This window comes from Belnapia sp. F-4-1 (assembly GCF_000802185.1).
GTDB lineage: Bacteria > Pseudomonadota > Alphaproteobacteria > Acetobacterales > Acetobacteraceae > Belnapia.
This window is the reverse complement of record NZ_KN676113.1, coordinates 3,987,430-4,043,207: the sequence shown is the minus strand read 5'-3', so window position 1 is coordinate 4,043,207 and position 55,778 is coordinate 3,987,430. Positions and strand designations below refer to the sequence as shown.

General features: G+C 71.3%; 53 protein-coding genes (1 of these 53 running past the window's edge). 29 read left to right on the top strand and 24 right to left on the bottom strand.

The annotated features are described in order from the left end of the window. On the bottom strand, positions 1-2,136 hold the 5' portion of the coding sequence (locus tag LH62_RS32085) for a PAS domain-containing protein (RefSeq protein WP_043363645.1). Its footprint begins 474 nt before the window's first position; only the first 2,136 of its 2,610 coding nucleotides appear in the window; its start codon is at positions 2,134-2,136; its stop codon lies off the left edge, out of view. Positions 2,137-2,424: 288 nt separating this feature from the next. On the opposite strand from LH62_RS32085, the gene secD reads away from it, so the two are divergent. Both secD and LH62_RS19040 read left to right on the top strand, forming a co-directional pair. Further along, positions 2,425-5,004 carry a protein translocase subunit SecD gene (gene secD, locus LH62_RS19045; protein WP_043363644.1) on the top strand — a complete coding sequence of 860 codons (2,580 nt, stop codon included), beginning with the start codon at positions 2,425-2,427 and terminating at the stop codon, positions 5,002-5,004. A gap of 370 nt (positions 5,005-5,374) precedes the next feature. Continuing rightward, the gene (locus tag LH62_RS19040; RefSeq protein WP_160299855.1) at positions 5,375-6,154 is read left to right on the top strand and encodes an EAL domain-containing protein; all 780 of its coding nucleotides are present in this window, start codon (positions 5,375-5,377) and stop codon (positions 6,152-6,154) included. A 48-nt stretch (positions 6,155-6,202) separates the two neighbouring features. Here LH62_RS19040 and LH62_RS19035 read toward each other — a convergent pair whose 3' ends face one another. The 6 genes from LH62_RS19035 to LH62_RS19010 form a co-directional block, all read right to left on the bottom strand. Beyond that, on the bottom strand, positions 6,203-7,372 hold the full coding sequence (locus LH62_RS19035) for an iron-containing alcohol dehydrogenase (protein WP_043363643.1): 1,170 nt from the start codon (positions 7,370-7,372) through the stop codon (positions 6,203-6,205). 211 nt (positions 7,373-7,583) lie between these two features. Next, on the bottom strand, positions 7,584-8,132 hold the full coding sequence (locus LH62_RS19030) for a hypothetical protein (protein WP_144404538.1): 549 nt from the start codon (positions 8,130-8,132) through the stop codon (positions 7,584-7,586). A gap of 77 nt (positions 8,133-8,209) precedes the next feature. Continuing rightward, a complete protein-coding gene (locus tag LH62_RS19025) occupies positions 8,210-8,770 on the bottom strand; it encodes a hypothetical protein (protein ID WP_144404537.1) in 561 nt (186 codons plus the stop codon). A 25-nt stretch (positions 8,771-8,795) separates the two neighbouring features. Further along, positions 8,796-9,365: a hypothetical protein gene (locus LH62_RS19020; RefSeq protein ID WP_043363640.1), complete on the bottom strand. Its 570-nt coding sequence runs from the start codon at positions 9,363-9,365 to the stop codon at positions 8,796-8,798. Positions 9,366-9,453: 88 nt separating this feature from the next. Next, complete coding sequence (locus tag LH62_RS19015; RefSeq protein ID WP_043363639.1) at positions 9,454-10,431, bottom strand: 2-dehydropantoate 2-reductase; 978 nt, start codon at positions 10,429-10,431, stop codon at positions 9,454-9,456. Further along, entirely contained in the window at positions 10,428-11,945 is a 1,518-nt protein-coding gene (locus LH62_RS19010) for an acyl--CoA ligase (RefSeq protein WP_043363638.1), read from the bottom strand. Before LH62_RS19010 ends, LH62_RS19015 begins: the two co-directional genes overlap by 4 nt. 173 nt (positions 11,946-12,118) lie before the next feature. Here LH62_RS19010 and LH62_RS19005 point away from each other — a divergent pair, with 173 nt between their 5' ends. From LH62_RS19005 to LH62_RS18995, 3 genes are read left to right on the top strand one after another with little or no spacing between them, the layout of a single operon-like run. Beyond that, positions 12,119-13,117: a tripartite tricarboxylate transporter substrate binding protein gene (locus LH62_RS19005; RefSeq protein ID WP_052214694.1), complete on the top strand. Its 999-nt coding sequence runs from the start codon at positions 12,119-12,121 to the stop codon at positions 13,115-13,117. Further along, on the top strand, positions 13,114-13,602 hold the full coding sequence (locus LH62_RS19000) for a tripartite tricarboxylate transporter TctB family protein (protein ID WP_043363637.1): 489 nt from the start codon (positions 13,114-13,116) through the stop codon (positions 13,600-13,602). Before LH62_RS19005 ends, LH62_RS19000 begins: the two co-directional genes overlap by 4 nt. A gap of 3 nt (positions 13,603-13,605) precedes the next feature. Continuing rightward, positions 13,606-15,135 carry a tripartite tricarboxylate transporter permease gene (locus LH62_RS18995; RefSeq protein WP_043363636.1) on the top strand — a complete coding sequence of 510 codons (1,530 nt, stop codon included), beginning with the start codon at positions 13,606-13,608 and terminating at the stop codon, positions 15,133-15,135. Between the two features lie 10 nt (positions 15,136-15,145). Here the strand turns inward: LH62_RS18995 and LH62_RS18990 are convergent, their stop codons facing one another. The 4 genes from LH62_RS18990 to rplM form a co-directional block, all read right to left on the bottom strand. Next, positions 15,146-15,667 carry a gamma carbonic anhydrase family protein gene (locus tag LH62_RS18990; RefSeq protein WP_043363635.1) on the bottom strand — a complete coding sequence of 174 codons (522 nt, stop codon included), beginning with the start codon at positions 15,665-15,667 and terminating at the stop codon, positions 15,146-15,148. An 11-nt stretch (positions 15,668-15,678) separates the two neighbouring features. Continuing rightward, a complete protein-coding gene (argC, locus tag LH62_RS18985) occupies positions 15,679-16,626 on the bottom strand; it encodes an N-acetyl-gamma-glutamyl-phosphate reductase (protein WP_043363634.1) in 948 nt (315 codons plus the stop codon). A 131-nt stretch (positions 16,627-16,757) separates the two neighbouring features. Beyond that, entirely contained in the window at positions 16,758-17,249 is a 492-nt protein-coding gene (gene rpsI, locus LH62_RS18980; protein WP_043334896.1) for a 30S ribosomal protein S9, read from the bottom strand. A 2-nt stretch (positions 17,250-17,251) separates the two neighbouring features. Next, positions 17,252-17,725, bottom strand: coding sequence for a 50S ribosomal protein L13 (gene rplM, locus LH62_RS18975; RefSeq protein ID WP_043363633.1), 474 nt, complete (start codon positions 17,723-17,725; stop codon positions 17,252-17,254). Positions 17,726-17,900: 175 nt separating this feature from the next. On the opposite strand from rplM, the gene LH62_RS18970 reads away from it, so the two are divergent. The 3 genes from LH62_RS18970 to LH62_RS18960 all read left to right on the top strand — a co-directional run bounded on the left by LH62_RS18970 (position 17,901) and on the right by LH62_RS18960 (position 21,863). Further along, the gene (locus LH62_RS18970; protein ID WP_052214693.1) at positions 17,901-18,869 is read left to right on the top strand and encodes a tripartite tricarboxylate transporter substrate binding protein; all 969 of its coding nucleotides are present in this window, start codon (positions 17,901-17,903) and stop codon (positions 18,867-18,869) included. Between the two features lie 18 nt (positions 18,870-18,887). Next, complete coding sequence (locus LH62_RS18965) at positions 18,888-20,588, top strand: dihydroxy-acid dehydratase (protein ID WP_043363632.1); 1,701 nt, start codon at positions 18,888-18,890, stop codon at positions 20,586-20,588. Positions 20,589-20,687: 99 nt separating this feature from the next. Further along, complete coding sequence (locus LH62_RS18960; protein ID WP_043363631.1) at positions 20,688-21,863, top strand: M20 aminoacylase family protein; 1,176 nt, start codon at positions 20,688-20,690, stop codon at positions 21,861-21,863. Positions 21,864-21,957: 94 nt separating this feature from the next. Here the strand turns inward: LH62_RS18960 and LH62_RS18955 are convergent, their stop codons facing one another. Further along, on the bottom strand, positions 21,958-22,569 hold the full coding sequence (locus LH62_RS18955) for a glutathione S-transferase family protein (RefSeq protein WP_043363630.1): 612 nt from the start codon (positions 22,567-22,569) through the stop codon (positions 21,958-21,960). Positions 22,570-22,662: 93 nt separating this feature from the next. Between LH62_RS18955 and LH62_RS18950 the strand changes: the two genes are divergently transcribed. The 5 genes from LH62_RS18950 to LH62_RS18930 all read left to right on the top strand — a co-directional run bounded on the left by LH62_RS18950 (position 22,663) and on the right by LH62_RS18930 (position 29,008). Continuing rightward, positions 22,663-24,669, top strand: coding sequence for a bifunctional diguanylate cyclase/phosphodiesterase (locus LH62_RS18950; RefSeq protein WP_082012659.1), 2,007 nt, complete (start codon positions 22,663-22,665; stop codon positions 24,667-24,669). Positions 24,670-24,700: 31 nt separating this feature from the next. Continuing rightward, positions 24,701-25,027: an NIPSNAP family protein gene (locus LH62_RS18945; RefSeq protein ID WP_043363629.1), complete on the top strand. Its 327-nt coding sequence runs from the start codon at positions 24,701-24,703 to the stop codon at positions 25,025-25,027. A gap of 1 nt (position 25,028) precedes the next feature. Continuing rightward, the gene (gene speB, locus LH62_RS18940) at positions 25,029-25,934 is read left to right on the top strand and encodes an agmatinase (protein WP_043363628.1); all 906 of its coding nucleotides are present in this window, start codon (positions 25,029-25,031) and stop codon (positions 25,932-25,934) included. A 333-nt stretch (positions 25,935-26,267) separates the two neighbouring features. Beyond that, positions 26,268-27,500 carry a type III PLP-dependent enzyme gene (locus LH62_RS18935; protein ID WP_043363627.1) on the top strand — a complete coding sequence of 411 codons (1,233 nt, stop codon included), beginning with the start codon at positions 26,268-26,270 and terminating at the stop codon, positions 27,498-27,500. Positions 27,501-27,589: 89 nt separating this feature from the next. Beyond that, a complete protein-coding gene (locus tag LH62_RS18930) occupies positions 27,590-29,008 on the top strand; it encodes a homospermidine synthase (protein WP_043363626.1) in 1,419 nt (472 codons plus the stop codon). 6 nt (positions 29,009-29,014) lie between these two features. On the opposite strand, the gene LH62_RS18925 is transcribed toward LH62_RS18930, so the two are convergent. The 7 genes from LH62_RS18925 to LH62_RS18895 form a co-directional block, all read right to left on the bottom strand. After that, positions 29,015-30,346 carry a sensor histidine kinase gene (locus tag LH62_RS18925; RefSeq protein WP_043363625.1) on the bottom strand — a complete coding sequence of 444 codons (1,332 nt, stop codon included), beginning with the start codon at positions 30,344-30,346 and terminating at the stop codon, positions 29,015-29,017. Positions 30,347-30,351: 5 nt separating this feature from the next. After that, positions 30,352-31,011 (bottom strand): response regulator transcription factor, encoded by a 660-nt coding sequence (locus LH62_RS18920; RefSeq protein ID WP_201445545.1) that lies wholly within the window; start codon positions 31,009-31,011, stop codon positions 30,352-30,354. Next, positions 31,011-31,316 carry a PepSY domain-containing protein gene (locus LH62_RS29400; protein ID WP_043366163.1) on the bottom strand — a complete coding sequence of 102 codons (306 nt, stop codon included), beginning with the start codon at positions 31,314-31,316 and terminating at the stop codon, positions 31,011-31,013. Before LH62_RS29400 ends, LH62_RS18920 begins: the two co-directional genes overlap by 1 nt. 205 nt (positions 31,317-31,521) lie before the next feature. Next, positions 31,522-32,643 (bottom strand): glycosyltransferase, encoded by a 1,122-nt coding sequence (locus LH62_RS18910; RefSeq protein ID WP_043363624.1) that lies wholly within the window; start codon positions 32,641-32,643, stop codon positions 31,522-31,524. Then, positions 32,640-33,524 (bottom strand): hypothetical protein, encoded by an 885-nt coding sequence (locus LH62_RS18905; protein ID WP_043363623.1) that lies wholly within the window; start codon positions 33,522-33,524, stop codon positions 32,640-32,642. The genes LH62_RS18910 and LH62_RS18905 overlap by 4 nt, the downstream gene beginning before the upstream one ends. Continuing rightward, positions 33,521-34,912: a glycosyltransferase gene (locus LH62_RS18900; protein WP_043363622.1), complete on the bottom strand. Its 1,392-nt coding sequence runs from the start codon at positions 34,910-34,912 to the stop codon at positions 33,521-33,523. The genes LH62_RS18905 and LH62_RS18900 overlap by 4 nt, the downstream gene beginning before the upstream one ends. Then, on the bottom strand, positions 34,912-35,787 hold the full coding sequence (locus LH62_RS18895; RefSeq protein ID WP_201445544.1) for a LysR family transcriptional regulator: 876 nt from the start codon (positions 35,785-35,787) through the stop codon (positions 34,912-34,914). Before LH62_RS18895 ends, LH62_RS18900 begins: the two co-directional genes overlap by 1 nt. Before the next feature lie 99 nt (positions 35,788-35,886). On the opposite strand from LH62_RS18895, the gene LH62_RS18890 reads away from it, so the two are divergent. From LH62_RS18890 to LH62_RS18875, 5 genes are read left to right on the top strand one after another with little or no spacing between them, the layout of a single operon-like run. Then, entirely contained in the window at positions 35,887-36,291 is a 405-nt protein-coding gene (locus LH62_RS18890) for a 4-oxalocrotonate tautomerase (RefSeq protein ID WP_043363621.1), read from the top strand. 43 nt (positions 36,292-36,334) lie between these two features. Next, on the top strand, positions 36,335-37,000 hold the full coding sequence (locus LH62_RS28565; protein ID WP_052214689.1) for a hypothetical protein: 666 nt from the start codon (positions 36,335-36,337) through the stop codon (positions 36,998-37,000). Continuing rightward, entirely contained in the window at positions 36,991-37,614 is a 624-nt protein-coding gene (locus tag LH62_RS28560; protein ID WP_052214688.1) for a hypothetical protein, read from the top strand. The genes LH62_RS28565 and LH62_RS28560 overlap by 10 nt, the downstream gene beginning before the upstream one ends. 52 nt (positions 37,615-37,666) lie before the next feature. Further along, positions 37,667-38,902, top strand: coding sequence for an alpha-hydroxy acid oxidase (locus LH62_RS18880; protein WP_082012658.1), 1,236 nt, complete (start codon positions 37,667-37,669; stop codon positions 38,900-38,902). 3 nt (positions 38,903-38,905) lie between these two features. After that, positions 38,906-40,090: an MFS transporter gene (locus LH62_RS18875; RefSeq protein ID WP_052214687.1), complete on the top strand. Its 1,185-nt coding sequence runs from the start codon at positions 38,906-38,908 to the stop codon at positions 40,088-40,090. Positions 40,091-40,151: 61 nt separating this feature from the next. Here LH62_RS18875 and LH62_RS18870 read toward each other — a convergent pair whose 3' ends face one another. From LH62_RS18870 to LH62_RS18860, 4 genes are all read right to left on the bottom strand, one after another. Further along, on the bottom strand, positions 40,152-42,200 hold the full coding sequence (locus tag LH62_RS18870) for a carbohydrate-binding domain-containing protein (RefSeq protein WP_043363619.1): 2,049 nt from the start codon (positions 42,198-42,200) through the stop codon (positions 40,152-40,154). Beyond that, positions 42,190-42,474: a hypothetical protein gene (locus tag LH62_RS31215; RefSeq protein ID WP_160299854.1), complete on the bottom strand. Its 285-nt coding sequence runs from the start codon at positions 42,472-42,474 to the stop codon at positions 42,190-42,192. Before LH62_RS31215 ends, LH62_RS18870 begins: the two co-directional genes overlap by 11 nt. Positions 42,475-42,608: 134 nt before the next feature. After that, positions 42,609-43,814 (bottom strand): CaiB/BaiF CoA-transferase family protein, encoded by a 1,206-nt coding sequence (locus LH62_RS18865; RefSeq protein ID WP_043363618.1) that lies wholly within the window; start codon positions 43,812-43,814, stop codon positions 42,609-42,611. Continuing rightward, complete coding sequence (locus LH62_RS18860) at positions 43,811-44,773, bottom strand: hydroxymethylglutaryl-CoA lyase (RefSeq protein ID WP_043363617.1); 963 nt, start codon at positions 44,771-44,773, stop codon at positions 43,811-43,813. Before LH62_RS18860 ends, LH62_RS18865 begins: the two co-directional genes overlap by 4 nt. A 112-nt stretch (positions 44,774-44,885) precedes the next feature. On the opposite strand from LH62_RS18860, the gene LH62_RS18855 reads away from it, so the two are divergent. The 10 genes from LH62_RS18855 to LH62_RS18810 all read left to right on the top strand — a co-directional run bounded on the left by LH62_RS18855 (position 44,886) and on the right by LH62_RS18810 (position 54,597). Next, positions 44,886-45,674: an enoyl-CoA hydratase/isomerase family protein gene (locus LH62_RS18855; protein WP_043363616.1), complete on the top strand. Its 789-nt coding sequence runs from the start codon at positions 44,886-44,888 to the stop codon at positions 45,672-45,674. Between the two features lie 80 nt (positions 45,675-45,754). Next, the gene (locus LH62_RS18850; protein WP_043363615.1) at positions 45,755-46,861 is read left to right on the top strand and encodes an NAD(P)/FAD-dependent oxidoreductase; all 1,107 of its coding nucleotides are present in this window, start codon (positions 45,755-45,757) and stop codon (positions 46,859-46,861) included. Positions 46,862-46,988: 127 nt separating this feature from the next. After that, a complete protein-coding gene (locus tag LH62_RS18845; protein WP_043363614.1) occupies positions 46,989-47,303 on the top strand; it encodes a hypothetical protein in 315 nt (104 codons plus the stop codon). A 275-nt stretch (positions 47,304-47,578) separates the two neighbouring features. Next, complete coding sequence (locus LH62_RS18840; RefSeq protein WP_052214686.1) at positions 47,579-48,292, top strand: sugar transferase; 714 nt, start codon at positions 47,579-47,581, stop codon at positions 48,290-48,292. 66 nt (positions 48,293-48,358) lie between these two features. After that, positions 48,359-49,879 (top strand): flippase, encoded by a 1,521-nt coding sequence (locus tag LH62_RS18835; RefSeq protein ID WP_043363613.1) that lies wholly within the window; start codon positions 48,359-48,361, stop codon positions 49,877-49,879. After that, entirely contained in the window at positions 49,879-50,949 is a 1,071-nt protein-coding gene (locus tag LH62_RS18830) for a glycosyltransferase family 1 protein (protein ID WP_043363612.1), read from the top strand. The genes LH62_RS18835 and LH62_RS18830 overlap by 1 nt, the downstream gene beginning before the upstream one ends. Further along, positions 50,946-52,055, top strand: a complete 1,110-nt coding sequence (locus LH62_RS18825) for a glycosyltransferase (protein WP_043363611.1) — start codon at positions 50,946-50,948, stop codon at positions 52,053-52,055. Before LH62_RS18830 ends, LH62_RS18825 begins: the two co-directional genes overlap by 4 nt. Then, positions 52,052-52,930 (top strand): glycosyltransferase family 2 protein, encoded by an 879-nt coding sequence (locus tag LH62_RS18820; RefSeq protein WP_052214685.1) that lies wholly within the window; start codon positions 52,052-52,054, stop codon positions 52,928-52,930. Before LH62_RS18825 ends, LH62_RS18820 begins: the two co-directional genes overlap by 4 nt. Then, on the top strand, positions 52,927-53,790 hold the full coding sequence (locus tag LH62_RS18815) for a glycosyltransferase family 2 protein (RefSeq protein WP_043363610.1): 864 nt from the start codon (positions 52,927-52,929) through the stop codon (positions 53,788-53,790). The genes LH62_RS18820 and LH62_RS18815 overlap by 4 nt, the downstream gene beginning before the upstream one ends. A 6-nt stretch (positions 53,791-53,796) precedes the next feature. Next, a complete protein-coding gene (locus tag LH62_RS18810) occupies positions 53,797-54,597 on the top strand; it encodes a YdcF family protein (RefSeq protein ID WP_052214684.1) in 801 nt (266 codons plus the stop codon). Between the two features lie 58 nt (positions 54,598-54,655). Here LH62_RS18810 and LH62_RS31210 read toward each other — a convergent pair whose 3' ends face one another. Next, on the bottom strand, positions 54,656-54,826 hold the full coding sequence (locus LH62_RS31210; protein ID WP_160299853.1) for a hypothetical protein: 171 nt from the start codon (positions 54,824-54,826) through the stop codon (positions 54,656-54,658). Between the two features lie 319 nt (positions 54,827-55,145). Here LH62_RS31210 and LH62_RS18805 point away from each other — a divergent pair, with 319 nt between their 5' ends. Then, a complete protein-coding gene (locus tag LH62_RS18805; RefSeq protein WP_043366153.1) occupies positions 55,146-55,697 on the top strand; it encodes a sigma-70 family RNA polymerase sigma factor in 552 nt (183 codons plus the stop codon). Positions 55,698-55,778 lie beyond the last annotated feature (81 nt).

Below are 55,778 nucleotides of genomic sequence, written 5' to 3'. Positions count from 1 at the left end.
TTCCGAATAGATGCGGGCCTGACCGCCGGATTGCCGGGCGAAGCCGTAGATCATGGAGAGGCCGAGGCCGGTGCCCTGGCCCAGCGGCTTGGTGGTGAAGAATGGGTCGAAGGCCTTGGCGATGACGTCGGGCGCCATGCCGGTGCCGGTGTCGCTGACGCTGATCGCAACATACTGGCCGGGCTGAAGGTCCCGACCGGCCGCCGCGCGCTCGTCGAGCCAGCGGTTGGCGGTCTCGATGGTGATGCGGCCGCCATCGGGCATGGCGTCGCGGGCGTTGATGCAGAGGTTGAGGACGGCGTTCTCCAGCTGGCTCTGGTCGACCATGATGGTCCAGAGCCCAGCGGCGCCCACCACCTCCACGGCGATGGCCGGGCCGACGGTGCGGCGGACCAGCTCCTCCAGCCCGGCGACCAGGCGGTTGGCGTCGGTCGGCTTGGGCTCCAGCGTCTGGCGGCGGGAGAAGGCGAGCAGGCGGTGGGTCAGCGAGGCGGCGCGGTCGGTGGCCCCGCGCGCGGCGGTGAGGTAGCGCGGGACATCCTGCAGCCTCCCCTGGGCGATGCGGGTCTTCATCAATTCGAGGCTGCCGGCGATGCCGGCGAGCAGGTTGTTGAAGTCGTGCGCGAGGCCGCCGGTGAGCTGGCCGACCGCCTCCATCTTCTGCGACTGGCGCAGCGCGGCCTCGGCCTCCATCAGCGCTGCGGTGCGGGCATCCACCTGGGCTTCGAGGGATTCGGCGAATGCCTTCAGGTCCTGCTCGGCCTGGCGCCGGGCGACGGCGAGGCGGGTGCGCTGGGCCACCTCGCGGACGAAGGCGAGTTCCTCCGGCTGCCACCGCCGCGGCGTCGCGCTGGTGAGGTAGAGCAGGGCGACGAGACCGTCGCGCTCGGTGAGCGGGGTGTTGATGAGCGCGGTGGCCTGCTTCGCCCGCAGCGCCTCGGCATGGTCCGCCGTGCGCGGGTCCTCGGCGGCATCGGCGAGCACCACCGTCTCGCCGCGCTTGAGGTCCTCGATATAGGTGCCGTAGTCGCGGAACCGGAGGACGCCGGCGAAGCTGCCGATGCCGGGCGCGGTCCAGTCGCGATCGATGGAGATGGTTTCTGCCTCGGGGTCGATCAGCCCGTAGCCGGCGCGGCTGACATCGAGGGTGCGGCCGAGGATCTCGGCCGCGGCATAGGCGAGCGCGGCCGGGTCGTCGAGGCTGCGGAAGCGGTCGTCGAGTTCGAGCAGGGCGCGGTCCTGCGCCTGCTGCTGCTTGCGGGCGGTGATGTCGCGGGATGTGCCGGCCATGCGGAGCGGACGGCCCTCCTCGTCGCGGAGGAAGCGGGCGCGCAGTTCGATCCAGCCGGGGCGCCCGTCCGGGCGGCGGACGCGGCATTCGAGGCCGAATTCGCGGCCGGTGCCGAGGCCTTCGGCAATCGCGGTCTCGAGCCGCGGGCGGTCTGCGGCGTGGATGGCAGCGCGCAGGATCTCGTATGTGAACGGCCCCTCCGGGCCGAGGCCGAAATCCGCATGGCAGATCGGCGATGCGGTGAAGGCGCCGCTGCGGAAGTCGAGCTCCCAGACGCCGAGGCGGCCGGCCTCCGTTGCGAAGCGGAGGCGGGCCTCACCCTCCTCGAGCGAGCGGAGGCGCTCGCTGAGCTCGGCCAGCAGCGCTGCATTGTGGCTCTCGAGCCCGGCCATGCGCTCGCGCTCGGGGGTGACGTCGAGCTGGCTGGCGAAGAAATAGGCCAGTGTGCCGGCGGCGTCGCGGACCGGGGCGATCAGCAGTCGGTTCCAGAAGGCGGAACCGTCCTTGCGGTGGTTGCGGATGTCGATTTCGATCGGCTCGCGGGCCGCGATCGCGTCATGGATGCGGCGGACGGTGCGCGGGTCGCTCTCCGGGCCCTGGAGGAAGCGGCAGTTGCGGCCGAGGATCTCCTCGCGTCGGTAGCCGGAGAGGCGGATGAAGGCGTCGTTGGCGAAGACGACCGGATTGTCCGGCAGGCGCGGGTTGGTGATGATCATCGGCATGCGCGTGGCACGCACGGCCGAGACGAAGGGGTCCGTGCTCTTGTCGAGCCCGAGCAGCTCCGCGCCGATGCGCGCCTCTTCGGCGGCCAGCTCGCTTGGGGTGCTGCCTGGGGAGTCGGACATGGCTCGGGCGTTGGCCTTTCATCCGGTGCAAGGAAGGTGGGGGGACTATAGTGGCAGTTGGCGCCGCAGGAGCCGGACGCAACCCCAGGGACCGGGAGATCGGCTGGAGGGGGATTTGATCATGGCGCTTTCGGCTCGGACCGGAGGGCATATGTTCCGGCGGTGAACACCCTTGGAAGGTCAGGGTTGCATCGATGCCCGGGCATCGTCACATTCCGGCGCAAAGGCTTGGCCGGGATGGCGCCCGCCGCCGAAAGTTCCCGTAATTCCGATGAGTAGCACCCGATCATGATGTTCTTCGCCCGCTGGAAGACCTTGTCCATCCTGGCGGTCTGCCTGCTCGGGGTGCTGCTCTGCGCCCCGAATCTCTTCCCCAAATCCTCGCTGCCGTCCTGGGCGCGGCAGTTCTCGCTCGGCCTCGACCTGCGCGGCGGCTCCTACCTGCTGCTCGAGGTCGACATGGACGCGGTGGTGAAGGAGCGGCTGGAGAGCCTGGCCGATGCGGCGCGGGGCAGGCTGCGGGCGGCCAATATCGGCTATGTCAACCTGGCGGCGGAGCCGGGGCAGCGGCGGGTCTCGATGCGCGTGCGCGATCCCTCCCAGGCGCAGGCGGCGATGGCCGTGTTGCGGGAGCAGGCGAACCAGATCCCGACCAGCCTCGGCAACACGGTGCCGGATATCGACGTGGCCGCGACGCCGGATGGCCTCGTCACCGCGACGTTGAGCGAGGCGGGGCTCCGGGCCAAGGCGACGGGGGCGGTCGAGCAGTCGATCGAGATCGTCAGGCGACGGATCGACGAGACGGGTGTCTCCGAGGCGCTGATCGCACGGCAGGGGCAGGCGCGCATCCTGGTGCAGTTGCCCGGCGTCGAGGACCCGAACCGGATCAAGCAGCTGCTCGGCCAGACCGCGCGGATGACCTTCCACCTGCTCGACGAAACGGCCAACCCCGCCTCGCCGACGCCGCCGCCCGGTGTGCAGTTCCTCGACGGCGAGGCACGCAACGGGCAGCCGGCGACGCGCTACGCGGTGCGGCGGCGGGTCGAGGTGGACGGCGCCAACCTCACCGATGCGCGGGCCGGGCAGGACAACCGCACCGGCGAATGGGTGGTCAACTTCGTCTTCGACTCGACGGGGACGCGGCGCTTCGCCGATGTGACGCGGACGAATGTGGGGCGGCCCTTCGCCATCGTGCTCGACAACAAGGTGATCACGGCGCCGGTCATCCGCGAGCCGATCACCGGCGGGCGGGGCCAGATCAGCGGCAATTTCGACGTGCGCGGGGCGAACGACCTCGCCGTGCTGCTGCGGGCGGGCGCGCTGCCGGCGCCGCTGACGGTGGTGGAGGAGCGGACGGTCGGGCCGGAGCTCGGGGCGGATGCGATCCGCGCCGGCATTCTCGCGCTGGCGGCGGGGGCGCTCTTCGTCTTCCTCTACATGGGATTCGCCTACGGGCTGTTCGGCTGGTTCGCCAACCTGGCGCTGCTGGTGAATATCGTCTTCCTGCTCGCGGCGCTCTCGGTGCTGGAGGCGACGCTGACGCTGCCGGGCATCGCGGGGATCGTGCTGACGCTGGGGACGGCGCTCGATGCCAATATCCTCATCAACGAGCGCATCCGCGAGGAGGTGAAGAACGGACGGCCGCCGCTCAGCGCGCTGGAGGCGGGCTTCACCAAGGCCTCCGGCACCATCATGGACAGCAACCTGACGAACCTCATCGCCATGGCCTGCCTCTACGGCTTCGGCAGCGGGCCGGTGAAGGGCTTCGCGGTGACGGTCGCCATCGGCACCATCGTCCAGATGTGGACGGCGACGACGCTGGTGCGGCTGATGGTCAGCACCTGGTACCGCTGGACCCGGCCGAAATCCCTGCCGGTGCTGGAGGATGGGCGTGGCTTGCGGGAGCGGCTGGCGCGGCCGCTCTTCCGCATCATCCCCGACGTGACGCACATCCCCTTCATGAAGGGGGCGCGGGTGGGGCTGATGGTCTCGGCCATCCTCTCCACCGCATCGCTCATCGGCGCCTTCTACCCAGGGCTGGAGAAGGGCATCGACTTCAAGGGCGGCATCGTCATGGAGGTGCGGACGCCGGGGCCGGCCGACCTCGCCGCGCTCAGGACGAAGGTTTCCGGCCTCGATCTCGGCGATGTCGGGCTGCAGCAATTCGGCGATGCCGAGACGGTGCTGCTGCGCCTGCCGGTGCAGGCGGACGAGGGCGGCACGCAGGCGGCCGTCAACAAGGTGCGCGAGGGGGTGGAGCAGGTGGCGCCGGGGGCGCGCATCCTCCGCGTCGAGGCCGTGGGCAACCGCGTCTCGGACGAGCTGTTCCTCGGCGGGATGATCGCGCTCGGGATCAGCCTGCTGGCGATGCTGATCTACATCTGGTTCCGCTTCGAATGGCAATTCGCCATTGCGGCCATCGTCACGCTGATCCTCGACACGACCAAGACCGTCGGCTTCATGGTGCTGTTCGGGGTGGAGTTCAACCTGACCACCGTGGCGGCGATCCTCACCGTCATCGGCTTCTCGGCGAACGACAAGGTGGTGGTGTTCGACCGGATGCGGGAGAACCTGCGCAAGTACAAGCAGATGCCGCTGCGGCAGCTGGTCGACCAGTCGATCAACGAGACGCTGAACCGCTCGCTCGGCACCTCGATGACGCTGCTGCTTTCCGCGTTGCCGCTGGCCTTCTTCGGCGGCGACACGCTCGCGGGCTTCGCCTGGGTGATGCTGTTCGGCATCGTGGTGAGCGCCTCCTCCTCGGTCTTCATCGCCGCGCCGATCGTGCTCTACACGGGGAAGGACCGGCTGCGCCGCGGCGTGGAGGCGCCCGCGGTGACGCCGAAGCAGGCGCCTGCGGGCGTCTGATCCAACGGGGTCCCGGAGGAGGGTGGCGTCCTCCTCCATGCATCCGGCAGACGCCGATGCCCTGCCCCGCGGCGCATTGCCTATCCGCGCCACGAGGCATCCCGATCGAGATGCGTCTGGCGGATGAACTGCAGCCACCACGATCGTTCAGTGGAAGGCCGGGAGGGCGATCGTCAGCCCAGCGCCGCCCGGGCATCGCAGCATGGTCAGAAGTCTCAAAAAACCGTGAATGGTGCCTGATTTAGCCATGGCGCCATTGCATCACACTCTCTATCGTGCCGTTGCTAATGACCGAAAGGCGTCCGGTGCGATGATGAGGGCCGCCGGGTCAGCGACGCCATGGCTGGCCTCCCATCCCGAGGTTGTACCTTTGCCCGGATTGCACGGGGACGCGGCGGACCTGGCCGCCGGACTCAGCAATGGCGAGGTTTCCGTGCACTACCAGCCGGTCGTGCGCTTCGCCGACCGGCGGCCGGTGATGGTCGAGGCCCTGGCGCGCTGGCACAAGCCGCCGACGCTGATCTCGCCCGACCGCTTCGTCCCGTTGGCCGAGAGCAGCGGCCTGGTACGCGCCCTTTCCATGCTGGTGGCCACGCGGGCGGCGGCGGAGCTGGCACCGCTCTGGCAAAGGCTGCGCCTCAACGTCTCGGTCAACCTGCCGCTCGGCCAGTTGCTGCTGCCGGACCTTCCGGCCTGGCTGCACCGGGCCTTGCGGGCGGGCGGGCTGCATCCGCGGCAGGTGGCGCTGGAGCTGACCGAGACGACCGAGGTCAGGGACCGTTCGGCGCTGCGCCGGGCGCTGCTGCGGCTGCGCGAGGCGAGGCACCGGGTCCTGCTGGACGACATCGTCCTCGATGACGAGCGAAGCTGGCTCTTCGGTCTGCCCTTCGCCGCGCTGAAGCTGGACCGGTCGCTGGTCGAGCAGCTGCCGGGCGATGCCCATGTGCGGCGCGAGGTGCGGCGCATGGTGCGGCTGGCGGAGTCCTCAGGAAAGCAGGTGATCGCCGAGGGGGTTTCGGACCAGCGGATCTGGCAGGTGGTCCGTGGCCTCGGCGTGCATCACGCACAGGGCTACCTGGTCAGCCGGCCGCTGCCGGCGGAGGCGCTGGCCCGGTGGCACGGGCAGTGGCGGGGTTCGGCCCTAGGCTGACCAAGAGGCCAGCCCGGGACGAGGGAGCCGCCCGCCCACTGCCCCGGCTCAGCCGTAGATGCGGCGATAAAGGTCGACGATCTCCGCCTCGCTCGGCACCCGCGGGTTGTTGGCAGGGCTGCCGGAGGCAAGCGCCTGCTTGGCCATGAGCGGCAGTAGGCCTTCCCAGCGATTGCCGCCGATGCCGTAATCCTTCGGCGTCGGCACGCCGAGTTCCTGGTTCAGCGCGCGCAGCTCCTCCAGCAGCCTGGAGGCGGCGGCCTCGTCGCTGTCCTCGCGGGTGGCGACGCCCATGGCCCGCGCTGCCTCGGCATAGCGCGGCAGGGCGTCGTTCAGGCCGAATTCCGTCACCGCCGGCAGCAGCATGGCGTTGGAAAGGCCATGCGGCACATGGAAATGCGCGCCGATCGGGCGGCTCATGCCATGCACCAGCGCGACCGAGGAGTTGGAAAAGGCGAGGCCCGCCTGCATGGCGCCGAGCATCATCGCCTCGCGCGCCGCGGCATTCTTAGGCTGGTGGTAGGCGGGGCGAAGGTGGCGGCCGATAAGTTGCATGGCCGAAAGCGCCAGGCTGTCGGCATGCGGGTTGGCGCGCTTCGAGACATAGGCTTCCAGCGCATGAGTGAGGCTGTCGATGCCAGTATCGGCGGTGGTGCGCGGCGGCACGCTGAAGGTCAGCTCGTAATCGACGATGGCGGCGAGTGGCAGGGCGCCGAGGCCGGCGATCAGCATCTTCTCCTCGGTCTCGGTGTCGGTGATGACGGTGAAGCGCGTCGCTTCCGAGCCGGTGCCGGCGGTGGTCGGGATGCAGATGACGGGGACGAGGCCGCGATCCGCCTGGGCGGGGACCTTGAAGTCACGCATCTTCGCGCCTGCCGGAGCGGCAGCGAGGATCGCCATGGCCTTGGCGGTGTCCATCGGGCTGCCGCCGCCGAAGCCGATCAGGCTATCGAAATCGCCGCCGCGCAGCAGGGCTGCGCCGGCCTCGATGACGGTGTCGGTCGGGTCGGGCACGGTCTCGCTGAAGACTTCGAGGCGGAGGCCGGCGGCACGCAGCGGGGTCAGCAGCGCGCGCTCGATGGTGCCGGAGGAAACCATCCAGGGATCGGTGACGACGAGAGGCCGGGAGAGGCCGAAGAGGCTGAGCACCTCGGCGACCTGGGCGACGCTGCCGCCGCCGATGCGCATCAGCCGCGGCGAGACGATGGTGGCGGTCATGGCTGGGCTCCTCCCCGAATTGGGCGGAGGATAGGCGGGGGCCAGCAGCCCGGCTAGAGCAAACTCCGATCGGGCGCATCATCTGATCGAAGCAATTTGCTCGTGAAAACAACAAGCTAAAGCGGCGCGCGTGAGCCAGTGCGAATGGAAACCGCTTGTGGCCTGCTTGTCTACGAAGTCGTGGGTAAATCCGCACTTCGCGGGCAGGACACTAGTAGCCGATGCCCCCGTTGCCGAGGCCGAAGGTGGTGATGTTGACGCCGCTCGTTTCCGCCTGGCGGGTACCGGTCCAGCCGCCTTCGGCGTCGAGCTGGGCGATCTGCTGGGCGAGCAGGGCGGTGGCGTTGGAGGCTTGGGGCAAGGGGCCGAGCTCGCCGAGCCGGGCCACCGAGCGCTCGCCGCCGGGACGGAAAAGCGGCGCCGGCAGGGCACGTGCGGCGGCGGCCGGATCATTGGCACGGAGTCCGCGGGCAGCGGCGAGCAGGGCGTCGATCACCGGGCGGGGCGCCGCCGCATCCTGCACGCCGAGCGCGTCACGCAGTTCGGTGCGGGCAAGCTGCATCTGGCGGCGCACCGCCTCCGGCACCGGGGTGAAGCGCGGGTCGCGCTCCAGCGCCTCGGTCGCATATTCGAGCCGGGCGGCGGCCATCGCCCCAGCGGCCGGCTGGCCAGAGAGGCCACGGCCGCGATCGGCAAAGGCCTGGGCTGCCCCCTGGATCGCCGCCCGCGCCGGGTCCGAGGCGCTGGCGGCGAGATCCATGGGCGGCGCCGGAGGTCGCTGCTGCATCTCGGCGCAGCCGGCAAGGGCGAGAACCAGGGCGAAGCCGCACCGGCGCATCACAGGCGGAAGTTCGACTGGGAGTCGCGCTGGCGGATGGCATCCGTGGCTGTGACGGCGGCGGAATTCGTTAGCGGCAGGCTGGGCAGCGCGGCGAGCCGGGTCAGCGTCGCCTGGCCGCCTTGCGGGAAGGCGGGGGTGGAGAGGGCGGCGGCCGGGTCGCCCTGCTGTGCGCTGAGTGCACGGGCGGCGGCGTAGAGCCCGTTGATGACCGGCTGCGCAGGTGCGTCGGGGGCAATGCCGAGGGCGGCGCGCCACTCGGCCCGGGCGGCGGCCATCTGGCCGATGATGCTGGGTGAGACGCTGGTGAGGCGCGGGTTGGTCGGCATCTCCACCGCCAGCCACTCCATCTGCGCCACGGCCCGGGCGGCCTCGGCCGGACGCCCGGCGAGCAGCGCCTGGCTGGAGAAGGCGACCGAGGTATTGGCGATGGCGCTGCGCAGCGGATCGCCCGCGCCGATGACGGCGTCGGCCGGCAGGCTGGCGGACTCGGGCGGCGGCGGCAGGGCGCAGGCGCCGAGCGCGAGCAGGGCGGCGAGCGACAGAGCGGTCCGGATCATCGTGAGCATTCCCCCATTTGCGTGGTCACAGCTTGGCTCCGTCCCCACCGGAGGAGATTTGGTTGTCCTGCTCCACGCGATAAAGCTCGCGCTCGGCCAGCGCGGTGGCGCTGCGGGTGCGGGGCAGGTCGGGCAGGCGGGCAAGGCGTTGCAGGGTGGCGCCGCCATCCGGGAAGGCCGGAGCGCCGAGCGCGGCGCGGGCGGCCTCCGCATCGCCCCGGCGCAACGCGCGGGAGGCGGCGAAAAGGCCGTCGACCACCGCTTGCGGCGACGCATCCCCGGCGATGCCGAGGGCCTGGTGCAATTCGGCGCGGGCGTCGCGCAGACCCAAGGCGATGGTCGGGTTGAAGTCGGCCCAGCGCGGGCCGGTCGGAAGCTCGGTGGCGAGATACTCGACCTCGGCGGCGGCGCGGGCAGCCTCCGGGCCAGCGGGGCGGCTGGCGAAGGCATAGGCGCTGCCGATGATGGCGGCGCGCGTCGGGTCGCCGGCGCCGACGACGGCGTCGCGCGGCAAGGCAGCATAGGGTTGAGCGGCGCCGCAGCCCGCCAGGGCGAGCAGCGCGGCGGCCAGGAGCGGGTGCAGTCTCCATCGCATGGGTATCATCTCCGGGCCGGATTATGGCCCGGCCGATGCGGAGGGACAAATGGTGGCACGGTGACCGCGCCACAACCCAAGCTTGCGGTCAGTAGCACCCGGCGAGGCGGGCGCGGGTGCGCAGCAGGGCGAGCACCGTCCGGCAGGTGGGCGCGGGACGCTGGACCAGCTCAGCCAGCTCGACGATGACGCCGAGCAGCGCATCGATCTCCATCGGCCGGCCGCGTTCGAGGTCCTGCAGCATGGAGGTCTTGTGCGCGCCGACCTCGGCGCCGCCGGCGATGCGCTTGTCCACATCGATGGCGAAGCGGGTGCCGAGCGCCTCGGCGATGGCCTGCGCCTCCAGCATCATGGTGCGGCAGACGGCGCGCAGCTCGCCCTCGCCGGTGATGACGTCGAGCGTCGCGCCGGTCAGCGCAGAGAGTGGGTTGAAGGCGAGGTTGCCCCAGAGCTTCACCCAGATCTCGTCGCGGATCTTGGGGCGGACAGGCGCCTTGAAGCCGGCGGCGACCAGGGCGGCGGACAAGGCCCCTGCCCGCTCCGAGCGGCTGCCATCCGGCTCGCCGAGGGAGAAGCGGTCGCCATAGGTGTGGTTGACGACGCCCGGCTCCGGCACGTCGGCCGCTGGGTAGATGATGCAGCCGAGGACGCGCGAGGGGTGCAGCGCCTCCCACAGCGCGCCGTCCGGATCGACGCTGGCGACGCGGCGGTCCTCATAGGGGCCGGGGAGCTTGTAGAAATACCACCAGGGGATGCCGTTGACGGCGGAGACGATGGTGGTCTCCGGCCCGAGCAGCGGCTGCATCTGCTGCGCGACGCCGGGCAGCGAATGCGCCTTCAGCGTGATCAGCACATAGTCCTGCGGCCCCGCCTCCTCGGCGGTTGCGACGCAGCGCGGGCGGGTGATGCTCTCCTGGCCATCGCTGATCAACTTGAGGCCGTTCGCCTGCATGGCCGCGAGATGCGGGCCGCGGGCGATGACCGTCACTTCGGTGTCGCCCTTGGCGGCGAGCTTCGCCGCCATGAGGCCACCGATGGCGCCGGCGCCGTAGATGCAGATCTTCATGCGGTAATGCCCAGCTTCTCGGCGAGGCCGATGCGCATCAGCTTGCCCGTCGCCCCCTTCGGAATCTCGGGCAGGAAGACAACCTTGCGCGGCACCTTGAAGTCGGCGAGGTGCTTGGCCGCGAAGTCGCGCAGCTCGCGCTCGCTGCATTCCATCCCCTCGCGCAGGACGACGGCGGCGCCGACCTCCTCGCCAAGCATCGGGTGCGGGATGGAGAAGGTGAGCGCCTGGGCGACGGCGGGGTGCTCCGAGAGGATGCCGTCGACCTCGAGCGGGCTGACCTGCTCGCCGCCGCGCTTGATCAGCTCCTTGAGGCGCCCCGTCAGCATCAGGTAGCCGTCCTCGTCGAGCATGCCCTGGTCGCCGGTGCGGAACCAGCCATTGGTGAAGGCCTTGGCATTGGCCTCCGGGTTGGCCTCGTAGCCCTTGGTGACGTTGGGGCCGCGGATGACGACCTCGCCGACCTCGCCTTGCGGCAGGATGCTGCCGTCATCGGCCATGATGGCGACCTCGGGCCCCGCCGGCAGGCCGACGAGGCCCGGCTTCTGCGCCCGCGGCGGCAGCGGGTTGCTGCACATCTGATGGCTGGCCTCGGTCATGCCATAGGCCTCGATGACCGGCGCGTTGAAGGCGGTGGCGAGGTCGCGCATCGCCTGGGCGGGCAGCGAAGCGGAGGAGGAGCGGAGGAAGCGCAGCGGCGCGCGGGCGATGATCTCCCTGTTGCGCTCGGCGCGCTGCAGGATCGCTTGGTGCATGGTCGGCACCGCCGTGTACCAGCTCGGGCGCTCGGCATCGAGCCAGCCGAAGAAGCGCAGCGCGTTGAAGCCCGGCGTGCAGATCACCGAGGCGCCGGCGGCGAGCGAGGAGAGCGTCGCCGCGATCAGCCCGTGGATGTGGAAGAGCGGCATGACGTTGAGGCAGGCATCGGCCGGCGTCAGCTCCAGCGTCGCCGCGATGCTGCCGGCCGAGGCGGTGACGTTGGTATGCGTCAGCGGCACGATCTTCGGCCGCGCGGTGGTGCCGGAGGTGTGCAGCACCAGCGCCACGTCATCCGCACCCGCGGGGCCGGGCTGCGCGGCAGATGCGGCGCCGCCGCCGGCCAGGGTGAACTCGCCGGCCGCCTCGCCGGGGATGAGTTCCAGCACCGGGACGGAGAGGCGGGCGGCGACGGCGCGGGCGGGCGTCTCCATGCCCTGCTGCACGACCAGCGCCTTGGCCTTGAGGTCGGTCAGGTAGAACTCGAATTCCTCGTCCTTGTAGGCGGGGTTCAGCGGCGCGGTGGTGGCGGCGCCGGCAATGGTGACGAAGGCGGCGGCCATCTCGGGGCCGTTCGGCAGCACGATCGCCACGCGGTCGCCGCGGCCGATGCCCATGCCGTTGAGGCTGGCGAGCGTCCGCTCGGACAGGGCGCGAAGGCCCCCGTAGCTCAGCGGCGGGCGCTCTGGGGCGCGGATAGCGGGCCGGTCGGCGGCCCCGGCCGCGAGGAGTTCGGCGAGGGTGCTGATGGCGGGCATGGGGGTGCTTCCTCCGGCGACTTCGGGCCTTTCTCTGCATCAGCGGCGGGCGGCGGGCAAGTGGGGCTGTCGCGGCGCTTTACACGCTTTTCGTTGATTTACCTCAATTTCCGCCGCAACCCGGGGGTCCTGATGCGGTTCCACGACCGCAACGCATTGCCGGAGAAACGAGAATGCCACCTGCTGGATGCTCCCGCCGTTCGCTGCTGATCGGGGCCGGTGCGGCCGCCCTCGCCTCTCCCGCCCTCGCCCAAAAGGGATGGGAGCCGACGCGGCCGGTGCAGTTCATCGTCCCGGCCGGCACCGGCGGCGGCGCGGACCAGATGGCGCGGGTGATCCAGGGCATCGTCTCCAAGCACAAGCTGATGCGCCAGCCGATGGTCGTCGTGAACAAGGCCGGCGGCGCGGGGGCGGAGGGCTTCCTCGAGGCGAAGGGCGCGCGGGGCAACCCGCACATGATCGTCATCACCCTCTCGAACCTCTTCACCACGCCGATGGCGACGGGGGTGCCCTTCAACTGGCAGGACCTGACGCCGGTCGCCATGCTGGCGCTCGACGAATTCGTGCTCTGGGTGAATGCGGAGTCGCCCTGGAAGACGGCCGCAGAGTTCATCGAGGCGGCGAAGCGGGAGCGCCTGAAGCTCGGCGGGACGGGGTCGAAGCAGGAGGACCAGATCATCGCCGTCGCCATCGGCAAGGCGACGGGCGCGCAGCTCACCTACGTGCCGTATCGCGGCGGCGGCGAGGTCGCGGTACAGCTCGTCGGCAAGCATGTCGATGCCACCGTCAACAACCCGATCGAGGCGGTGACGCATTGGCGCTCCGGTGCGCTGCGCCCGCTCTGCGTCTTCGACAGCCAGCGGCTCTCCAACACCGACAAGATGACCGAGACGATGGCCTGGTCCGACATCCCGACCGCGAAGGAGGCCGGGCTCGATGTCGAATACCTGATGCTGCGCGGCATCTTCATGCCGGCCGGCGTCCAGCCGGCGCAGCTCGCCTACTATGAGGGGCTGCTCGAGCGCGTGCGCGAGACGCCGGACTGGCGCGAGCTGATGCAGCAGGGCGCCTTCAACACCACTGGCATGACGGGCGATGCCTTCCGCGCCTGGCTGACGAAGGAGGAGGCGCGGCACCGGACGCTGATGCAGGAGGCGGGGTTCCTGGCATGAGCGCCGAACGCGGGCTCCGCATGAGCATGGTGGAGGCCGGCACCGCGCTGGCCTTCGCGCTGGCGGGCATGGCGGCGATCGGCGACAGCCTCCGCATCGGCACGGGCTGGGGCACGGATGGGCCAAAATCCGGCACCTTTCCCTTCTGGATCGGCCTGATCCTCGTCGCCGCCAGCGCGGGGACCCTGGTGCAGGCGGTACGGGCGCGGACGGAGAGCGGGCTCTTCGCCAGCTGGGCGCAGCTGCGGCTGGTGGCCTCCGTGCTGGTGCCGACGGTGGTCTATGTCGCGGCGATTCCCTCCACAGGCATCTACGTCGCCTCCGCCGCGCTGGTCGCCTGGTTCATGCACCGGCTGGGCGGCTTCGGCTGGGCGCGGTCGGCGGCGGCCGGCATCGGCGTCGCCCTCGCCTGCTTCCTCGTCTTCGAGATCTGGTTCCTCGTGCAGCTCCCCAAAGGGCCGCTCGAAACCGCGCTGGGATACTGAATCATGGAAGAACTCGGCCTGCTGATGCAGGGCTTCGGCGTAGTGCTGGAGCCGCAGAACCTGCTGCTGATGCTCGTCGGCATCGCGCTCGGCGTGCTGATCGGCGTCCTGCCCGGCCTGGGCGGCGCGAACGGCATCGCCATCCTGCTGCCGCTGACCTTCGCCATGCCGCCGGTCTCGGCGATCATCATGCTCTCCTGCATCTACTGGGGGGCGCTGTTCGGCGGGGCCATCACCTCGATCCTGTTCAACATCCCCGGCGAGCCCTGGTCGGTCGCCACGACCTTCGACGGCTACCCGATGGCGCAGCAGGGCAAGGCCGCCGAGGCGCTGACGGCCGCCTTCACCAGCAGCTTCGTCGGCGCCTTCGTCGCCATCGTCATGATCACCTTCATCGCGCCGGTGATCGCGGGCTTCGCGCTGCGCTTCGGGCCGCCCGAGTTCTTCGCGGTGATGTTCCTCTCGTTCGCCAGCTTCATCGGCATGAGCAAGGGGCCGGCGCTGAAGACCGTCTGCGCCATGATGCTCGGCTTCCTGCTCGCGGCCGTCGGCATGGACACCGTCACCGGCCAGCTGCGCATGACCTTCGGCAGCACGGAGATGATCCGCGGCTTCGACTTCCTCGTCGCCGTCATCGGGTTGTTCGGCATCAGCGAGATCCTCTGCTCGATCGAGGACGGGCTGCGCTTCAAGGGCGAGCGGGCCAAGATCGACGCGAAGGTCGTGCTGAAGGTCTGGGTCAGCCTGCCCAAGCACTGGTGGCTGGCGCTGCGCTCCTCCTTCATCGGCTGCTGGATGGGCATCACCCCGGCCGGCGCGACGCCCGCGAGCTTCATGTCCTATGGCGTGGCACGGCGGATGGCGAAGGACGGCGCGAGCTTCGGCAAGGGTCGGATCGAGGGCGTCATCGCCCCGGAGACCGCGGCGCATGCAGCCGGCACCTCGGCGCTGCTGCCGATGCTGACGCTCGGCGTGCCGGGCTCGCCGACGGCCGCCGTGCTGCTCGGCGGGCTCATCATGTGGGGGCTGCAGCCAGGGCCGATGCTCTTCGTCGAGCAGAAGGACTTCGTCTGGGGGCTGATCGCCTCGATGTATCTGGGCAACGTCGTCGGGCTGATCGTGGTGCTGGTGGCGGTGCCGTGGTTCGCGGCGATCCTCCGCGTGCCCTTCTCGATCATCGCGGCGATCATCCTCGTCGTCTGCGCGATCGGCGCCTTCACCGTCAGCAACGCCGAGTTCGACATCACGCTGATGCTGCTCTTCGGCGTCATCGGCTATGTGCTGAAGAAGCTCGACTACCCGCTGGCGCCGCTGGTCCTCGCCCTGGTGCTGGGCGACCGGACGGAGGAGGCCTTCCGCCAGTCGCTGCTGATCAGCCAGGGGAGCCTCGGAGTGTTCTTCTCCAACTGGCTGGTGAGCAGCATCATGGCGATGGGCTTCGCCCTGCTGCTTTGGCCGGTGGTGAGCTGGGTGCTCGAGCGCATCAGCGCGCACCGGTCGAGGACCGGTGCGGTGGTGCCGAGGGAGGCGTGAGCCCCCTTGGCTACTTCAGCGAAGCGCGGTGCCGCCCCGACAGCTCGACATAGTGCGGCGCCGTCTTGTCGAAGCCGGCGCGCTGCTCGAGGGTGAGCAGGCGCACCGGCTTCGCCGGGTTGCCCATCCAGAGCTCGAGCGAGGCGATGCGCTTGCCGGGCGGCAGCACGGAGCCGGCGGCCAGCACGCCGCCCTCCTCGATCACCGCATCGTCCAGCACGGTCGCGCCCATGCCGACGAAGGCGCGGTTCATCAGCGTGCAGGCATGGATGATGGCGGCATGGCCGACCGTCACGTCATCGCCGATATTGGTCGCCTGCTTCCCCGCATTGACGTGGATGATGGTGCCGTCCTGGATGTTGGAGCCGGCGCCGATGCGGATGTAGTTGGTGTCGCCGCGCAGGACGCAGTGGTACCAGATGTTCGAGCGCGGCCCGATGGCGACGTCGCCGATGACGGCGGCGGTGGGCGCGACCCAGGCCTCCGGGTCCACCTGCGGCAGCTTGCCCTCGAAGGGGTAGAGCGGTCCCATTCCTGTTCTCCCTATTCGGCCGCCGCCGGCAGCCGCGTCTCGACCGGGATGCCGAGCATCAGGCCGATATTCTGCACCGCCGCGCCGGATGCGCCCTTGCCGAGATTGTCGAAGCGCGCGGTCAGCACGGCCTGGCCCAGGGCCTCGTTGCCATGGACGCGGAGCTCCAGCAGGTTGGTGTTGTTGAGCGCCTGCGGCTCCAGCTTCGGCGTCGCGGGCACGACGCGGACATACTCACTGCCGGCGTAGCGCGCCGTGAGCAGCGCCTCGATATCGGCGGGCTTCGGCCGGCCCGGCAGGGTGTCGAGGTGGAGCGGGATGCTGTCGATCATCCCCTGGCGGTAGTCGCCGACCGAGGGGATGAAGATGGGGCGGCGGCTGAGGCCGCTATAGTGCTGCAGCTCGGCGACGTGTTTGTGGGTGAGGCCGAGGCCGTACATCTCGAAATCGGGCGCGCGCCGTGCCTCGTACTCGGCGATCATGGCATTGCCGCCGCCCGAATAGCCGGAGATGGCGTTGACCGAGACCGGGTAGTCGGCCGGCATCAGCCCGGCCTCGACCAGCGGGCGGAGCAGCAGGATGGCGCCCGTCGGGTAGCAGCCGGGGTTGGAGACGCGCGAGGCGGCGGCGATCAGCGCCGGCTGCTCCGCCGTCAGCTCCGGCAGGCCATAAGCCCAGTCGGGGTTGATCCGGTGGGCGGTGCTGGCGTCGAGCAGCCGCGGGGCGTCGGCGCCGAGCGAGGCGGCGAGCGCGGTGCTCTCCTTCGCGGCCTCGTCCGGCAGGCAGAGGACGACGAGGTCGACCTCGGCCATCAGGGCGCGACGGGCCTCGGGGTCCTTTCGGCGGGCGGGATCGATGGAGCGGACGGCGATGCCGGGCAGGATCGCCAGCCGCTCGCGGATTTGCAGGCCGGTGGTGCCAGCCTCGCCATCGATGAACACCGTCGGGGTCTTCGCCATCGTCCTGGCTCCCTCAGCCTGGGGGACAGTGCCGCCCAATGCGGCCCAAAAAGCAAGAGGGGCGGACCCGCGCGGGCCCGCCCCTCCTCATATGACAGCCATGTGGCTGGCGCCGACCGGCGCCCGCCCGGTCAGCGCTTGCTGAACTGGAAGGAACGTCGCGCCTTCGCCTTGCCGTACTTCTTCCGCTCGACGACGCGCGGGTCGCGGGTCAGGAAGCCGGCCTTCTTCAGGATCGGCCGCAGCTCCGGCTCGAAGTTCGTCAGCGCGCGGCTGATGCCGTGGCGCACCGCGCCGGCCTGGCCGGAAAGGCCGCCGCCGACCACGGTCGCGATCACGTCGAACTGCTGGTAGCGGTCGGCCACCAGGAAGGGCTGCGAGAGCAGCATCCGCAGCACCGGCCGGGCGAAATAGGTCACCACGGGCTTGCCGTTGACGGTCATCTCGCCCTTGCCGGGCTTCACCCAGACGCGGGCCACGGCATCCTTGCGGCGGCCGGTGGCGTAGGCGCGGCCGAAGGCGTCGCGCTTCGGCTCGCGGGGGGCCGGGGCCTCGCCGGTGATGGCACCGGACTGCACCAGGCTCTTCAGATCGGCGAGCGTGCCGGTCGTCTGCTCGCTCATGCTCAGAGCACCTTGTTCTTGCGGTTCATGGCGGCGACGTCGAGCGCAACCGGCTGCTGGCCGGCATGCGGATGCTCAGGGCCGGCATAGACGTGGAGGTTTTCCATCTGGCGGCGGCCGAGCGGCCCGCGGGTGATCATCCGCTCGACGGCCTTCTCGATCACGCGCTCGGGGTACTTGCCCTCGAGGCGCTCGCGCACGGTGCGCTCCTTGATGCCGCCCGGGAAGCCGGTGTGCCAGTAGAAGATCTTCTGCTCGGCCTTCTGGCCGGTGACGCGCACCTTCTCCGCGTTGATGACGACGACATGGTCGCCGCAATCGACATGCGGGGTGAACTGCGGCTTGTGCTTACCGCGGAGGCGGTTGGCGACGATGGTGGCGAGGCGGCCGAGGACGAGGTCCTGCGCATCGACCACCACCCAGGCCTTCTTGACCTCGGCCGGCTTCAGCGAGCGCGTCTGGGTCTGGAGTTGCATGGGAATGGGCTTTGTCCGGTCTGAAAGAGGCGCGGGTTATGGCGCCCGACCGGCCGGAGGTCAAGGGTAAAGCTCGGGTTTTGGGGCGCGGTATCCACGTACCGCATCAAATCGGCAGGTTGCCAGCCACCCTGGTGGAGGGCAGGCTCGGCGCAACGATACGGGAGCGGCGGCCATGGCGAAGATCGGACGGCGGGGGTTGATCGCGGCGGGCGGGGCACTGGCGACACCGGCCCTGGCCCAGGCGCCATGGCCCGCGGGGCAGACCGTCGCGGTCGTCATCCCCTATGCGCCCGGCGGCGCCTCCGACGTGATCGGCCGGCTGGTGACGCAGACCCTGTCGGAGCGGCTGGGCGGCACCTTCGTCATGGACCACAAGCCGGGCGCCTCCACCAGCCTCGCCGCCCGGCTCGTGGCGCGGGCGAAGCCGGACGGGATGACGCTGCTGCTCGGCACCATCGCCACCTTCACCCTGACGCCGCTGGCGCTGCGCAACCCGGGCTACGACCCGCTGGCCGATTTCGTCCATGTCACCCAGGTCTGCGAGACGCTCTCCGTGCTCGTCGCCCATCCGCGCTGGGCGAGCTTCGAGGCGCTGATCGCGGCGGCCAGGGCGAAGCCCGACGCCCTCTCCTATGCCACCTGGGGCGTCGGGACGACGGCGCACCTCCCGATGCTCGACCTACTCGGCCGGGTCGGGGCGGAGATGCTGCACGTCCCCTACAACGGCTCGCCGCCGGCGATGACGGACACCATCGCCGGGCGGACGGATTGCATGTTCGCCCTCTACGCCGCCTGCAAGGGCCATCTGGAGGAAGGCCGGCTGAAGGGCCTCGCGCAGCCCGTGCCCACCCGGCCGGCGGCGATCCCCGACGTGCCGACCTTCGCCGAGCTCGGCATCCCCGACTTCGTCTATACCGGCTGGTACGGCGTGCAGGCCCCGGCGGGCACGCCGCGCGCCATCACCGAGCGCATCGAGCGGGCGCTGACCGAGGGGCTGGCCGAGCCGCGCATCCAGGCCTTCATGGCGACGCAGGGGATCGGGCCCTCCGCCATGGGCGGGCCAGCGGCCGTTGCGCGCATCGAGCGCGAATTGCCACAGAACCGCACACTGATGCAGCGTGCGGGCCTCAGCCCGGAGTAGCCCCCAGTGACAGACCCCATGCCCAAGGCGCCTCATGGCCTCTCCCGCAACGCCGCCAATTACGGCGACCGGGAATTCGCCTTCTACCTGCGCCGCAGCTTCGCCGCCTCCATGGGCTATTCCCGCACCATGCTGGAGAAGCCGGTGGTCGGCATCGCCGACACTGCCTCCGACTACAACAACTGCCACCGCAACGTTCCCGAGATGATCGAGGCGGTGAAGCGCGGCGTGCTGGCGGCGGGCTCTCTCCCCCTCGCCTTCCCGACCGTCAGCCTCTGCGAGCCCTCGCTGACGCCGACCTCCATGCACTACCGCAACCTGATGGCGCTCGACACCGAGGCGATGCTCTCCGCCCAGCCGATGGACGCGGCAGTGCTGATCGGCGGCTGCGACAAGACGGTGCCCGCCCAGCTCATGGCCGCCGCCAGCGCGGACGTGCCCTGCGTGATGCTCGTCACCGGGCCGATGCTGGCGCAGCGCTTCGAGGGCGAGCGCCTGGCCGCCTGCACCGACTGCCGCCGATATTGGGCCCGCTACCGCGCCGGCGACGTCTCCGCCGAGCGCATCGGCCAGATCGAGGGCAAGCTCGCCACCAGCGCCGGCACCTGCGGCGTGATGGGCACCGCCTCCACCATGGCCTGCATCGCCGCCGCGCTCGGCTTCATGCCGCTGATGGCAGCCAGCGCGCCCGCCGTCCATGCCGACCGGCTCCGCTTCGCCGAGGAGGCCGGGGAACTCGCCGTCCGCCTCATCACCCATCCGGTGAAGCCCTCGCAGCTCATCACCGAGCGGAGCGTAGAGAACGCGCTGCGGGTGCTGCTGGCGCTCGGTGGCTCGACCAACGCGCTGATCCACCTGACGGCGATCGCCGGCCGTGCGGGCGTGAAGATCGACCTCAAGCGGCTCGACGCCCTCTCCGAGGAGACGCCCGTGCTGGTCGACCTCAAGCCGACCGGCGAGGGCTACATGGAGGACTTCCACGCCGCCAGTGGCATGGTCGCCCTGCTGCGCGAGCTGCGCGACCTGCTCCACCTCGACTGCATCGACATCACCGGCCGCACCCTCGGCGAGCTGATCGATGCCGGCACGCCCTATGTGGATCGCGCCATCATCCGCGCCCGGAGCCAGCCGGTCAGCCCGGTCGGCGGCCTCGTCTCGCTCTTCGGCAGCCTTGCGCCGGAGGGCGCGATCCTCAAGCGGAGCGCCGCCACCCCTGCCCTCTTTGAGACCGAGGCGCGCTGCATCGTCTTCGACGGCCTCGCCGACCTCGCCGACCGGATCGACGACGACGCGCTCGACGTGACGCCGCAGGACATCCTTATCCTGAAGAATGCCGGGCCGCTGACCCCGGCCGGCATGCCGGAAGCGGGCTACCTGCCGATCCCGAAGAAGCTGGCCCGCGCCGGCGTCAAGGACATGGTGCGGATGAGCGATTGCCGCATGTCCGGCACCGCCTTCGGCACCATCGTGCTCCATATCACCCCCGAGGCTGCGGCCGGCGGGCCGCTGGCGCTGGTCGAGACGGGGGACCGGGTGCGGCTCTCCGTCAGCGAGCGGCGTCTCGACCTGCTGGTCGAGGAAGCCGAACTCGCGCGGCGCCGCGCGAACTGGGTGCCGCCCGCCGCGCCGAAGCGGGGGTGGGACAAGCTCGTCCACGAGCAGGTGCTGCAGGCGACGGAGGGGGTGGATCTCGCTTTCCTCAGGCCCGAGGGGGTGTAAGCGGGGGCTCCGCCCCGCGCCCCCGCTCGGGGGGGGAAGCTTCCCCCCGGGCCCCGCCGTCAGTATAGCTCCCGGGCATAATCACCGGGGCAAAGAGACATGCCGATCCTGAACCGCATCGCCGACTTCCATGCCGAGATGACGGCTTGGCGGCGGGACTTCCACGCCCATCCCGAGATCGCCTTCGAGGAGGTGCGGACCAGCGGCATCGTCGCCGAGAAGCTGCGTGAGTTCGGCTGCGACGAGGTCATCACGGGCATCGCCAAAACGGGCGTCGTCGGCGTGATCCACGGCCAGGGCGGGCCCGGCCGCGCCATCGGCCTCCGCGCCGACATGGACGCGCTGCCGATCCAGGAGCAGACCGGCCTGCCGCATGCTTCCGCCGTGCCCGGGAAGATGCATGCCTGCGGCCATGACGGCCACACCACCATGCTGCTCGGCGCCGCGAAGTACCTCGCCGAGACGCGCAACTTCGCCGGCACCGTCTACGTCATCTTCCAACCGGCCGAGGAGGCCGGCGGCGGCGGCAACGTCATGGTGCAGGAAGGGCTGTTCGAGCGCTTCCCCATGGAGCGCGTCTTCGGCATGCACAACTGGCCGGGCGCGCCGGAGGGCAGCTTCTGGTGGCGCGAAGGGCCGATCATGGCGGCGACCGCGCAGATCGAGATCGTCGTCACCGGCAAGGGCGCCCATGGCGCCATGCCGCACCAGGGCAACGACCCGGTGGTGGTCGCGGCGCAGATCGTCACCGCGCTGCAGTCCATCGTCGCCCGCAATGTCGAGCCGGCGGAATCGGGCGTCATCACCATCGGCCGCATCCAGGGCGGCGACACCTGGAACGTCATCCCCGAGCAGGTGACGCTCTTCGGCACCGCCCGCTGGTTCAAGCCCGAGATCGGCGACCTGCTGGAGCGCCGCTTCCTCGAGATCGCGACGGGCATCGCCACCGCCTTCGGAGCGACGGCGAAGGCCGTGTTCGACCGCGGCTACCCGGCGACGATCAACGAGCCGGTGAGCACGGCGCTGACCGTCGAGGCCGCCCGCGCCATCGCCGGCGAGGCGAAGGTGCAGGAGATGCCGAAGCCCACCATGGGCGGCGAGGACTTCTCCTTCATGTTGAACGCCAAGGACGGCAGCTACATCATGCTCGGCGCCGGACGGGGGCCTGCCGATCCGCAGGTCCACCACCCGAAATACGACTTCAACGACGCCGTGCTGCCGATCGGCGCCAGCTACTGGGCGCGGCTGGCAGAAGGGGTGCTGGCCAAGGGCTGACCTGTTGCGGCGAGGGGCGTCGCTGACGTTCCGCCATGGCCGGGTCGGGCCCGGCCATGGCGGTGAAGGAAGCAACGAAGCCTTCCCTGCCCCCTCAAGCCTTCGCCGAAGGCCGCGCCGCCATCATCGCGTGATGCGCGGTGATGGCCGCGAGCTTCGGGTCGATCGGCTGGCCGACCCCGGCGGCGAAGTCGAGGAAGGCGAAGAGCGTGATGTCGGCGAGGCTCAGCCGGTTGCCGCAGACATAGGTCCGGCCGGCGATCAGCCCGTCGAGCCAAACAAGGCGCTCCTGTGCCGTTGCCTTCAGGTCGTCGGCGGCCTGCGGGATGCAGCGGATGCGGTTCTCGAACAGCTTGAGCCCTTCGGCGAAGCGGAAGCCGTTGAGCATCGGCTCGGCGATGTTGAGGTCGATGCGGCGGGTCCACATGCGCGTCTCGGCGCGTTCCCGCGGCGTCGTGCCGATGAGCGAGGCGCCTGGAGTGACCTCGTCGAGATATTCACAGATGGCGGTGATCTCGGCGATCACGCTGCCGTCGTCGAGTTCGAGGCAAGGGAGCTGGCCGGCGGGGTTCTTCGCCATGTAGGACGGCTGGCGGTTCTCGCCGCCGCGGAGATCCACGGTGGTCTTCGGGATCTCGATGCCGCGCTCGGCCATGAAGATGCGGACGACGCGCGGATTGGGCCCGATCGAATCGTAAAGATGCATGTGTTTTTCCTCCCGACCACAGGTCCTGCGCATCCAGGCGGCTGATGGTGCTCATTTTTCGTTCATGTTGCCGACTTAAGGTTGAAAGGCACCATGACCACGAAAGCCGGTGATGCGTATCCAGCTGGCGCGATGATAGCCCCGTCAAGAACCGAAGAGGAATGCGGTCGCACGGACGCAGCGGATCGATCCTGGCAGCAGGACGAGGCAGCCACGCTGGTCGCGCCGCTCTTTGACCGCCTCGCCTCGCTCTGCGTCGGGCATGTCGCGCCGCTCTCGCTCTGTCTCTTCGTCGCAACGCGGACCGAGAGCGCCTGGCCGGTCGCCTTCCTCCTGATCGACCTGGCGCTACTGCTGCTCCGTGTCGCCGTGGTGGTGGGCCATCGCCGGCTGCCGGCGCCAAGCCCGGCCGATACGCTGCGCGCGGCGCGGCGCTACTTCGCCGTGGGCACGGCCTGGGCGATCGCCACGGGGAGCTTCTGTGCCCTGGCCTATCTACTCGTCGCCGACGGCGCGACGCAGGTCCTCTCGGCCACCCTTTCGATGGGCACGGTCGGCGGCATCGCCTCGCGCAATGCGACGACGCCGCGCTTCGCCATGGCCCAGATCAGCCTCATCATGCTGCCGCAGGTCGCGGTCGACATCTCGATCGGCGGCTGGCACTGGACCAAGGTGACGATGGAGGTGATCTACTTTATCGCCCTCTGCTCCATCGTCCGCCGACACCATGCCGATATCCGCCGGACCTTGCAGGCGCAGCGCGAGCGGGCGGACATGGTCCGGCGCAGCGAGCATGTCGCCCTGCATGATGCGCTGACTGGCCTGCCCAACCGGATCATGTTCCAGAACGCCATGGCGCAGGCGGTGGGCGGGCTGCCTGCAGCGGGCTTCACGGTCTTCTACCTCGACCTCGACCGGTTCAAGGAGGTGTATGACAGCCTCGGCCATGGCGTGGGCGACCAGCTGCTGCGCGAGGCCGGGGCGCGCATCCGTGGCTGCCTGCGCGAGGGCGACCTGGTGGCGCGGCTGGGCGGCGACGAATTCGCGGCCATCCTGCCGGGTCGCTCGACGGCGGAATCCATCGCGCCATTCGCCGAGCGGCTGATACGGATGGTCGGGCATGGCTATTCCTTCGGCGACACCCGCCTCGATGTCGGGGTCAGCCTCGGAATCGCCCTGGCGCCGCAGGATGGGCGGGATGCCGACCTGCTGCTGCGCCATGCCGATATGGCGCTGTACGAGGCGAAGGAGACCGGGCGCGGCACCTTCCGCTTCTTCGATCCGGCGATGGCGGAGCGGTTGCAGGCGCGGCACAGCCTCATGGCGGACCTGCGCCTGGCGCTGCAGCGCGAAGGGGAGCTGGTGCTTCACTTCCAGCCGGTGGTGCGCATCGATGGCGGGCTGCTCGGATTCGAGGCGCTGCTGCGCTGGCGGCATCCGCGGCGCGGCATGGTGCCGCCGGCAGAATTCATCCCGCTGGCGGAGGAGTCGGGGCTGATCGCCGAGATCGACGCCTGGGTGTTGCGGCGGGCCTGCGCCGAGGCGGCGCGCTGGCAGGGGCCCTACCACGTGGCGGTCAACCTTTCGCCGGCGCGGCTCGAAGGGCGGGACCTGATCGGCGCCGTCGCCGCGGCGCTGGCCGAGGCGGGGTTGCCGGCGACGCGGCTGGAGCTCGAGATCACCGAGGCGGTGGTGCTGCGCGACAGCCAGCGCACGCTCGACCTCTTGCAGCAGCTGCGTGAGATGGGCGTGCGGGTGGCGCTCGACGATTTCGGCACGGGCTATTCCTCGCTCGGCTACCTGCGCAGCTTCCCGCTCGACAAGCTGAAGATCGATCGCAGCTTCGTCCGCGACCTCGGCGAGGCGGGGACGGCGGCGCCGATCCTCCGCGCCATCGCCAGCATGGCCGAAGCGCTGGGGCTGGTGACCATCGCCGAGGGGGTCGAAACCGAGGCACAGCTCGCTTTGCTGCGGCAACTCGGGGTGGCGCAAGTGCAGGGCTACCTCTTCAGCCGGCCCTGCCCTGCCGAGGCGGTGCCGGCGCTGATCGCCACGCTGACCCGGCCGGTGCCGCTTCGCGCCTTGCCGGAGGCAGGCTAGTCTGGCCCTTCCCAATGGGAGGGCCAAGACCATGATCCATGAACTCCGCATCTATCACTGCGTGCCGGGCCGGCTGCCGGCGCTGCTGAAGCGGTTCGAAACCATCACGCTGAAACTCTGGGAGAAGCACGGCATCAGGCAGGCCGGCTTCTGGACCGTGCTGGTCGGCTCCTCCAACCAGGACCTCTACTATCTGCTCGAGTGGGAAAGCCTCGCCGAGCGCGAGCAGAAGTGGAACACCTTCGCCACCGACCCGGAATGGCTGACGGCGCGGGCGAAGACGGAGGAGGACGGTCAGATCGTCGCCTCGGTCGAGAACCTGCTGCTGGCGCCGACCGCCTTCTCGGCGGTGAAGTAGCATGGCGGGCCCGCCGACCTTCGCCACGCCACCGGGTTTCCTCGGCATCGAGCGGCGGGAGGCGGGGGCGGCCTATGTGGTCGCCGGGGTGCCGATGGATATCGGCACCACCAACCGCGCCGGCACGCGGGACGGGCCGGCGGCGATCCGGCGGGCAAGCCGCATGCTGGTCGATGGCGTGCATCCCACGCATTGGGTCGATCCGCGCGACCTCGACATCGCCGATATCGGCGAGTTCGCCATCGCCCTCGGCGACATCCCCGGCAGCCTGGCGCTGATCGAGCGCCAGGCGGCGGCGTGCCGGCACCTGGTCGCGCTCGGCGGCGAGCACGGCATCACTCTGCCCCTGCTGCGCGCCTTGTCGAAGCGCCTCGGCGGGCCGCTCGGGCTGCTGCATTGCGATGCGCATGTCGATACCTGGGCCGATAATTTCGGCCAGGCCTATGCCCATGGCTCGCCCTTCTACCATGCGATCCGTGAGGGGCTGGTCGATCCGCGCCGGATGATCCAGGTGGGGATCCGCTCGCCGGTTGACCGGGCGACCTGGGACTGGACCATCGGCCAGGGCGTCACGGTCGTTACCGGGCAGGAGGCGCAGGAGCTGAGCCCGGCGGCGCTGGCGGAGCGGGTGCGCACGGTGCTCGGCGGGGGCCCCGCCTATCTCTCCTTCGACATCGATTGCCTCGACCCCGCCCACGCCCCCGGCACGGGGACGCCGGAAATCGGCGGCCTCGCCTCCTGGCAGGCGCAGGGGCTGATCCGGCGGCTGCGGGGCGTCGATTTCCGCGGGATGGATATGGTCGAGGTCTCGCCCGCCCACGACCACGGCGAGATCACGGCGCTGGCAGCGGCGACGCTTGCCTGGGAATATCTGGCCTTGCAGGCCCTAGACCGGCAAGATTCCTGAAAGCTTTCGTCCCTTCGCGCGGCCATGCCGGTAGAACGGGCGAGCCCCGAAAAAAAGGCATAGCAATTCGAGCACGGAGCCACTATTTCTCCGGTCGCGGTCGCTGAAGGGCGGCCGCTGGCGCTATCGCACGTGCCGCGAGCCCCGGATCTCTGATGGCCGGGGCACAGCAACGACGGGACGCGTCCTTTTCGTCCATGCCGGTCGCAAGACCGGGGCCGTGAGGGATCTGCCTATGTTGCTCGAACGGGTCGCCGCGATGCGAAGTCCGCTGCGCATCGCCTGAAGCCGGGTCAAGCCCCCGCCTCCTCTCGCTCACCAGGATCGCGCCACATGTCCCTGCTCCGCACCCGTGCGGCGGTCGCCCCGCTGCGCCGCCAGTTCGACGACGCCCTCACCGCCCTCCCCTCCGTCGATGCCCTGGTTGCCGTCGAGCGGCCGGAGGAGCCGATGCACTGCCTGCGCCCGGCCGCCATCGCCGAGGCCTCGGCCGGTTTCGTCGCCGGTTTTCCGGGCGAGGTGCTCTATGCGGTGAAGTGCAACCCGGAGCCCGCCGTGCTGCGGGCGGTCTGGGAGGGCGGTGTGCGGCATTTCGACTGCGCCTCCGCCAATGAGGTCACGCTGGTCCGCACCATGTTCCCCGAGGCCGGCATCCATTTCATGCACCCGATCAAGGCGCGCGGGGCCATCCGCGCCGCCTGGGGCGAGCATGGCGTGCGCGACTTCGTCCTCGACAGCGCGGCAGAACTCGACAAGATCCTCACCGAGACCGGCGCGGGCGCCGAGGAAGGACTCGGCCTCTTCATCCGCCTCGGCCTGCCGAAGGGCACGGCGATGCTCGACCTTTCCGGCAAGTTCGGCGCCGAGCCGGATGAGGCGGTGGTCCTGCTCCGCGCCGCACGGCCGCATGCGGCCCGGCTCGGCCTCTGCTTCCATGTGGGCTCGCAGATGATGGACCCGCTCGCCTGGCGGCAGGCCATGGCGCTGGCTGGCGAGGTCATCCGCGAGGCCGGCGTACCGGTGGAGGTGATCGATGTCGGCGGCGGCTTCCCGGTCGCCTATCCGGGGATCGAGCCGCCTCCGCTCGGCGCCTTCTTCGCCGAGATCGAGGCGAGCTTCGAGGCGCTGGCGCTGCCGGGCGCCGTGCTCTGGGCCGAGCCGGGCCGCGCCCTGGTCGCCGGCGGCGGATCGGTCGTTGTGCAGGTGCAGGGCCGCCGCGGGCGTGACCTTTACCTGAACGACGGCGTCTATGGCGCGCTCTCCGATGCCGGCGTGCCGGGCTTCACCTTCCCGGTGCGCCTGATCCGCCCGGAAGGCCTGGCCGCGGCCGCGGCGGAGGAGGACTTCGTCTTCTTCGGCCCGACCTGCGACAGCGCGGACCGGATGAAGGGCCCCTTCCCGCTGCCCGCCGATATCCGCGAAGGCGACTGGATCGAGATCGGCCAGCTCGGTGCCTATGGCGCCTGCCTCCGCACCGCCTTCAACGGCTTCGACCGGGCCCGGCTGGTCGAGGTCCGCGACCGGCCGATGATCGAGGTTGACGCGGAAGTTTCACTGGCCGCCTGAGGCCCGCTGCGCGTTCTGCCATCCGGCCCTCTCCCATCCGGAGGGGGCCGGTTTCTTTTTTTACCTGCGTGCCTCGAAGGAGCCCCTCGATGATCCATGCCCGCTTCTCTGGCCGCCTCGTCATGCTCGGCTTCGGCAGCATCGGCCAGGGCGTCCTGCCGCTGATCCTCCGCCATATCGACATCAAGCGGGAGGACATCACCATCGTCACCGCCGAGGAGCGCGGGCGCGAGGTGGCGGCGGAATACGGCATCCGTTTCATCGTGGAAGGGGCGACGCGCGAGAACTACCGCGACCTGCTGACCCCGCTGCTGCGCCGCGGCGACTTCCTGCTCAACCTCTCCGTCGACGTCTCCTCCGTCGCGCTGATGAAGCTTTGCCAGGAACTCGACGTCCTCTATCTCGACACCGTCGTCGAGCCCTGGACCGGCGGCTACACCGACCCGTCGCTGACGCCCTCGCAGCGCTCCAACTATGCGATGCGCGAGGCGGCGATCGCGCTGCGCGGGGCGGCGCAAGGCGGGCCGACCTCGGTGACGGCGCATGGCGCCAATCCCGGCCTCGTCAGCCATTTCGTCAAGCAGGCGCTGCTCGACATCGCCCGCGACACCGGCGCCCCCGTCGCCGCGCCGCCGCCGGCCGCCGACCGCGCCGCCTGGGCGCGCATCGCCCACGCCCTCGGCGTGAAGGTCATCCATATCGCCGAGCGCGACACCCAGGTCGCCGACCGGCCCAAGAAGCCGGGCGAGTTCGTCAACACCTGGTCGGTCGATGGCTTCGTCGGCGAGGGCTGCCAGCCGGCCGAGCTCGGCTGGGGCACGCATGAGAAGGCGCTGCCGGCGGATGGCCACCGCCACGGCTTCGGCTGCGACGCGGCGATCTACCTGATGCGCCCGGGCGCAAGCACGCGCGTCCGCACCTGGACGCCGTTGGAGGGGCCGTTCCACGGCTTCCTCATCACCCACAACGAAAGCATCTCGCTCGCCGACTACTACACGCTGCGCGACGCTTCGGGGCAGGTCGTCTACCGCCCGACCGCCCACTACGCCTACCACCCCTGCGACGACGCCGTGCTTTCCGTCCACGAGCTGGCCGGCAAGAACTGGGAGATGCAGCCCGAGAAGCGGCTGATGACGGACGAGATCGTCCGCGGCATGGACGAGCTCGGCGTGCTGCTCATGGGGCACCAGAAGGGCGCCTACTGGTACGGCTCGCGCCTCACGATCGAGAATGCGCGGCAGCTCGCCCCGCACAACAACGCCACCTCGCTTCAGGTGACCGTCGCGGTGCTGGCCGGCGTGATCTGGGCGATGGAGAACCCGCGCCGCGGCGTGGTCGAGTCGGATGAGATTGACCACCAACGGGTGCTGGAGATCGCCCGGCCCTATCTTGGCGAGGTGGTCGGCGCCTATTCCGAATGGACGCCCCTGCAGGACCGTGCGCGCCTCTTCCCCGAGACGCTCGATGCCGAGGACCCCTGGCAGTTCTCCAACATCCGCGTGGTCTGATCGTGCTTAGCGCGCCGGTAGCGTAAGCCGGGCGCGCAACCCGCCCGACGGCGCGGCCTCCAGCGCGAGGCCGCCGCCATGCAGCTCGACGAGGTCGCGGACGATGGCGAGGCCGAGGCCGCTGCCCGGCGCTGCCTCGTCCAGCCTGACGCCGCGCGCCAGCACCCGCTCGCGCTCCTCCTCGGGAAGGCCGGGCCCGTCATCCTCGACGGTGACGGCCACCTGCCCGCCCTCGCGCGCGACATGCAGCGCCACCGCCCGCCGGGCCCATTGGCAGGCATTCTCCATCAGGTTGCCCAGCAGCTCGGCGAGGTCCTGCGGATCGACGCCGACGCGGGCCCGCGCATCACCTTCGACCGCGATCGCCACGTCGTGGTTGCCGGGCAGCCGCCGCAGGGCGCGCGCGATATCCTCGCCGATGGCGAGCGGCAGCGCGCCCGGCCCCGCCGCGCCGGAGAGCGCCGCGGCCCGCGCCCGGCGCAGATGATGCTGCACCAGCCGCTCCATCGCCAGCGCCTCGCCCCGCAGCACGGCGAGGTCCGGCGGCGCTGCATCGAGCGCGGCGCGCTGTACGGCGAGCGGCGTCTTCAGCGCATGGGCGAGATTGCCGAGATGCGCCCGCGCGCGCTCGACGGTCGCCCGGTTCTGCCGCAGCAGCGCGTCGATCTCCTCCAGCAGCGGCGCGATCTCGCTCGGCGCGGCCAGCGCGGCGAGATCCTCCCGCTCGCCCGCACGCAGCTCGGCGACGGCCTGCCGCGCCTGCCGCAGCGGCCTCAACCCCAACACCACCTGCAGCACCGTCCCCGCCACCAGCCCGAGTCCGAGCAGCCCGAAGCCGAGGCCGATCAGCCAGCGCAGCCGCCGAACCTCGCCATCGACGCGCCCGCGCGCCATGGCGGCCTGGACCAGCAGCGGCGGCCCACCATCCGGCGGCACCACCGCCCGCTCGCCGAGCCGCAGCGCCTCGCCGCGCGGCCCCGCCACGTCGCGGAGGCGCGGCCCGGCCTCCGGCCCCCCATCGAACTCCGGCAGATGCGCATCCCAGAGCGAGCGCGAGGCCGCCCGGCCGCCACCCGGCACCGTGATCTGCCAATAGGCCCCTGCGAAGGGCTGCTCCAGATCGGGGTCGGAGACCGGCCGCTCCAGCCGCGGCCGCCCATCCGACCCACGGGCGGCGGCGCCCGCCACGCGGTCGAGCAGACCGAGCACCCGAGCATCGAAGGCGCGCAGCACCTGGTCGCTGGAGATGCCGAGGATCAGCCATCCCCCCACCACCAGCCCGAGCGCCACCCAGAGCGCCGAAAGCGCCGCCAGCCGCAGGGTGAGGGAGCGGAACACCGCGCTCAGCCGGCTGCCAGCCGGTAGCCCTGGCCGCGCAGCGTCTCGATCAGCGCCGGGTCGAGCTTCCGCCGCAGCCGACCGACCACCACCTCCAGCGTGTTGGAGTCGCGGTCGAAATCCTGGGCGTAGAGATGCTCGGTCAGCTCCGTCTTAGAGACGACGCGCCCGGGCCTGTGCGCCAGATAGGCGAGCAGGCGGAATTCCAGCGCTGTCAGCCGCACCGGCATGCCGCGCCAGGCGACGCTGCCCGCCGCGGTATCGAGCCTGAGATCGCCGAGCGCGATCACCGCCTGCGCAATCCCATTGGCGCGGCGCACCAAGGCGCGCAGCCGGGCCAGCAGCTCCGCCATGGCGAAGGGCTTGGCGAGGTAGTCGTCGGCCCCGGCATCGAGGCCGGCGACCTTCTCCGTCCAGCCGTCGCGGGCGGTGAGGATCAGCACCGGCATGGCGCGGCCGGCAGCCCGCCAGCGGCGCAGCACCGAGAGACCGTCGAGCCGCGGCAGGCCGAGGTCGAGCACCACCGCGTCATAGGCCTCGGTGTCGCCGAGGAAATGCACCTCCTCCCCATCGGGGGCGACATCGACGGCGAAATGCGCGGCGACCAGCGCCTCGCGGAGCTGCGCAGCAAGGGCGGCGCTGTCCTCGGCGACCAGCACGCGCATCAGCGCCGCTCCTGCACGGGGCCGCGGGTCTCGATCACCCCGCCGGTCGCGGCGTCCATCTTCACCCGGTACATGCGGCCCGAGGGCGGCAGCAGCTTGAACTCGTAGACCCAGCGCCCATCGTCGCGGTCGAGGTCGGTATCGACCACCTGCCCGACGAAGCGCCGCTCCAGCTCGGCGAGGATGCGCGACAGAGGGCGGATCTCGCCGCGCTCGACGGCGGCGCGGGCGCGGTCCTGGTCGTCGTCATCCGCGCGGGCGGCCGTCGGCAGGAGCAGCAGGGCGAGGAGGCTTCGGCGCAGCATCGCGCGAGGCTGCGGCCGCGAAGCTGAACCGCGACTGAACGGCCGGCTCAGCCGCGGTTCAGCCAGCGGATGCGAGAACCGCGTCATCGAATGCCGTTCAGGGAAATAGGCATCATGACCATGATTGATCCGGCGATGCTCAGCCTCGGCCTCTTCCTTCTTGCCTGCGGCGCGGTGCCGGCGGTGCTGGCGCTGCGGGCCGGCGTCACGTCGCCAGCGCCCGCAGCCGTGCCGCCAGCGCATCCTGCGCTTCGGCCAATTCCGCCGCATAGCGGAGCGCGAGCCGGCGCGAGGCTAGTCGTAATTCCCGGCGGAAGGCTTCGCTCAAACGGTATTCCCGCATCAGCGTGACCAGCGCCGCGGCATCGGCGCAGCGATGGCCGGGATGCTCGGGCGCAAGTCCGGCGAAGGCGTCCGCCGTGCCGAGCACCGGGTTGCCGAAGGCCAGCGCCTCCACCGTCTTCACCTTGAGGCCAGTGCCGCCGGCCATCGGGTTCAGCACGCAATCGACGGCCGCATAGAAGGCGGCGACGTCGGCAAGATTCGGCATCAACCGCGGGCGGGAGGCGAGGCGGAGATCCCCCCGGCGAAGGACACGGCCGGCCAGCAGCCAGGGCAGCTCGGGCGCCCCCGCCAGGGCGGCGTCGAGGGCGCCGAGCGCGGCGAGGTTCCACGGATTGGCGCTGCCGAGATAGCCGAAGGGCATCACCGGCTCCGGCGTCAGGCCGGCGAGGAAGCGGAGCGGCGGCATGTGGCCGAGCACCGCAACCTCCGCCCGGGTGCGGCGGCGCAGTTCAGTGGCCTCCTCATCCTGGATAGCCAGGACGAGGTCGGCCCGGTCCAGGCCGCGGCGTTCCTCGGCGACCGTGGTGAAGAACCATGACGGATCGAGCCCTTGCGCCCGCGCCACCGCGTCGCGGCCGCCGAAGAGGTCATGCGTGTCGAGGATGCGGAAGGCATCGCCGGCACCCTCCAGCGCGGCGGAAAGCCAGACGTAGTTCACCAGCACCGCATCGTAGCGGCGGACGCGTTGCAGGGCGGCGAGCCGTTCCGCCAGCTCCGGCGGGCACCAGTCGTCGATGCCCCAGGCGCCGGGGAGGCTCGGCTCGCCGATGACGGCGGCAGGCACTTCGTGGAAGCCGTGCCAGAAGCTGGCCATCGCGATGCGCCCACCCGGCGTGCTGCCCTCGGTGGTGCAATGGAGGAATTCGCAGCGGATGCCCCGCGCCATCAGCGCCGCGCCGAGCCCCTGGATGCGCGCCGCATTTCCCTGGTCGGCAGGGTGCGAGGCGATGGGGGAAAGGATAAGCAGGCGCGTCGCGGTCACGGCCGCGCCTCGAGCGTCACGAGGCGAAGGCCTGGCGGGGCGCCGTCGCGCCAGGCGAGGCCGAGCACGGGAGCGCGGTCGGCCGGCGGATCGATGCTGGCGACGAGGCCGCCGGGAACGGAGCGGGCCGGGATGCGGAGCCCATCGAGGAAGACGGCGGCGGGACCCGGCTCTGCACCGGCGAAATCCAGCCGGAGGCGCCAGCGCAGCGGCGGCAGGGCGCCGGGCAGCAGCCGCAGCTGGCGCACGCCCTCAAGCGGCAATCCCTCGGACCCGCCCGGCGCGGGCAGGTCGTGCGGCAGGACAGCGGCGGGGACTAGTAGGTCGAGCACATGGCCGGGGCGAGGGACGAGCAGCAGCAGGCTGGCCTGCTGTGGCGCGAGGTGGCGGCCGCCCTGCTGCCAGCCCGGCCCCGCCAGGGAGGCGGCGGCGCGCAGGCATTCATAGGTTTCCGCAAGGCGAGGCTCGGGCAGCAGCAGGTCGTGGCGTTCCGGCGCATCGTCACGACCCGCGAGCAGCAGGATGCGGGCGAGGCCTTCCGCCGGCGGCGCCTCGCCGGTGCCGCCGGCGACCAGGGTGAGGCTGGCGCCCGGCACAGGGGCGCCGGAAGGCGTCCAGGCAAGGCGGTCGCGCGCCGGCTCCCAGGCCGGGTCGGGCGCGGCATCGGCCACCGGGTCGAGACCGAGCAGGGGAAGGCCCTGCTGGCGGAAGCGGGCGAGCAGGGCGCGCTCCATCGGATCGAGCGCCGCCGCATCGGCAATGCCGGCCCGGGTGCCGGGCAGCCAGGGCAGCAGCGCACCGAGCGGCAGGCCGAGGTCGCGCGCGGCGAGGCCAGGCAGCGCACGGGCGAACAGGGCGGCGAGCAGCGGGGCGGCGCTCATCCCGGCAGCTGAAGGTCGAGCACCAGCCCCCTCCCCTCCAACGCTGCGGCGCGGAGTTCGGCGCCGGGCGGCAACAGCGCCGCGGCGAGGCCGCCAGGGGCGAGGCTGAGCATGGCGAGCCGGTCGGAGTCCTCCAGGTCGAGGCGCAAGCGGCAGGCGCCCGTCCGGCCGGCCAATGCGGCAGCGATCAGCGCACGGTCGGCGGCAAGGCGGAGCAGCGGCGGGGGCTCGGACCGTCCTGGCGGGCGGTCCTCCGCAGCCTCGATCACGGCGCGGTAGCGGGCAGCGACGGCCGGCAACGCCATCTCCGCCTCGGCATGGGCGCGGCCGCCGGCACCGATGGCATGGGCCCGGTCCGGCGCGGCGGCGAGGGCGGCCAGCGCATCGGCCAGGGCCCGGGCGCCGCCGGCAAGCGGCAAGGCAATGACGGCGTCGCCGGGCAGTTCGGCGAAGGCGCCGGTGCGGGAGACGATGCAGCACGTGCCGGCCGCCAGCGCGCGGGCGAGCGAGCCGGAGCTTTCGCCGCTCGAAGGGAAGCGGAGATTCACCAGCACATCGGCCGCGGCGATATGCGCATCGAACTCATCGGCCGGCAGGTGGCCGGTGATGTGGGCGCGGCGGCCGATGCGCGGGGCCAGCGCAGCCGGGACCTCGCCGGCATGAACCCAGCGCAGGGCGGGCAATCCTTCCAGCGCCTCCAGCACCCAGTCGAGGCGCTTGGCCAGCGACGCGAAGCCGGCAGTGACGAGGAGGAACTCCTCGCGCCCGATGCCGAGCCGAGCGCGGGCCTCGGCACGCCCTGGCGGGCGGCCAGGCGGCAGGAGGTGCGGGATGACTTCGACATGCGCGATCGCCGCCTCGCCATGGGTGAGGCGGAGGCGGGCCTTGGCAAAGCGGGAATGGACGATGACGGCCCGAGAGCGCGCCAGCACCTCCCCGGCCAGGTCGAAGAGCAGGTGGTTGGCGCGGGTGGACACACCCTGCCCGCGTAGGTGCCGGGCATATGTGGCGGTGAGGCCGGGCGCGGCATGGCGCATGCCGGCGAGGATGGTGGCGCGGTCCTCGCCGGTTGATTCGTAGAGATGCAGCAGGCCGGGATCGTGCAGCGTGGTGACGCCGGGCCGCGCCCGCAGCGCCTGCAACACGAAGCCATGGCCGGAATTGTTGCCGATCTGGTAGAGGCGCCGCCCTTCGTCGCCTCGCAGGCGGTGGGCCAGGGCCAGGTCCACCACCCGGACGCCCGGCGGCGCCTCGGCAAGCCAGTCCTCGACGGCGGCGGCGCAGTCGTAATGCGCGGCGAGGCCCGGAAGCAGCGCGGCGGCGTAATCGGCGATGCCGTTCCGCGCCGGCGGCAACGGGCTGACCATCAGGAGGGGCGGGCGGTCCATCACCGGCCATTTGCGCGCGAAGCGCCGGTCTCGCCAAGGCTCGCGCGGAGGCCGGCGGCCAGCGCCCGGGTCGCCGCGGCCAGGGCGGGCGAGCCGGTGCGCGCAAGGAGAACGATCTCCGAGGGCGGCAGGGCCGGCAGGCCGAGCGCCGGGCCGAGATCCGGCGCCCCGCCGGCGGCGATGCGGCCCATGGGCGCGATGCCGAGCCCGGCCTCCGCCCCGGCCAGCAGCGCGGCGCAACTGCCGCCGATGAAGCTCTCCCGCCAGGGCAGGCCGGCGCGGTCGAGGGCGCGGATGGCGGCGCCGCGCACGCCGCAGGCCGGGCCGAGCGTCGCCAGCGGCACCGGCTCGCCGGGTGCAAGGCGCATCCCTGCGGCGCCGCGCCAGCCGAGCGGGTCCTGGCCGAGCACCTCGCCATCCGGGCCAGCCGCCTCGCGCCGGATCAGGGCGGCGTCGCAGTCGCCGGCCTCGAAGCCGGCGCGGGCTTCCCGCGAGAGGCCGGTGCGGAGGGAGAGGATGGCGCCGGGCGGCAGGGCAGCGCGCAGCCGCCGGAACAGCCCCTCCAGCCCGAGGCCGAGCGCATGGTCGCTGGCGCAGAGAGCGAAGCGGAAGGCCGGCGCCTCCTCCAGCCGCAGGGCGGCGTCATGTGCGGCGAGCAGTGCGCGGGCGCGTTCGAGGAAGGCGGTGCCGGCGGCGGTCGGACGGACGAGGCGCGGGGTCCGCTCCAGCAGGCGATGGCCGAGCCGGGCCTCGAGCGCCTTCAGCCGCTGGCTCACCACGGGCTGCACGGTGCCGGCGGCCTCGGCGGCACGGGTGAGGTTGCCATACTCGGCGGCGAGGACAAAGAGGCGGACGGATTCCAGGTCGAGCATCATAAGATTTTACTATATCAGAAAGAAGTATCCATAGCGTTCCGGTGGGGGTGTCGGCATTGCAGGCTGGGCTTCGGGACCACCAACCGAAGGAACCATTCCATGCCCATGATCGGCGTCCGCTACGTTACCCCCTCCCCTCGCCCCGGCCTGCAGGCCGAGGTGGCGGCCCTGGCCGCGCGCCTCGCCGCCGAGCATCTCGGCAAGGACCCCGGCGTCACCGCCGTGCTGGCGGAGCCGACGCGTGCGGAGGACTGGTTCATCGCCGGGCAGCGGCCGGCCGAGGCGGGGCTCGGCGCCTTCTGGCTCGACATCAAGGTGACGGCGGGGACCAACACCAAGGCGGAGACGACGCGCTTCGTCGCCGCCGCCTTCACCGGCATGGCGAGGCTGCTCGGGCCGCTGCACGAGGAGAGCTATGTCCTCGTCCATGCGGCGGATGGCGATGCCTACGGCTATGGCGGGCGGACGCAGAACGGCCGATGGGCGGCGTCGCACCCCGGGTGAGCCGCTGGCGCGCCGCGCATTGGAATGGTAGCGACGGCGCGCCATGGATGATGCATCGCCCCCGCTGCTGGTGGTCGGCGCCGGTCGGGACGGGCTGCGGCTGCGTGCGCTGCGGCCCCTGCGGCCGGAGGCGCCGCTCCGTGCCTGGTGCCGCGGGATCGAGGTGGGGCGGCTCGCCCTCGCCGGCCCGGTCGAGGCCGGGGCGGTGCTGACCCTGCCCATCGCCCGGCTGCCCTGCGTGCCGCTGCCCGCGATGCTGCGGATCGCCGCCGCGGTGGAGGGGCCGGAGCTGGCCGAGCCCTGGCCGGTCGCCTCGGCCACGGAAGCGGCGGCGCTGCTTGGGCCGGCGCGGCCGGGGATCGAGGATCTCCGGCTCGAATACGGGATGCTGCGGGGGACGGGAATCGAACGCGCCAACGGCCTGCTTCAACCGGCGCTGCACGCCGTCATCAATGGCAGCACGGCGCGGGCGGTCCAGGCGGAACCGCCGGTGCCGCTGGCCGAGGGCGGCTGCGCCTTCCGCTTCGCCCTCGCGCTGGAGGCGGCCGACCTTACCGGCAGCGGCATCGAGGTGACGCTGCACGCGATGGGCACCCGCGAGGTGCTGGCGCGCTTCGCGCTCGGGCCGAGCCTGCCGGGGCGGAACGGCTGGCCGAGTTCGAGGCGCGGCGGCTGCGGCTGGAACAGGCTGGCGATGCGATGCGGCTGACGGGGCAGGCCGCTCTCGACCGGCAGGTGCAGATGCAGCAGGAGCGCATCGATGCCTTCATCGATGCGGCGGCAACGCTTCTGCTCGATCGGCTGGCGGAGGAGGAGGCGCCGGCCGCCGCGCTGCGCCGGTTGATCTCCGCGGCGGCGGAGCCCAAGCTGGCTGAGCCCGTCGCGGCCACCGAGGGGGCGGCCGCAGTGCTGGCGCCGCGCGACCCGGCCTTCGACCTCGGCTGGCACGGGCCGGAGGAGGATGAGGAGGGGCCGTTCCGCTGGATGACCCTGCAGGGCCTGCTGCGCAACCCGGCGCCGCTGCGGCCGGTCGCCCGGGTGGTGCTGGAGGTCGGGCATCTCTATGGCGCCCCGGCGCCGTTGCTGGAGGCGGGTTTCGACGACACGCCCTGCCTTGTCGAGGCGGAGCAACGCGGGCCACACCATTTCTCGCTGCGCATCGTGCCGCCGGGCGGGGCGATGCCCTGCCGGCTGCTGCGGCTGCAGTCGCGCGCCGGCGGCTCGCCGCTGGAGGACGGCGTCAGCGGGGATGAGCGGGTGCTCTCCATCGCCGTCACGGGCGCGGCCTTCCACTATGCGGAGGCGCCGTCCGCGCCGCGTTGACCGGACGCGGCTTTGGGCCGACCCTGGCCCATCTTGCTGGGGGAGACGGGCGATGCCGCCGGAGGGCGAGACGCGGGAAAGGCTGGCCGAGGCGACGCCGACGGTCGCGGCGCGGCATAACGAGCCGGACCTGCCGCGCTCCCTGCGGCATATCCTCTCGCTCGACGACTTCGAACGGGCGGCGCGGCGGCACCTGCCGCGCATGCTCTACGGCTTCGTTTCCGGCGCGGCCGAGACCGATTCCTCGCTGCGCGACAACCGGGCCGCCTTCGGGGAGCTTGGTTTCGTCCCGCGTGTCCTTGCGGACGTGACGGAACGGCAGACCGGGCGGACGGTGCTCGGCCGGCGCCATGCCGCGCCCTTCGGCATCGCGCCGATGGGGGCCTCGGCGCTGTCCGCCTACCGGGGCGACATCGTGTTCGCCCGCGCCGCTGCGGCGGCCAACATCCCAATGATCCTGAGTGCCTCCTCGCTCATCCCGCTGGAAGACGTGCGGGCCGAGGGGCCGACCGCCTGGTACCAAGCCTACCTGCCGGGCGAGGCGGCGCGGATCGAGGCACTGGTCGACCGGGTGCTGGCGGCGGGCTACGACACCTTCGTCCTCACCGCCGACGTGCCGGTCTCGGCCAACCGCGAGAACAACGTCCGCAACGGCTATTCCCTCCCGCTGCGGCCCAATCTGCGGCTGGCCTGGGAAGGGATCAGCCATCCGCGCTGGCTGTTCGGCACGGCGCTCCGGACGCTGAAGAACCATGGCATGCCGCATTTCGAGAACATGGATGCAACGCGTGGGCCGCCGGTGCTCTCCTCCAATCTGATCCGGGCAATCGGGCGGCGCGATGGCCTCGCCTGGGAACATCTCACGCTGATCCGGGCGCGCTGGCCGGGGCATCTTCTGGTGAAGGGCATCCTCTCGGCCGAGGATGCGCGCATCGCCCGCGACTGCGGGGCGGATGGCATCATCGTTTCCAACCATGGCGGGCGGCAGCTCGACGGCGCGATCGCGCCGCTGCGGGTGCTGCCGGAGATCGCGCAGGCGGCCGAGGGAATGGCCATCATCTATGACGGCGGCATAAGGCGCGGGACGGATGTCCTGAAGGCGCTGGCGCTCGGCGCCGATTTCACCTTCCTCGGCCGGCCATTCCTTTATGCGGCGGCGGTGGGGGGCGAGGCCGGGCTGCGGCACGCCATCACCCTGCTCTGGGAGGAGATCCATCGCGACATGGCGATGCTCGGCATCACCGACCTCGCCCAGCTCTCGCCCGACATCCTGCGGCGGCTGGGCTAGGTCTTGCGGCTTTCCGGGCTGGGGGCGGCGCTCGCGGCGACGACAGGCGCGCAGGCGCTGGCCACGCTTGCCGTCTTCACCCTTCCGGTGCTGGCGACCATGGCGGCGCGGGACCTGGGGGCGGAACCGCATTGGCTCGGCTGGCAGGTGGCCTGCACCTATGCCGCCGCCAGCACGGCCTCGATGTTCTCCGGCGGGCTGCTGCGGCGGCTGGGGCCCGCGCGCTGCACGCAGCTCGCCCTGGCGGCGGGGGCGGCGGCCTGCCTGCTGATCGTCGGCGCGGGGCTGGCGGGGGCAATACTCGGCTCCTTCCTGACCGGCATCGGCTATGGGCTGACCAACCCCTCCGCCTCGCAGGTGCTGGCACGGTTGACGCCGCCGGCGCGGCGCAACCGCGTCTTCGCCGTCAAGCAGACCGGGGTGCCGATCGGCGGTGCGCTGGCAGGGGCGATCCTGCCCGGCCTTGCCGGCGCGATCGGCTGGCGCGGAGCGGTGCTGGCGGCCGGTGGAGTGATGGCAGTGGCAGCGATCGGCTGCGGCGCCTTCCGCCGGCATTGGGATGGCGAGCGGGAGCCGGGCGCCCCGCTCGGCGCGGGGGCGCTCGGCGGGATCGTCGCCCTCCGGACGCGGCCGGGGCTCGGCCCGCTGGCGGTGATCTCGGCCTGCTTCTCGGGATTCCAGCTCGCCCTCGGTTCCTACATCGTCACCATGCTGGTCGAGGAAGGCGGCTGGGCGCCGGTGGCGGCGGGATTCGTCGCCTCGGCGAGCCAGGCGGTCGGCATCGGGGCGCGTATCGCCTGGGGTGCCGTGGCGGATTGGTGGCGCTCCGGCCTGAAGGCGCTGGCGGCGATCGGCGTCTGCACCTGCCTCGGCGGGGTGCTGCTGCCGATGGCGCTGGCTGGGCCGGGAGCGGGGATCGTCGTGCTGCTTTGCCTGCTCGGCACCTGCGCAGCCGGGTGGAACGGGTTGCTGCTCGCGGAGGCGGCGCGGCTGGCCGCGCCCGGCAAGGCGGGGGATGCGGCGGGCGGCGTGCTCTCGGTGGCCTTCGCCGGGGTGGTGGTGGGGCCGTCGCTCTTCGGCGCGGCGGTCGCGGTGACGCAATCCTACTCGGCGGCCTTCGGGATGCTAGCGGTCTTCCCCGGCATCGGGGCGCTGATTGCCTGGAGGAGCACGCTGAAGGGACGCTGAGGCGCGGCAGGCTTCCACGAAGGGGGCGGGCTTGCAGGCCCCGCCCCCTCCGGCGCCGGCGTCAGGCGATGCCCTGGTACAGGTCGAGAAGCGGCGCCGCCAGATCGCGCCCGATCGTCGCGGCGTCGGCGCTGTTCATGTGCGACCCGTTGGACCCCGCCTCCGGACCGCCTGCCATGGTGATGTTCGAGCCGTAGGCTGCCCAGGACAGCTTCCCATGGAAAGCGGGATCGGCGGAAAGCTCGTCCATGCCCTGGCGGATGGCGGCGAAGCTGCCGCCATAGGGATAGCGGATCGGCACGAAGAGATAGGGCGTGCTGTCGGCGGCCTGGTGGTCGAAGATGTCGCGCACGGCGGCGGCGTCCGCCTGCACTTCCTGCTTCCACAGCGCCGTCGTCAGTCCGCTGATCTGCTGGTCGTACTCGTTGTGCATCCAGACGGTGATGGTCTCGTTGTCCTTGATGTCGGCCGGCAGCGCGTTGAGATAGTCGTGCATCTTCTTCTGCTGGCCGCCGGTATCCCAGGTGGTGAAGGCGGTGGCGGAGAACTCCGTCTTGTTGTCGCCGCCGAGGATGTTGATCCTGACGCCGGGCAACGCCTTCTGCAGCTCGGCCTTCAGGGCATCGTCGCCGCCATACTGGTCGAACAGCAATGCGTTGGACTGGCCACGGATCAGCACGTTCAGGTCCGTCAGGCCGTCATGGTTCAACGCACTGCCGGGCGTGGTCGTCACCGGCGGCGGCGCGGTGGTCGCAGCTTCGGTGAAGGTGAAGCTCGCCGTGGAGTTCGTTGCGCCACCGGTGATCGCCTTCGCAACGCCCATGATCTCAGTGCCGTTGTACTTGGCGCCATCAAGATAAAGGTTGCGGTCCGCGCCTGACCAGCCGCCGTACTCGTCGTTGAGGAAGCTGATCTTGACCTGGTGCGTCCCCGGCCCCCACTCGCCGGTGATGTCGAAGGTGTCGCTCGCCTTGTTGGCGTGGTTGGCGGTGGTCGTGTAGGTGCCGCCGATCTGCTTGCCGTCCACCGAGACGGTGAACTGCGCGTGGACGTTCTTGTAGGCCTGCTCCGACAGGCGGAGCGTCAGGTGGTCCAGGCCCTCGGTGGTGGCCGGCGGCGTCTCAGTGCCGGTCGAGGGCGGCGTCGTAGTCGGTGGCGTCTCAGTGCCGGTCGAAGGCGGCGTCGTGGTCGGCGGCGCCACGGTGCCGGTCGAGGGTGGTGTCGTGGTCGGTGGCGTCACGGTACCGGTCGTAGGTGACGTCGTGGTCGGCGGCGTCTCAGTGCCGGTCGAGGGCGGCGTCGCGGTTGGCAGCGTCTCAGTGCCGGTCGAGGGCGGCGTCGTAGTCGGCGGCGTCACGGTACCGGTCGTGGGCGGCGCGGTCGTCAGCGGCGTCGCGTCGGTGAATTTGAAGACATGCGGATCATAGGCGGACCACATGTTCAGCTTGGCATTGGGGACGGCCACGCCGTTATAGGTCGCACCGTCGAGGTAGAGGTTCCGGTCGCCGCCGGCATCCTTCGCATCGTTGAGAAATTTGATGGAGACCGAATGATCGCCGCTGTCCCAGTTGCCCTTCAGCGTTATCGAGTCGGACTTCCAGCCATGCTGGGCGGTCGTCTGATAGGTCCCGCCGACCTGCACGCCGTCCACCAGGACCGTGAACTGCGCCGCAGCCCCATACGCGGTCTGGCTGACCTTCAGCACCAGCGTGTCCATCGTGCTGGTAGGAGGCGGGGTGGTGGTCGAAGGCGCTTGCGTGGCGGCGGGCGGCAGGGCCGTCGTGTCGGTCAGCTTGAAAGTGTTCTTGTCATAGGCCGACCACATATTGAGAACGGCGCCAGGGACGGGCACGCCGTCGTAGATCGCGCCGTCCAGATACAAATTGCGATCGCCGCCCGCATCCTTGAAGTCGTTCAGATATCTGAGCTGAACCGTATGCTCGCCTTTGTCCCAGTCGCCGGTCAGGGTGACGGTATCGGACTTCCAGCCGTGGATGGCGGTGGCCTGGTAAGTTGATCCGGCCTGCTTGCCATCCACGAAAACCGTGAATTGTGCTGGCACACCGTAGACGGACTGGCTGACCCTAAGCAGCAGCGTATCAGTTGCCATAATAGTTACGATCCTTTTCGAAATGGTCCGACATAGGATTGTTTTTATTTTTATATTCTTTGACGACTTTTGCATTGCCCGGAAAGAGCGTCAACATGTTTGTGAGGCGGAAACTATTGCCTTGAGCGCCATCAAACCCCGTGCGTGAGCAGCGCGGCGTGTTTTCGTCTTCTGCGTTATTGAGGGTGACCAGCCTGCGTGGCGCCAACCTGCCGAGGCCAGCGACGGGGCTCGCGGACGGCTGCCAGTGCAGGGACGGAGCGCGCTCACGCATCCTGTCCTCGCTTGCCGGCTTTGAGCGCGGCTAGAGCGGCGTCCGTCTCTGTTGGCTTACGGACGCCCTTCGAACCTGCTGCCTGACTTGGCAAATATAGTGAACCGGACAATCTCGCCCGATCGGGGATCGCGTCAGGCCGAGGCCTCGGCCAGCACGCCGGTGGCGGCGAGCGCTGTGATCTCCGCGGCGCCGAAGCCGGCCTCGGCCAGCACCTCGCCATTATGCTCGCCGAGCCGCGGCGGCTGTCGGCTGAGGCCGGCGCGCTGCCGGGCCTCGCCGAACTCCAGCGGCACGGCAGGCAGGCCGAACATCGCTCCGCCGCCGAGGGCGGAGATGGCCGTCTGCAGCAACCCGCCGCCGGCCAACAGGTGCGGATCTTCGAACAGGTCCGCCGGCTTGCCGACCGGCGCCCAGGAGATGCCCGCCGCCTCGCAGCGCCGCGCCACCTCCGCCTGGTCGTAGCGGCGGAACACCTCGCCCAGGGCGGGGATCAGCCAGGAGCGCTCCTTCGCCCGCTGCGCATTGGTGGCGAGGCGGGCGTCGGCGGCCAGCTCCGGCAGGCCGAAAGCCTCGGTGAAGCGCGCCCATTGCTGGTCGCTGGTGACGCCGACGAAAAGCTGGCCGCCCTCCCCTGTTTCGAAGGCGTCGTAGATGCCCCAGGCGCCGCGGCGCGCCGGCATGGGCGGCGGCGGCTCGCCGGTCGCGGCAAGGCCCGCCATGTGGCTGCCCATCAGGAAGACCGCGCTCTCGAACAGCGCGCTGCTGATGCGTTGCCCCTCGCCCGTCCGGTCCCGTTCGCGCAGCGCCGCCAGCGCCGCGGTGACGCCGAAGACAGCGCCCAGGATGTCGATGATCGAGGCCCCGGCCCGCAGCGGCCGCCCCGGCGGCCCGGTCATGTAGGCCAGCCCGGACTGGAACTGCACCACCTCGTCGAGCGCCGGCCGGTGCTCGTAGGGCCCGGCGAGGAAGCCCTTCAGCGCCAGGTAGACCAGCCGCGGATTGACCGCCTGCAGATCCTCCCAGCCGCAGCCGAGCCGCTCCATCGTCCCCGGCCCGTAATTCTCGAGCACCAGGTCGGCTCGGGCCGCCAGCCGGTGCGCCGCCTGCCTCCCTTCGGGCCGCTTCAGGTCAAGGGCGATGCTGCGCTTGTTGCGGTTGAAGGTGGCGAAGAAGCCGGCTGCGAAGCCGGGCAGCCGCCGCGTATGGTCACCCGCCGGCGCCGGCTCCACCTTCACCACATCCGCGCCGAGATCGGCCAGCACCAGCCCGGCACAGGGCCCCATGATGGTGTGGCTGAACTCGAGGACGCGAAGCCCCGCCAGCGGCGCCGTGCTCATGCCGCGATCCCTCGGCGGAAGGCGGTGAGGCTGCCGGCACGGATCAGCTCGCTCGGCAGCTGGTGGCCGACGATGCGCTCGGCGAGCCGCCCCACCTCGATCAGCGCATCGAGGTCGATGCCCGTGGCGATGCCCATCTCCTCGCAGAGCAGCGCCAGCTCCTCGGTGCAGATATTGCCCGCTGCGCCCTTCTGCCCGGCGAAGGGGCAGCCGCCGAGCCCACCCACGGTGCTGTCGAATCTCGTCACGCCCAGCCGCAGCCCGGCATGGGCATTGGCGACAGCCAGCCCCCGCGTGTCGTGCAGGTGCAGGCCGATGCGCAGGTCCGGCCAGCGTTCGCGCACCGCGTCGATGCCGCGCTCGATGCGGATTGGCGTGGCCCAGCCCATGGTGTCGGCGAGCGAGAGATCGGTGATGGCGATGCCCGCTTCCCGGGCGATGGCGAGGCCATCGGCCACGGTCTGCACCACCTGGGCGGGCGTGATGTCGCCCTGGTAGTTGCAGCCGAAGGCGGCCATGACGCCGATGCGCGTCACCGGCACCCCGGCCTCGAGATGCGCTGCGGTCTGCTTGCGCATCGCTTCCAGGTTCTCGGCCTGGCCGCGGTTGAGGTTCTTGCGCGAGAAGGCATCCGAGGCGGAGAGCGAGATGGAGCCGGTGACGGTCAGCCGCTCGCGGAAGGCCAGCGCGCGGCGCAGGCCGCTCTCGTTGAACCAGAGGCCGGTGTAGTGGACGCCGGGCTTCGGGCGGAAGCCGCCGGCGACGGCCTCGGCATCCGCCCATCCGGGGACGAGGCGCGGGTTGACGAAGGAGCATACCTGGATGTGGCGGAGGCCCGTCTCGGCCAGCGCCTCGATCAGGGCGATCTTCTCCGCGGAGGGGATCGGACCGGGCTCGATCTGGAAGCCCTCGCGCGGGCCCTCCTCGTGGATGTCCACATGCTGGGGCAGATCGGCCATGGTCGCGTTCCCTATTGAATTGGGCGGAGACTACTCCTCCGGCGTCATGGTGCCAGCACCCTTGCCGGGGCCGTCGCAGCCCGGCAAAACGCCCCGGTATCGGAGGACCAAGATGAGCGCCAGGGATGAGGGCTACCCGCCGAGCCTCAGCATCGCGGGCAACCGCGCCACGCTGCGCCTCAACCGGCCGGAGGTGATGAACCGGGTGCAGCCGGAGGATATTGCCGAGATCCTCCGGCTGCTGGAGCAGGTGGAGGCCGATCCGGCGGTGCGGGTGCTGGTGATCGCCTCCGAGGGGCGGGCCTTCTCGGCGGGGGCCCATCTCGGCGCCATGGCGGAGCAGGCGGAGGGCCGCGCCGGCGGCGATCAGGCCCAGGGCTTCGAGAGCTTCGTCGACCGGGTGGAGATGCTCCGCATCCCGACCATCGCCCGGCTGCATGCGGGCGTCTATGGCGGCAGCACCGACCTGGCACTGGCCTGCGACTTCCGGGTCGGCACGCCGGCCGTCAGGATGTTCATGCCGGCGGCGCGGATCGGCCTGCATTACTACGAGAGCGGGCTGCGCCGCTACGTCTCCCGCCTCGGCTTCAACAACGCCAAGCGCCTCTTCATGCTGGCCGAGGAGCAGGATGCGGAGGAGCTGCTGCGCATCGGCTACCTCACCGACCTCGTCGCGCCCGAGGCCCTGGACGCGCGGATCGACGCGATCGCCGGCCGGCTCGGGGAGCTGGCGCCGCTCGCCGTGCAGGGGGTGAAGCGCTCCATCAACGAGATCGGCCACCAGGCGCTGGACGTCGCGGCGCTCGGGGCGCGGATGTCGGCGGCCAAGGCGAGCGATGACCTCCGCGAGGGGCTGCGGGCCTTCAAGGAGAAGCGGAAGCCGGTCTTCCAGGGACGGTGAACTGCCCTCCGGCAAAGGCGATTGGCGCAGCGGCGGCAGGGGCCACATGTTGCGCGGGACTGAAGCGGGGCTGAAGCGGGATGGACGAATTCGACTGCGTCGTCGCCGGCGCCGGCGTGGTGGGGCTCGCGGTCGCGCGGGCCCTGGCGCTGGCCGGGCGTGAGGTACTGGTGCTGGATGCGGCGGAGGGGATCGGCACCGAGACCTCCTCGCGCAATTCCGAGGTGATCCACGCCGGCATCTACTACCCGGCCGGCAGCCTGATGGCGCGCTGCTGCGTCGAGGGCAAGCAGATGCTCTACGCCTACTGCGCCGAGCGCGGCATCCCGCACGCCAACTGCGGGAAGCTGATCGTGGCGACGGACGAGGCGGAAGCGGAGAAGCTTGCCTCCATCCAGGCACGCGCCGCGGCCAATGGCGTGCCGGACCTCAGGCGCCTGGAGCGCGCCGAGGCGCTGGCTCTGGAGCCGGCGCTTTCCTGCACGGCGGCGCTGCTCTCGCCCTCCACCGGCATCATCGACAGCCACGCCTACATGCTCTCGCTCCAGGGCGATGCGGAGAATGCCGGGGCGATCTTCGTCTTCCACGCCCCCGTCCTGGGCGGGCGGCTGACCGAGGATGGTGCCGAACTCGAGATCGGCGGGGCGGAGCCGATGGCGCTGCGGTGCCGCAGCTTCATCAACGCGGCCGGGCTGCACGCGCCGAAACTTGCCCGCTCGCTCGCCGGGATGCCCAGCCAGCTCATCCCTGCCGCCTATTACGCCAAGGGCAACTACTTCACCCTGACCGGGAAGAATCCGTTCTCCCGGCTGATCTACCCGGTGCCGGTGCCGGGTGGCCTCGGCACCCACCTCACCATCGACCTCGGCGGCCAGGCCCGGTTCGGGCCGGATGTCGAATGGGTGGAGGAGATCGACTACGAGGTCGATCCGCGCCGGGGCGAGAGCTTCTATGCCGCCATCCGCCGCTACTGGCCGGAACTGAAGGACGGAGCGCTGGCGCCGGGCTATTCCGGCATCCGGCCGAAGATCGTTCCGCCGGGGGCGCCGGGGCAGGATTTCACCCTGCAAGGGCCGCGTGCGCATGGGGTGCCGGGGCTGCTGAACCTCTTCGGCATCGAGAGCCCGGGACTCACCGCATCCCTTGCTCTTGGGCAACTTTCGGTAGATATCCTCACGGAGACATGAGCGCCCCGGTTCACATTCCTGTAAACTTCCGCGCGTAGGGGCCTGTTCTCTCTACTGTCATCCCGCCGCGATGGATCGTTCGCCATCCTTCCCGCATTGGGCCGCGGCCATGAGGAAGGACCCTATCGTGCACGCCGAGTCTGCCGCCGACCCTGGGATGCTCACCTACCTGACCGATGGGGCGGACCTCGCCCCCGGCCAGGCTGCCCCGCGCGTGGGTGACCCGATCGAGTTGCGGCCGCGTCGCGGCGGTGCGGAGATCGAGGCTTGGTCGGCCGGAGGGCAGCGGCTTGGCCGCCTGCCGCCGGCGGAGCGGGCGGCGCTCGACGGGCTGCTGGCTGAGGGCGCCGGGCCGCTGCGTGGGCGCATCATCGCCCTGGTGCCGCGGCCGCACCGGATCGGCCCGGAGCGAATCCATATCCACGTCACCACGGCAGGCTGAGCAGGCCCCTCTTCGTTACGGCCGCGTCGGGTGCAGCCCCGGCGCGGCCGTCTTCAATTCGACCGCCGGATGGGCAGGCGCCGACTGGCATCGCCTGCCAGGATCGTTGCTCCCGCATTCTTGTGCGATGCCACAATCCGGCCGCAAGCGCGTCGCAATCCCGCACGACCTGTCCCCCATAGTCCGAGCGTCCGGAACGGTCTGATCCTCGACCGAGCCGGGCAAGGACTACCGGCGTCATCCCCCTGACCGGCGCCGGGACCCAGGAGAGCCAGATGTCGTCCATGCTTGGCGTTGAGTCCTATCGCGGTCTGACGCATTCGCACTCCACCATCGGCCCCCTCGCGGTGCGCCTGCCCCGGCAGGCCGCATCCGGGCCGCAGGTGGCGGCGAAGCGGGCGCTCGATATCGCCGGCGCCGGCGCATTGCTGCTGCTGAGCGCCCCCGTCTTCCTGCTGCTCGCCCTGCTGGTGCGCGCCGATGGCGGGCCGGCCTTCTATGCCCACGAGCGCATCGGCCGCGGCGGCCGCCGCTTCGGCTGCCTGAAGTTCCGCTCCATGGTGGTGGATAGCGCCGCCCGGCTGGAGGCGCTGCTGGCCAGCGACCCGGCCGCACGCGCCGAGTGGGAGGCGACGCGGAAGCTCCGCCACGATCCACGGATCACCTGGATCGGCCGGTTCCTCCGCGCCACCAGCCTCGATGAGCTGCCACAGCTTTTCAACGTGCTGCGCGGCGAGATGAGCCTGGTCGGGCCGCGGCCGGTGGTCGCCGCCGAGCTTGCCGCCCATTATGGCGCGGCGGCGGAACACTACCTCGCGGTGCGGCCGGGCATCACCGGCCTCTGGCAGGTGAGCGGCCGGTCGGATACCAGCTACGCCCAGCGCGTCGCCCTCGACGTGCGCTACGCCACCAACCCCTCCCTGCTCGAGGATGTGCGGATCCTCCTCCGCACCCCGGGCGCGGTGCTGCTGCGGCGCGGCGCCTACTAAGCATCGCTTGACCCGGGGCGGCCGCGCTGGCACCGGCGCGGCGCATTTAGCAAGGCCCTCACCATCATGGCCGATCCGGCAGAGTCCCGCACCCGCGGCCGCACCATGGTCGCGGGCGTGGTCTGGAACGGGCTGGGGCGCGGCGTGCCGCTCCTCCTCGCCCTGGTCCTCACCCCGATCCTTATCCAACAGCTCGGCCTCGACCGCTGGGGGCTCTTCACCCTGGCACTGGCGATGGTGGGGGTCTTCGGGGTCTTCGATTTCGGCGTCGGCCAGGCGCTGACGCGGGCCATCTCCGAGCGCATCGGCACCGGCCGCGGCGATGAGGCGGCCGCGCTGGTCGAGGCGGCGCTCGGGACGCTGCTCGGCATCAGCCTGGCCGTCGCCTGTGGCCTCTGGTTCTTCGTGCCGGTTCTGGTGGACCGGATGCTGCAAGTGCCCCCCGGCCTGCGCGAACAGGCAGTCGGCGCGATGCGGGTGCTGGCCGCCGCCGCGCCGCTGGTGGTGCTGAATGCGGCACTCTGGGGGGTGCTGGCGGCCTATCAACGCTTCCGCGCGGCCAATCTCGTCACCATCCCAGTGAACCTCTTCTACTATCTCGGGCCGGTGCTGGTGCTGCTGGTCTGGGACAGCCTGGTGGGCGTGATGCTGGCCCTCGTCGCCTGCCGGCTGGCGAATACCCTTTCCTATCTCTGGCTGATCAGGCCGCTGGTGCCGGGGCTCGGGCTGCGCCGGCCGCGCTTCACCCTCGTGGTGCCGCTGCTGAAGCTTGGCGGCTGGATGACCGTCTCCGGACTGATGACTCAGGCGCTGCTCTACGCCGACCGCTTCCTCATCGGCGCGCTGCTCAGCCTCTCGGCCGTCGCCTTCTATGCGACGCCGCTCGACCTGGTGCTGCGCGCCTGGATCCTGCCCGTCGCCGTCGCGCAGACGCTGCTGCCGGCCTTCGCCTCCTCCTTCGCCACGGCGCCCGCGTCGACGGCCGCGCTGCTGCGGCGGGGCGGGCTCTTGGTGATGCTGCTGGTGCTCCCGGCCTGCCTCGTGATCGTCGGCGGAGCGCGGGAGATTCTCTGGCTCTGGCTCGGCGAGGGCTTCGCCGAAGGCAGCGGGAGGGTGCTGCAATGGCTCGGTTGCGGCATCTTCTTCTCCTGCGTCGCCTTTGCGCCGAATGCGCTGCTGGATGCGATCGGTCGGCCGGATGCGACGACGAAATTCGCCGCCGTGCAAGCCGTGGTCTTCATCCCGCTGGCGGCGCTGCTGATCCACCTGGTCGGGATCGAAGGGGCGGCGATCGCCTGGGCGGCACGGGCGGCGACGGACTGCGCCGGGAAGTTGGTGCTGGTGGCGCGGCTCTACCCACCGGCGGCGGAGCCGGCGCGGCGGCTCGCCTTGCCCATGGCCGCGGGCGGGATCGGCCTGCTGCTGCTCCTGCCGGTGCAGGGGCTGGCGCCGCTGCTGGCGGCGGCGGGGCTGGCGGCCATCGTCTTCGCCGTGGCGGCGCTGCGGGTGCTGGAGGATGAGGAGCGGGGGCGGATCGGCACGCTGCTCCGCCAGCCACGCCTGCTGCTGAAGCCGGGGGCTCTGTGATGATCGCCGTCAACGGCCGCTTCCTGACCCAACGTATCACCGGCGTGCAGCGCTTCGCCGCCGAGATCACCCGCGCCCTGGATGCGATGGCGGCGGAAGGGCTGCTGCCCGGCGCGCGGCTGCTGCGGCCGGCGAACGGGGCGCCCTCCCCCTTTCCTCACCTGCGCGATGAGGCCTTCGGTCGGCTGCGCGGACAGGGCTGGGAGCAGGTCGAGCTGCCGGCGCGGGCGCGCGGCTCCGTCCTGGTCAATCTCGGCAACGCCGCGCCGCTGCTGGCCGGCGGGCGTCAGGCCGTCGTCATCCACGATGCCGGCGCCTTCGACACGCCGGAGAGCTACTCGCTGGCCTTCCGCTCCTGGTACCGGACCATGCATTGGGCGCTGCCGCGGGCGGGGGCACGGCTGCTGACCGTTTCCGACTTCTCGCGCGGCCGGATCGCACATCATCTCGGCATCGACGCGGCGCAGATCGGCGTCGTGCACGAAGGCGGCGAGCACATCTTGCGCGAGCCGGCGGATGTTGGGGTGCTGGCGCGGAATGGCTTGCAGCCGGGGCGCTTCGCCCTCGTCGTCGGGACGCGCGCGGCGCATAAGGGGCTGGCCGGGCTCGGCGAGGCGCAGGCGCTGCTGGCGGCGCACGGGCTGGTCCTGGCGGTGGCCGGGGCGGCGGATGCCGCTGTCTTCCGCAATGCGGGAGACCCCGAGGGCCAGGCCGTGGCACCCCTCGGCCGGGTGACGGATGCCGAGTTGCGGGCGCTCTACGAGGCAGCGCTCTGCCTTATCTTCCCCTCGCGCTACGAGGGATTCGGCCTGCCGCCGCTGGAGGCGATGACCTGCGGCTGTCCGGTGATCGCCGCCCATGCCGCCGCCGTGCCCGAGGTCTGCGGCGAGGCGGCGCTCTGGTTCGACAATGACGGCCCGCGCAGCCTGCTCGACGCCCTCGCCCGGCTGCTCGGCGAACCAGGGCTGCGCGGGCGGCTGCGGGCCGAGGGGCTGGCGCGCGCCGCCGGCTTTTCCTGGCGCGCGGCGGCGGAGCGGCTGGTGGCGCTGCTGCCGAAGGGGGATGCGTGAAGGTCGCACTCGTTCATGAATGGCTCGACAGCTATGCCGGCTCCGAGCGGGTGCTGGAGCAGCTGCTGCTGGTCTGGCCGGAGGCGGATGTCTTCGCCGTCTGCGACTTCCTGCCGGAGGCGGAGCGCGGCTTCCTCGGCGGGAGGCCGGTACGAACAAGCTTCATCCAGCGCATGCCCCTCGCCCGGCGGATGTTCCGCAACTATCTCGGGCTGATGCCGCTGGCGATCGAGCAGCTCGATCTTTCGGGCTATGACCTCGTGATGTCCTCCTCGCACGCCGTCGCAAAGGGGGTGCTGACCGGGCCGGGGCAGCTGCATGTCAGCTATATTCACAGCCCGATGCGCTATGCCTGGGATCTGCAGCACCAATACCTCCGTCAGGCGCGCCTCGAGACCGGACTGAAGGGCGCCTATACCCGCTGGCTGCTGCATCGCCTCCGCCTCTGGGACCGCAGCTCGGCCGCCGGCGTCGACAGCCTCGTCGCCAACAGCGGCTACATCGCCGAGCGCATCCGCAAGGTCTGGCGGCGCGAGGCGGCGGTCATCCATCCGCCGGTGGACGTGACGCGCTTCGGCCTCGGCACCGCTCCGCGCGGCGACCACTACCTGCTTGCCTCCCGCATGGTCCCCTACAAGCGCGTCGAGCTGGTGGTCGAAGCCTTCCGCCGCATGCCCGGCCGCCGGCTGGTCGTGACCGGCGACGGCCCCTCCGAGCCACTGGTCCGCGCTGCCGCGCAAGGCGCCCCGAATGTCGAGCTGCGCGGCCGCGTCCCCCAGGCCGAGCTGATCGCCCTCACCCAGACCGCCCGCGCCTTCGTCTTCGCCGCCGAAGAGGATTTCGGCATCGCCATGGTCGAGGCCCAAGCCTGCGGCACGCCGCTGATCGCCTACCGCCGCGGCGGCGCCAGCGACATCGTGCGCGAAGGCGAGACCGGCCTGCTCTTCCCCGAGCAGAGCGCCGAGGCGGTGATGGCCGCCATCGAGCGTTTCGAAGCCCTGCCCACCCCCATCGTCTCCGAAGCCTGCCGCGCCAACGCGCTCCGCTTCTCGGAGGAGGCCTTCCGCAGCGCCATCCGTGCACATGTGGAGGCGCTGCTGCCGTGAGCTTCTCCCTCGTCGTGGCCACCCGCGGACGGGATGCGGAGCTGGCCGCCTTCTTCGACAGCCTGCTGGCGCAGGGCCGCGCCGATGCCGAGGTGATCGTCGTCGACCAGAACGCCGACGATCGCCTGGCTCCCGTCATCGCCGCTTACGAAGGCCGGCTCCCCCTGCTTTGGCGCCGCTCCGCCGTCGCCAATGCCTGCCATGCGCGCAACCTTGGCCTCGCCCTGGCGCGCGGTGAGATCGTCGGCTTCCCCGATGACGACTGCACCTATCCGCCCGGCCTGCTGGACCGCGTGGCCGCCGCCTTCGCCGGCGACCCGGCGCTCGCCGTGCTGACCGGCCCGGCCGCCTCGCCGGAGGGCGGCTTCGGCTCCGGCCGCTGGCGGACGGAGGCGGGGGCGATCGATGCCGCCAATGTCTGGACCAGCGTGATCGAGTTCAACCTCTTCCTCCGCCGCGAGGTGGCCCTGGCGATTGGCGGGTTCGACGAACGCCTCGGCCCGGGTACGCCCTTCGGCTCGGCCGAGGGCAACGACCTGGTGCTGCGCGCGATCCGCGCCGGCCACGCCGCGCGATACGAGCCGGCGCAACGCGTCGTCCATCCCGACAAGCGCCTCACCCCCGTCGCCGTCGAGCGGGCGGCGCTCTACGGGCGGGGGCTGGGCTTCGTGCTGCGGCGCCATGCGGTGCCGGCCGGGGTCTGGCTGACCTTCCTCATCCGTCCGCTGGGCGGGGCGCTGCTTTCCCTGGTGCGGGGCCGGCTGCTGGCGGCGCGCTACTACTGGGCGACGCTGCGCGGCCGGCTCGCGGGCTTCACCGCGCCCCACCCCACCGAGGGCCTGCCGCTCACCCCCATGGCGGAGGCGGCGCGATGAGGCTCGCCATCGGCATCGCCACCCGCGGCCGCCCGGCGATCCTCGCCGAGGTGCTGCGCGACCTCGCCCGGCAGACCCGCCCCGCCGACCGCATCCTCGTCTGCCACGCCACGCCGGAGGATGTGGGCGAGCCGGTGGCGGGCATCGAATACTTCACCGCCCCGGCCGGCCTGCCGCGCCAGCGCAACGCCATCATGGACCGCGCCGCGGATTGCGACATCCTGCTCTTCCTCGATGACGACTTCCTCGCCGCCCCCGACTACGCCGCGGTGACCGAGGCCGTCTTCGCCGCCCGGCCCGAGGTCGTGGTGACGACGGGCACCGTCATCGCCGACGGCGCCAACGGCCCAGGCTTCTCGGTCGCCGAAGGCCGCGGTCTGCTCGCCGCCGACACTCCGCCCGCCGACCGCCTCGCGGCGCACCCGCATTTCAACGGCTATGGCTGCAACATGGCCTTCCGCATGGCGGTGGTGCGCGCCCACGGCATCCGCGTCGACGAGGCGTTGCCCGCCTATGCCTGGTACGAGGATCTCGACGTGACCCGCCTGCTCGGGCGCCACGGGTCGATCCTGCGGCTGGACGGTGCCCGCGGCGTGCATCTCGGCGCCAAGGTCGGGCGCAGCCCCGGCCTCCGCCTTGGCTATTCGCAGATCGCCAACCCGGTCTACCTCGCCCGCAAGGGCACCTATCCCTGGAACCGGGCATTGCGCAGCATGGCGCGCCACTGGGCGATGAACCTCGCCCGCAGCCCCTTCCCCGAGCCCTGGGCCGACCGTTGGGGCCGCTTCCGCGGCAACATGCTCGCGCTCGCCGACCTGAGCCGCGGCCGGCTGCGCCCCGGCCGGATCGAGGAGTTGTAGGCGGCGATGGAGGACATCACCTACATCCTCTCCAAGGTCCTCTGGTTCCCGGCCCGCCCCGGCAATGCGGCGGTGCTGCTCATCGCCATCGGCCTCGCCGCCTTGTGGCGCGGCCGGCGCTGGGGGCGGTGGCCGGCGCTCGCGGGCCTCGGCTTCTTCGTCCTGCTGATGGCGCTGCCGATGCACCAATGGGTCCAGGCCCCGTTGGAGGACCGCTTTGTCCGCCCGGCCCAGGAGCCGGCGCATATTGACGGCATCGTCGTGCTCGGCGGCGCCGTGGAGCAGAACCTGACCGAGGCGCGCGGCATTCCGGCGCTGAACGGCGCGGCGGAGCGGATGACGGAGCCTGTCGCCCTGGTGCGCCGGCACCCGGAGGCGCGGCTGGTCTTTACCGGGGGCCAGGGCTCGCTGGTGCATGGCGGCGTGACGGAGGCGGATGTGGCCGGCGCCCTGTGGCGCGATCTCGGCGTGCCCGAGGACCGGTTGGTGCTGGAGCGCGAGGCGCGCAACACCTGGGAGAACGCCACCCTCACCCTGAGGCTCCTGCAGCCGAAGCCGGGCGAGACCTGGCTGCTGATCACCTCGGCGAGCCACATGCCGCGGGCGATGGGGGTCTTCCGTCGCGCCGGCTGGACCGGGATCATCCCCTGGCCGGTCAATTACCGCACCGGGGCGACGCTCGCCGCCCGGACCGATGCCTCCTTCCCCGACCGCCTGCGCGAATTCGAATGGAGCGTCCGCGAATGGGTGGGGCTGGTCGCCTACCACCTCATGGGGCGGACGGATGCGGTCTTCCCGGCGCCGTGACGGTAGCTCGGCCGCGTGATGCACGCTCCCGGCCGTTCCGACCCTCGGCGAAGACGCGTCAGCGCTGCCAGGCCTGGACGAGGATCGGAAGGTAGCGCGGCTCGGCGGCGGGACCGGCCAGGCCGGCATCCTCGCGCAGACGCGCCTCCTGCGGCTGCGCCGCCTCCTCCAGCCAGCGTTGCCGCATCGTCGCCCAGAGACCGGGCCGCTCGCCCCCTGCCTGCTGCATCCTGCTCTCCCATTGGTCCTTCGTGACCGGCGCATCCTGGCGGCGGCGGGTCGCGGACCGATCCCGTTTCGTCGCCTTTGTCGCGGGGTTGGTCGCAACGAGTACATTGCGTTGCTTGCCCGGACGGATTCCGATGCGGTAACCCCGACGCCATGACGTGCCATGCGGAGGGGACGGGTTTCGCACCGTGGGTTGGCCGCAAGCGGGCCGTATCACCCGCCGAGACCCGATGCCCATGCTCCTCGCACCTTCCTTTCATTGGGCCCTCCCGTGGGCCCTCCCGCGCCTCGCGCCCGACGCGACGCCCACGCCGCGCCCGATGACCGACCCGGCATCGAGCGATGCGGCGCTGATGGCGCTGGCCGGCGGCGGCGACCGGGCCGCCTTCAACCTGCTGGTCGGTCGGCACGGCGAGCGGGCCCTGCGGGTTGCGCTGCGCATCCTCGGCGACGCGGCGGAGGCGGAGGAAGTGGCGCAGGAAGCCTTCCTCCGTGCCTGGCAGGCGGCGGCCGGATTCGATCCGGACCGGGCGCGCTTCACCACCTGGCTGCACCGGATCGTCGTGAACCTGGCGATCGACCGCACGAGGCGCCGGGCCGGCGCCCACCCGGCCGGGCTGGAGGCGGCGGCGGAAATGGCCGACCCCGGGCCGGGGCCGGAGGCGGATGCCGTCGCCACCGAGGCGCGGGCAGCCCTGGCGGCGGCGCTCGGCGCGTTGCCGCCGCGCCAGCGCGCCGCGATCGCGCTGGCCTATGAGCAGGAGCTGAGCGGGGCCGAGGCGGCGGCCGCGCTGAAGGTGTCGGAGCGCGCGCTGGAGGGACTGCTGCGGCGGGCCCGCCAGTTCCTGCGCAGCCGCCTGGAGGGCTCATGAACATCGCCCGGTTCACCCTGCTGCTCGATCGCCATGGCCCGGACCTGGCCCGCTGGCCCGAGCCCGAGCGGGCCAGGGCCG

Coding starts and splice junctions, on each gene's coding strand:
- secD (WP_043363644.1), top strand. CDS start 2,425: ATGATGTTCTTCGCCCGCTGGAAGACCTTGTCCATCCTGGCGGTCTGC.
- LH62_RS19035 (WP_043363643.1), bottom strand. CDS start 7,372: ATGACCGCCACCATCGTCTCGCCGCGGCTGATGCGCATCGGCGGCGGC.
- LH62_RS19030 (WP_144404538.1), bottom strand. CDS start 8,132: ATGGATCTCGCCGCCAGCGCCTCGGACCCGGCGCGGGCGGCGATCCAG.
- LH62_RS19025 (WP_144404537.1), bottom strand. CDS start 8,770: ATGATCCGGACCGCTCTGTCGCTCGCCGCCCTGCTCGCGCTCGGCGCC.
- LH62_RS19020 (WP_043363640.1), bottom strand. CDS start 9,365: ATGCGATGGAGACTGCACCCGCTCCTGGCCGCCGCGCTGCTCGCCCTG.
- LH62_RS19015 (WP_043363639.1), bottom strand. CDS start 10,431: ATGAAGATCTGCATCTACGGCGCCGGCGCCATCGGTGGCCTCATGGCG.
- LH62_RS19010 (WP_043363638.1), bottom strand. CDS start 11,945: ATGCCCGCCATCAGCACCCTCGCCGAACTCCTCGCGGCCGGGGCCGCC.
- LH62_RS19005 (WP_052214694.1), top strand. CDS start 12,119: ATGCCACCTGCTGGATGCTCCCGCCGTTCGCTGCTGATCGGGGCCGGT.
- LH62_RS19000 (WP_043363637.1), top strand. CDS start 13,114: ATGAGCGCCGAACGCGGGCTCCGCATGAGCATGGTGGAGGCCGGCACC.
- LH62_RS18995 (WP_043363636.1), top strand. CDS start 13,606: ATGGAAGAACTCGGCCTGCTGATGCAGGGCTTCGGCGTAGTGCTGGAG.
- LH62_RS18990 (WP_043363635.1), bottom strand. CDS start 15,667: ATGGGACCGCTCTACCCCTTCGAGGGCAAGCTGCCGCAGGTGGACCCG.
- argC (WP_043363634.1), bottom strand. CDS start 16,626: ATGGCGAAGACCCCGACGGTGTTCATCGATGGCGAGGCTGGCACCACC.
- rpsI (WP_043334896.1), bottom strand. CDS start 17,249: ATGAGCGAGCAGACGACCGGCACGCTCGCCGATCTGAAGAGCCTGGTG.
- rplM (WP_043363633.1), bottom strand. CDS start 17,725: ATGCAACTCCAGACCCAGACGCGCTCGCTGAAGCCGGCCGAGGTCAAG.
- LH62_RS18970 (WP_052214693.1), top strand. CDS start 17,901: ATGGCGAAGATCGGACGGCGGGGGTTGATCGCGGCGGGCGGGGCACTG.
- LH62_RS18965 (WP_043363632.1), top strand. CDS start 18,888: ATGCCCAAGGCGCCTCATGGCCTCTCCCGCAACGCCGCCAATTACGGC.
- LH62_RS18960 (WP_043363631.1), top strand. CDS start 20,688: ATGCCGATCCTGAACCGCATCGCCGACTTCCATGCCGAGATGACGGCT.
- LH62_RS18955 (WP_043363630.1), bottom strand. CDS start 22,569: ATGCATCTTTACGATTCGATCGGGCCCAATCCGCGCGTCGTCCGCATC.
- LH62_RS18950 (WP_082012659.1), top strand. CDS start 22,663: ATGACCACGAAAGCCGGTGATGCGTATCCAGCTGGCGCGATGATAGCC.
- LH62_RS18945 (WP_043363629.1), top strand. CDS start 24,701: ATGATCCATGAACTCCGCATCTATCACTGCGTGCCGGGCCGGCTGCCG.
- speB (WP_043363628.1), top strand. CDS start 25,029: ATGGCGGGCCCGCCGACCTTCGCCACGCCACCGGGTTTCCTCGGCATC.
- LH62_RS18935 (WP_043363627.1), top strand. CDS start 26,268: ATGTCCCTGCTCCGCACCCGTGCGGCGGTCGCCCCGCTGCGCCGCCAG.
- LH62_RS18930 (WP_043363626.1), top strand. CDS start 27,590: ATGATCCATGCCCGCTTCTCTGGCCGCCTCGTCATGCTCGGCTTCGGC.
- LH62_RS18920 (WP_201445545.1), bottom strand. CDS start 31,011: ATGCGCGTGCTGGTCGCCGAGGACAGCGCCGCCCTTGCTGCGCAGCTC.
- LH62_RS29400 (WP_043366163.1), bottom strand. CDS start 31,316: ATGCTGCGCCGAAGCCTCCTCGCCCTGCTGCTCCTGCCGACGGCCGCC.
- LH62_RS18905 (WP_043363623.1), bottom strand. CDS start 33,524: ATGAGCGCCGCCCCGCTGCTCGCCGCCCTGTTCGCCCGTGCGCTGCCT.
- LH62_RS18900 (WP_043363622.1), bottom strand. CDS start 34,912: ATGGACCGCCCGCCCCTCCTGATGGTCAGCCCGTTGCCGCCGGCGCGG.
- LH62_RS18895 (WP_201445544.1), bottom strand. CDS start 35,787: ATGATGCTCGACCTGGAATCCGTCCGCCTCTTTGTCCTCGCCGCCGAG.
- LH62_RS18890 (WP_043363621.1), top strand. CDS start 35,887: ATGCCCATGATCGGCGTCCGCTACGTTACCCCCTCCCCTCGCCCCGGC.
- LH62_RS28565 (WP_052214689.1), top strand. CDS start 36,335: ATGGATGATGCATCGCCCCCGCTGCTGGTGGTCGGCGCCGGTCGGGAC.
- LH62_RS28560 (WP_052214688.1), top strand. CDS start 36,991: ATGCGGCTGACGGGGCAGGCCGCTCTCGACCGGCAGGTGCAGATGCAG.
- LH62_RS18880 (WP_082012658.1), top strand. CDS start 37,667: ATGCCGCCGGAGGGCGAGACGCGGGAAAGGCTGGCCGAGGCGACGCCG.
- LH62_RS18870 (WP_043363619.1), bottom strand. CDS start 42,200: ATGGCAACTGATACGCTGCTGCTTAGGGTCAGCCAGTCCGTCTACGGT.
- LH62_RS31215 (WP_160299854.1), bottom strand. CDS start 42,474: ATGCGTGAGCGCGCTCCGTCCCTGCACTGGCAGCCGTCCGCGAGCCCC.
- LH62_RS18865 (WP_043363618.1), bottom strand. CDS start 43,814: ATGAGCACGGCGCCGCTGGCGGGGCTTCGCGTCCTCGAGTTCAGCCAC.
- LH62_RS18860 (WP_043363617.1), bottom strand. CDS start 44,773: ATGGCCGATCTGCCCCAGCATGTGGACATCCACGAGGAGGGCCCGCGC.
- LH62_RS18855 (WP_043363616.1), top strand. CDS start 44,886: ATGAGCGCCAGGGATGAGGGCTACCCGCCGAGCCTCAGCATCGCGGGC.
- LH62_RS18850 (WP_043363615.1), top strand. CDS start 45,755: ATGGACGAATTCGACTGCGTCGTCGCCGGCGCCGGCGTGGTGGGGCTC.
- LH62_RS18840 (WP_052214686.1), top strand. CDS start 47,579: ATGTCGTCCATGCTTGGCGTTGAGTCCTATCGCGGTCTGACGCATTCG.
- LH62_RS18835 (WP_043363613.1), top strand. CDS start 48,359: ATGGCCGATCCGGCAGAGTCCCGCACCCGCGGCCGCACCATGGTCGCG.
- LH62_RS18830 (WP_043363612.1), top strand. CDS start 49,879: ATGATCGCCGTCAACGGCCGCTTCCTGACCCAACGTATCACCGGCGTG.
- LH62_RS18815 (WP_043363610.1), top strand. CDS start 52,927: ATGAGGCTCGCCATCGGCATCGCCACCCGCGGCCGCCCGGCGATCCTC.
- LH62_RS18810 (WP_052214684.1), top strand. CDS start 53,797: ATGGAGGACATCACCTACATCCTCTCCAAGGTCCTCTGGTTCCCGGCC.
- LH62_RS31210 (WP_160299853.1), bottom strand. CDS start 54,826: ATGCAGCAGGCAGGGGGCGAGCGGCCCGGTCTCTGGGCGACGATGCGG.
- LH62_RS18805 (WP_043366153.1), top strand. CDS start 55,146: ATGACCGACCCGGCATCGAGCGATGCGGCGCTGATGGCGCTGGCCGGC.